Source organism: Salinirussus salinus, from assembly GCF_009831455.1.
In the GTDB taxonomy this organism is placed as follows: domain Archaea; phylum Halobacteriota; class Halobacteria; order Halobacteriales; family Haloarculaceae; genus Salinirussus; species Salinirussus salinus.
The window spans coordinates 655,104-710,292 of the sequence record NZ_WOWO01000003.1 but is presented as its reverse complement, the minus strand read 5'-3'; the positions used below and the strand labels follow the sequence as shown (position 1 = coordinate 710,292).

Annotated in this window: 65 protein-coding genes and 2 tRNA genes (2 of these 67 only partly in view); 27 read left to right on the top strand and 40 right to left on the bottom strand. The window is 54.5% G+C overall.

Annotated features, from left to right (window positions below):
* Positions 1–99 carry the 5' end (the start) of a Cdc6/Cdc18 family protein gene (locus GN153_RS13550; protein ID WP_159903673.1) on the bottom strand. 699 nt of this gene lie to the left of the window's left edge, so the window shows 99 of its 798 coding nt (coding positions 1–99); its start codon is at positions 97–99; the stop codon falls past the left edge of the window.
* 609 nt (positions 100–708) lie between these two features.
* Between GN153_RS13550 and GN153_RS13545 the strand changes: the two genes are divergently transcribed.
* Entirely contained in the window at positions 709–1,731 is a 1,023-nt protein-coding gene (locus tag GN153_RS13545) for a Cdc6/Cdc18 family protein (RefSeq protein ID WP_159903671.1), read from the top strand.
* Between the two features lie 2 nt (positions 1,732–1,733).
* On the opposite strand, the gene GN153_RS13540 is transcribed toward GN153_RS13545, so the two are convergent.
* Both GN153_RS13540 and GN153_RS13535 read right to left on the bottom strand, forming a co-directional pair.
* Complete coding sequence (locus tag GN153_RS13540; protein WP_159903669.1) at positions 1,734–3,707, bottom strand: ATP-binding protein; 1,974 nt, start codon at positions 3,705–3,707, stop codon at positions 1,734–1,736.
* A complete protein-coding gene (locus GN153_RS13535; protein WP_159903667.1) occupies positions 3,704–4,753 on the bottom strand; it encodes a metallophosphoesterase family protein in 1,050 nt (349 codons plus the stop codon). Before GN153_RS13535 ends, GN153_RS13540 begins: the two co-directional genes overlap by 4 nt.
* Positions 4,754–4,958: 205 nt before the next feature.
* Here GN153_RS13535 and GN153_RS13530 point away from each other — a divergent pair, with 205 nt between their 5' ends.
* The gene (locus GN153_RS13530; protein ID WP_159903665.1) at positions 4,959–5,411 is read left to right on the top strand and encodes an ArsR/SmtB family transcription factor; all 453 of its coding nucleotides are present in this window, start codon (positions 4,959–4,961) and stop codon (positions 5,409–5,411) included.
* The gene (locus GN153_RS13525; protein WP_159903663.1) at positions 5,408–5,620 is read left to right on the top strand and encodes a hypothetical protein; all 213 of its coding nucleotides are present in this window, start codon (positions 5,408–5,410) and stop codon (positions 5,618–5,620) included. The genes GN153_RS13530 and GN153_RS13525 overlap by 4 nt, the downstream gene beginning before the upstream one ends.
* Positions 5,621–5,623: 3 nt before the next feature.
* On the opposite strand, the gene GN153_RS13520 is transcribed toward GN153_RS13525, so the two are convergent.
* Positions 5,624–6,184 carry a hypothetical protein gene (locus GN153_RS13520; protein ID WP_159903660.1) on the bottom strand — a complete coding sequence of 187 codons (561 nt, stop codon included), beginning with the start codon at positions 6,182–6,184 and terminating at the stop codon, positions 5,624–5,626.
* Positions 6,185–6,187: 3 nt separating this feature from the next.
* The gene (locus tag GN153_RS13515) at positions 6,188–7,099 is read right to left on the bottom strand and encodes an AAA family ATPase (RefSeq protein WP_159903658.1); all 912 of its coding nucleotides are present in this window, start codon (positions 7,097–7,099) and stop codon (positions 6,188–6,190) included.
* A 63-nt stretch (positions 7,100–7,162) separates the two neighbouring features.
* Here GN153_RS13515 and GN153_RS13510 point away from each other — a divergent pair, with 63 nt between their 5' ends.
* Complete coding sequence (locus tag GN153_RS13510) at positions 7,163–7,462, top strand: hypothetical protein (protein ID WP_159903656.1); 300 nt, start codon at positions 7,163–7,165, stop codon at positions 7,460–7,462.
* A 2-nt stretch (positions 7,463–7,464) separates the two neighbouring features.
* Here the strand turns inward: GN153_RS13510 and GN153_RS13505 are convergent, their stop codons facing one another.
* From GN153_RS13505 to GN153_RS13490, 4 genes are all read right to left on the bottom strand, one after another.
* Positions 7,465–8,043, bottom strand: coding sequence for a hypothetical protein (locus GN153_RS13505; protein ID WP_159903654.1), 579 nt, complete (start codon positions 8,041–8,043; stop codon positions 7,465–7,467).
* A 74-nt stretch (positions 8,044–8,117) separates the two neighbouring features.
* Positions 8,118–8,534 (bottom strand): hypothetical protein, encoded by a 417-nt coding sequence (locus GN153_RS13500; protein ID WP_159903652.1) that lies wholly within the window; start codon positions 8,532–8,534, stop codon positions 8,118–8,120.
* Between the two features lie 33 nt (positions 8,535–8,567).
* A complete protein-coding gene (locus GN153_RS13495; RefSeq protein WP_159903650.1) occupies positions 8,568–8,720 on the bottom strand; it encodes a hypothetical protein in 153 nt (50 codons plus the stop codon).
* A gap of 60 nt (positions 8,721–8,780) precedes the next feature.
* Positions 8,781–10,019, bottom strand: coding sequence for a tyrosine-type recombinase/integrase (locus GN153_RS13490; protein WP_159903648.1), 1,239 nt, complete (start codon positions 10,017–10,019; stop codon positions 8,781–8,783).
* A 364-nt stretch (positions 10,020–10,383) separates the two neighbouring features.
* On the opposite strand from GN153_RS13490, the gene GN153_RS13485 reads away from it, so the two are divergent.
* Together GN153_RS13485 and GN153_RS13480 are read left to right on the top strand one after the other, a co-directional pair.
* Positions 10,384–10,800, top strand: coding sequence for a dual specificity protein phosphatase family protein (locus GN153_RS13485; protein WP_159903646.1), 417 nt, complete (start codon positions 10,384–10,386; stop codon positions 10,798–10,800).
* Positions 10,801–10,866: 66 nt separating this feature from the next.
* The gene (locus tag GN153_RS13480; protein WP_159903644.1) at positions 10,867–12,942 is read left to right on the top strand and encodes a GmrSD restriction endonuclease domain-containing protein; all 2,076 of its coding nucleotides are present in this window, start codon (positions 10,867–10,869) and stop codon (positions 12,940–12,942) included.
* A 27-nt stretch (positions 12,943–12,969) separates the two neighbouring features.
* On the opposite strand, the gene GN153_RS13475 is transcribed toward GN153_RS13480, so the two are convergent.
* From GN153_RS13475 to GN153_RS13435, 9 genes are all read right to left on the bottom strand, one after another.
* Entirely contained in the window at positions 12,970–13,299 is a 330-nt protein-coding gene (locus GN153_RS13475) for a hypothetical protein (protein ID WP_159903642.1), read from the bottom strand.
* Between the two features lie 73 nt (positions 13,300–13,372).
* Positions 13,373–15,310, bottom strand: coding sequence for an ATP-binding protein (locus GN153_RS13470; RefSeq protein WP_236544811.1), 1,938 nt, complete (start codon positions 15,308–15,310; stop codon positions 13,373–13,375).
* Between the two features lie 98 nt (positions 15,311–15,408).
* A complete protein-coding gene (locus GN153_RS13465) occupies positions 15,409–15,954 on the bottom strand; it encodes a TATA-box-binding protein (protein WP_159903640.1) in 546 nt (181 codons plus the stop codon).
* Positions 15,955–15,962: 8 nt separating this feature from the next.
* A complete protein-coding gene (locus GN153_RS13460; RefSeq protein WP_236544810.1) occupies positions 15,963–18,947 on the bottom strand; it encodes a type I restriction endonuclease subunit R in 2,985 nt (994 codons plus the stop codon).
* Positions 18,948–18,959: 12 nt separating this feature from the next.
* Positions 18,960–20,261, bottom strand: a complete 1,302-nt coding sequence (locus GN153_RS13455) for a restriction endonuclease subunit S (protein ID WP_159903636.1) — start codon at positions 20,259–20,261, stop codon at positions 18,960–18,962.
* Positions 20,258–21,838 (bottom strand): type I restriction-modification system subunit M, encoded by a 1,581-nt coding sequence (locus GN153_RS13450; RefSeq protein ID WP_159903634.1) that lies wholly within the window; start codon positions 21,836–21,838, stop codon positions 20,258–20,260. The genes GN153_RS13455 and GN153_RS13450 overlap by 4 nt, the downstream gene beginning before the upstream one ends.
* A gap of 95 nt (positions 21,839–21,933) precedes the next feature.
* The gene (locus tag GN153_RS13445; RefSeq protein WP_159903632.1) at positions 21,934–22,371 is read right to left on the bottom strand and encodes a hypothetical protein; all 438 of its coding nucleotides are present in this window, start codon (positions 22,369–22,371) and stop codon (positions 21,934–21,936) included.
* A gap of 426 nt (positions 22,372–22,797) precedes the next feature.
* Complete coding sequence (locus tag GN153_RS13440) at positions 22,798–23,760, bottom strand: DUF932 domain-containing protein (RefSeq protein ID WP_236544809.1); 963 nt, start codon at positions 23,758–23,760, stop codon at positions 22,798–22,800.
* Positions 23,761–23,907: 147 nt separating this feature from the next.
* Entirely contained in the window at positions 23,908–24,300 is a 393-nt protein-coding gene (locus GN153_RS13435) for a helix-turn-helix domain-containing protein (protein WP_159903630.1), read from the bottom strand.
* A 35-nt stretch (positions 24,301–24,335) separates the two neighbouring features.
* On the opposite strand from GN153_RS13435, the gene GN153_RS13430 reads away from it, so the two are divergent.
* Positions 24,336–24,851, top strand: a complete 516-nt coding sequence (locus GN153_RS13430) for a hypothetical protein (protein ID WP_159903628.1) — start codon at positions 24,336–24,338, stop codon at positions 24,849–24,851.
* 165 nt (positions 24,852–25,016) lie between these two features.
* Here the strand turns inward: GN153_RS13430 and GN153_RS13425 are convergent, their stop codons facing one another.
* Positions 25,017–26,015, bottom strand: a complete 999-nt coding sequence (locus tag GN153_RS13425; protein ID WP_159903626.1) for a hypothetical protein — start codon at positions 26,013–26,015, stop codon at positions 25,017–25,019.
* A 76-nt stretch (positions 26,016–26,091) separates the two neighbouring features.
* On the opposite strand from GN153_RS13425, the gene GN153_RS13420 reads away from it, so the two are divergent.
* Genes GN153_RS13420 through GN153_RS13385 form a run of 8 tightly spaced genes read left to right on the top strand, consistent with a single transcriptional unit; the run spans position 26,092 to position 33,820 of the window.
* Positions 26,092–26,457, top strand: a complete 366-nt coding sequence (locus tag GN153_RS13420; protein WP_201287900.1) for a pilin — start codon at positions 26,092–26,094, stop codon at positions 26,455–26,457.
* 4 nt (positions 26,458–26,461) lie between these two features.
* Positions 26,462–27,547 (top strand): hypothetical protein, encoded by a 1,086-nt coding sequence (locus GN153_RS13415; RefSeq protein WP_159903624.1) that lies wholly within the window; start codon positions 26,462–26,464, stop codon positions 27,545–27,547.
* On the top strand, positions 27,544–29,673 hold the full coding sequence (locus tag GN153_RS13410) for a VirB4 family type IV secretion system protein (RefSeq protein ID WP_159903622.1): 2,130 nt from the start codon (positions 27,544–27,546) through the stop codon (positions 29,671–29,673). Before GN153_RS13415 ends, GN153_RS13410 begins: the two co-directional genes overlap by 4 nt.
* Positions 29,670–30,641, top strand: coding sequence for a hypothetical protein (locus tag GN153_RS13405; protein ID WP_159903620.1), 972 nt, complete (start codon positions 29,670–29,672; stop codon positions 30,639–30,641). The genes GN153_RS13410 and GN153_RS13405 overlap by 4 nt, the downstream gene beginning before the upstream one ends.
* The gene (locus tag GN153_RS13400) at positions 30,638–32,554 is read left to right on the top strand and encodes a type IV secretory system conjugative DNA transfer family protein (RefSeq protein WP_159903618.1); all 1,917 of its coding nucleotides are present in this window, start codon (positions 30,638–30,640) and stop codon (positions 32,552–32,554) included. Before GN153_RS13405 ends, GN153_RS13400 begins: the two co-directional genes overlap by 4 nt.
* A complete protein-coding gene (locus GN153_RS13395) occupies positions 32,547–32,954 on the top strand; it encodes a hypothetical protein (protein WP_159903616.1) in 408 nt (135 codons plus the stop codon). Before GN153_RS13400 ends, GN153_RS13395 begins: the two co-directional genes overlap by 8 nt.
* A 36-nt stretch (positions 32,955–32,990) precedes the next feature.
* Positions 32,991–33,587, top strand: a complete 597-nt coding sequence (locus GN153_RS13390) for a hypothetical protein (RefSeq protein WP_159903614.1) — start codon at positions 32,991–32,993, stop codon at positions 33,585–33,587.
* Between the two features lie 8 nt (positions 33,588–33,595).
* Positions 33,596–33,820 carry a hypothetical protein gene (locus GN153_RS13385; protein ID WP_201287899.1) on the top strand — a complete coding sequence of 75 codons (225 nt, stop codon included), beginning with the start codon at positions 33,596–33,598 and terminating at the stop codon, positions 33,818–33,820.
* Positions 33,821–33,845: 25 nt separating this feature from the next.
* Here GN153_RS13385 and GN153_RS13380 read toward each other — a convergent pair whose 3' ends face one another.
* From GN153_RS13380 to GN153_RS13360, 5 genes are all read right to left on the bottom strand, one after another.
* Positions 33,846–34,148: a hypothetical protein gene (locus GN153_RS13380; protein ID WP_159903610.1), complete on the bottom strand. Its 303-nt coding sequence runs from the start codon at positions 34,146–34,148 to the stop codon at positions 33,846–33,848.
* A gap of 61 nt (positions 34,149–34,209) precedes the next feature.
* Positions 34,210–35,118 (bottom strand): nucleotidyltransferase domain-containing protein, encoded by a 909-nt coding sequence (locus GN153_RS13375; RefSeq protein WP_159903608.1) that lies wholly within the window; start codon positions 35,116–35,118, stop codon positions 34,210–34,212.
* Complete coding sequence (locus GN153_RS13370) at positions 35,115–35,702, bottom strand: hypothetical protein (protein ID WP_159903606.1); 588 nt, start codon at positions 35,700–35,702, stop codon at positions 35,115–35,117. Before GN153_RS13370 ends, GN153_RS13375 begins: the two co-directional genes overlap by 4 nt.
* 10 nt (positions 35,703–35,712) lie before the next feature.
* Positions 35,713–36,810, bottom strand: coding sequence for a CBASS oligonucleotide cyclase (locus GN153_RS13365; protein WP_159903604.1), 1,098 nt, complete (start codon positions 36,808–36,810; stop codon positions 35,713–35,715).
* A 2-nt stretch (positions 36,811–36,812) separates the two neighbouring features.
* Positions 36,813–37,631: a hypothetical protein gene (locus GN153_RS13360; RefSeq protein ID WP_201287898.1), complete on the bottom strand. Its 819-nt coding sequence runs from the start codon at positions 37,629–37,631 to the stop codon at positions 36,813–36,815.
* A gap of 173 nt (positions 37,632–37,804) precedes the next feature.
* Between GN153_RS13360 and GN153_RS13355 the strand changes: the two genes are divergently transcribed.
* On the top strand, positions 37,805–38,713 hold the full coding sequence (locus tag GN153_RS13355) for an HFX_2341 family transcriptional regulator domain-containing protein (RefSeq protein ID WP_159903602.1): 909 nt from the start codon (positions 37,805–37,807) through the stop codon (positions 38,711–38,713).
* Between the two features lie 8 nt (positions 38,714–38,721).
* Here the strand turns inward: GN153_RS13355 and GN153_RS13350 are convergent, their stop codons facing one another.
* The gene (locus GN153_RS13350) at positions 38,722–39,426 is read right to left on the bottom strand and encodes a metallophosphoesterase family protein (RefSeq protein WP_159903600.1); all 705 of its coding nucleotides are present in this window, start codon (positions 39,424–39,426) and stop codon (positions 38,722–38,724) included.
* An 88-nt stretch (positions 39,427–39,514) separates the two neighbouring features.
* On the opposite strand from GN153_RS13350, the gene GN153_RS13345 reads away from it, so the two are divergent.
* Complete coding sequence (locus tag GN153_RS13345) at positions 39,515–39,679, top strand: hypothetical protein (protein ID WP_159903598.1); 165 nt, start codon at positions 39,515–39,517, stop codon at positions 39,677–39,679.
* A 16-nt stretch (positions 39,680–39,695) separates the two neighbouring features.
* Here the strand turns inward: GN153_RS13345 and GN153_RS13340 are convergent, their stop codons facing one another.
* The 6 genes from GN153_RS13340 to GN153_RS13315 form a co-directional block, all read right to left on the bottom strand.
* Positions 39,696–39,989, bottom strand: coding sequence for a type II toxin-antitoxin system RelE family toxin (locus tag GN153_RS13340; protein ID WP_159903596.1), 294 nt, complete (start codon positions 39,987–39,989; stop codon positions 39,696–39,698).
* A complete protein-coding gene (locus tag GN153_RS13335; RefSeq protein WP_159903594.1) occupies positions 39,990–40,235 on the bottom strand; it encodes a ribbon-helix-helix domain-containing protein in 246 nt (81 codons plus the stop codon).
* 50 nt (positions 40,236–40,285) lie between these two features.
* A complete protein-coding gene (locus GN153_RS13330) occupies positions 40,286–40,546 on the bottom strand; it encodes a hypothetical protein (protein ID WP_159903592.1) in 261 nt (86 codons plus the stop codon).
* Positions 40,527–40,757, bottom strand: coding sequence for a hypothetical protein (locus GN153_RS13325; RefSeq protein WP_159903590.1), 231 nt, complete (start codon positions 40,755–40,757; stop codon positions 40,527–40,529). Before GN153_RS13325 ends, GN153_RS13330 begins: the two co-directional genes overlap by 20 nt.
* 88 nt (positions 40,758–40,845) lie before the next feature.
* Positions 40,846–41,280: a JAB domain-containing protein gene (locus GN153_RS13320; RefSeq protein ID WP_159903588.1), complete on the bottom strand. Its 435-nt coding sequence runs from the start codon at positions 41,278–41,280 to the stop codon at positions 40,846–40,848.
* Complete coding sequence (locus GN153_RS13315) at positions 41,277–41,603, bottom strand: hypothetical protein (RefSeq protein ID WP_159903586.1); 327 nt, start codon at positions 41,601–41,603, stop codon at positions 41,277–41,279. The genes GN153_RS13320 and GN153_RS13315 overlap by 4 nt, the downstream gene beginning before the upstream one ends.
* A 99-nt stretch (positions 41,604–41,702) precedes the next feature.
* On the opposite strand from GN153_RS13315, the gene GN153_RS13310 reads away from it, so the two are divergent.
* Positions 41,703–42,029: a hypothetical protein gene (locus tag GN153_RS13310; RefSeq protein WP_159903584.1), complete on the top strand. Its 327-nt coding sequence runs from the start codon at positions 41,703–41,705 to the stop codon at positions 42,027–42,029.
* A 198-nt stretch (positions 42,030–42,227) separates the two neighbouring features.
* Here the strand turns inward: GN153_RS13310 and GN153_RS13305 are convergent, their stop codons facing one another.
* The 3 genes from GN153_RS13305 to GN153_RS13295 form a co-directional block, all read right to left on the bottom strand.
* Complete coding sequence (locus GN153_RS13305) at positions 42,228–43,352, bottom strand: tyrosine-type recombinase/integrase (RefSeq protein WP_159903582.1); 1,125 nt, start codon at positions 43,350–43,352, stop codon at positions 42,228–42,230.
* A 196-nt stretch (positions 43,353–43,548) separates the two neighbouring features.
* A tRNA-Thr gene (locus GN153_RS13300) sits at positions 43,549–43,620 on the bottom strand.
* Positions 43,621–43,673: 53 nt separating this feature from the next.
* Positions 43,674–44,342, bottom strand: a complete 669-nt coding sequence (locus GN153_RS13295; RefSeq protein WP_159903580.1) for a DUF7114 family protein — start codon at positions 44,340–44,342, stop codon at positions 43,674–43,676.
* A 155-nt stretch (positions 44,343–44,497) separates the two neighbouring features.
* Here GN153_RS13295 and GN153_RS13290 point away from each other — a divergent pair, with 155 nt between their 5' ends.
* Positions 44,498–45,133 (top strand): hypothetical protein, encoded by a 636-nt coding sequence (locus tag GN153_RS13290; RefSeq protein WP_159903578.1) that lies wholly within the window; start codon positions 44,498–44,500, stop codon positions 45,131–45,133.
* A 54-nt stretch (positions 45,134–45,187) separates the two neighbouring features.
* Here GN153_RS13290 and GN153_RS13285 read toward each other — a convergent pair whose 3' ends face one another.
* On the bottom strand, positions 45,188–46,033 hold the full coding sequence (locus tag GN153_RS13285) for an NAD+ synthase (RefSeq protein WP_159903576.1): 846 nt from the start codon (positions 46,031–46,033) through the stop codon (positions 45,188–45,190).
* Positions 46,034–46,213: 180 nt separating this feature from the next.
* On the opposite strand from GN153_RS13285, the gene GN153_RS13280 reads away from it, so the two are divergent.
* A tRNA-Gly gene (locus GN153_RS13280) sits at positions 46,214–46,284 on the top strand.
* Positions 46,285–46,437: 153 nt separating this feature from the next.
* Here the strand turns inward: GN153_RS13280 and GN153_RS13275 are convergent.
* A complete protein-coding gene (locus GN153_RS13275) occupies positions 46,438–46,872 on the bottom strand; it encodes an Hsp20/alpha crystallin family protein (protein ID WP_159903574.1) in 435 nt (144 codons plus the stop codon).
* 111 nt (positions 46,873–46,983) lie between these two features.
* Positions 46,984–47,517: a halocyanin domain-containing protein gene (locus GN153_RS13270; RefSeq protein WP_159903572.1), complete on the bottom strand. Its 534-nt coding sequence runs from the start codon at positions 47,515–47,517 to the stop codon at positions 46,984–46,986.
* 163 nt (positions 47,518–47,680) lie between these two features.
* Between GN153_RS13270 and GN153_RS13265 the strand changes: the two genes are divergently transcribed.
* From GN153_RS13265 to GN153_RS17580, 4 genes are all read left to right on the top strand, one after another.
* Positions 47,681–48,697, top strand: coding sequence for a class I SAM-dependent methyltransferase (locus tag GN153_RS13265; protein ID WP_159903570.1), 1,017 nt, complete (start codon positions 47,681–47,683; stop codon positions 48,695–48,697).
* Positions 48,698–48,741: 44 nt separating this feature from the next.
* Positions 48,742–49,776 carry a hypothetical protein gene (locus tag GN153_RS13260; RefSeq protein WP_159903568.1) on the top strand — a complete coding sequence of 345 codons (1,035 nt, stop codon included), beginning with the start codon at positions 48,742–48,744 and terminating at the stop codon, positions 49,774–49,776.
* A gap of 203 nt (positions 49,777–49,979) precedes the next feature.
* Entirely contained in the window at positions 49,980–50,204 is a 225-nt protein-coding gene (locus GN153_RS13255; RefSeq protein ID WP_159903566.1) for a zinc ribbon domain-containing protein, read from the top strand.
* Positions 50,205–50,372 (top strand): hypothetical protein, encoded by a 168-nt coding sequence (locus GN153_RS17580; RefSeq protein ID WP_201287897.1) that lies wholly within the window; start codon positions 50,205–50,207, stop codon positions 50,370–50,372.
* A gap of 46 nt (positions 50,373–50,418) precedes the next feature.
* Here the strand turns inward: GN153_RS17580 and GN153_RS13250 are convergent, their stop codons facing one another.
* Together GN153_RS13250 and GN153_RS13245 are read right to left on the bottom strand one after the other, a co-directional pair.
* A complete protein-coding gene (locus GN153_RS13250) occupies positions 50,419–52,185 on the bottom strand; it encodes a helicase C-terminal domain-containing protein (RefSeq protein WP_159903564.1) in 1,767 nt (588 codons plus the stop codon).
* A gap of 42 nt (positions 52,186–52,227) precedes the next feature.
* Positions 52,228–52,443 (bottom strand): DUF7561 family protein, encoded by a 216-nt coding sequence (locus GN153_RS13245; protein WP_159903562.1) that lies wholly within the window; start codon positions 52,441–52,443, stop codon positions 52,228–52,230.
* Between the two features lie 97 nt (positions 52,444–52,540).
* Between GN153_RS13245 and GN153_RS13240 the strand changes: the two genes are divergently transcribed.
* Both GN153_RS13240 and GN153_RS13235 read left to right on the top strand, forming a co-directional pair.
* A complete protein-coding gene (locus GN153_RS13240; protein WP_159903560.1) occupies positions 52,541–53,464 on the top strand; it encodes an NAD(P)H-binding protein in 924 nt (307 codons plus the stop codon).
* Positions 53,461–54,177: a DUF7530 family protein gene (locus GN153_RS13235; RefSeq protein ID WP_159903558.1), complete on the top strand. Its 717-nt coding sequence runs from the start codon at positions 53,461–53,463 to the stop codon at positions 54,175–54,177. Before GN153_RS13240 ends, GN153_RS13235 begins: the two co-directional genes overlap by 4 nt.
* Here GN153_RS13235 and GN153_RS17575 read toward each other — a convergent pair.
* Positions 54,168–54,338: a DUF5786 family protein gene (locus GN153_RS17575; protein ID WP_236544807.1), complete on the bottom strand. Its 171-nt coding sequence runs from the start codon at positions 54,336–54,338 to the stop codon at positions 54,168–54,170. The genes GN153_RS13235 and GN153_RS17575 overlap by 10 nt on opposite strands.
* A 124-nt stretch (positions 54,339–54,462) precedes the next feature.
* Between GN153_RS17575 and GN153_RS13230 the strand changes: the two genes are divergently transcribed.
* Positions 54,463–55,189, top strand: the 5' portion of a protein-coding gene (locus tag GN153_RS13230) for a DUF5784 family protein (RefSeq protein WP_159903556.1). It continues 263 nt past the right edge of the window; the window shows 727 of its 990 coding nt (coding positions 1–727); the start codon lies at positions 54,463–54,465; the stop codon falls past the right edge of the window.

Here is a 55,189-nt window from a genome sequence, read left to right as displayed (position 1 = left end):
CTCGGTCTCTCGACCTACCGGTTCATCCGGTTCGTAGTTCGTTGTCAGGTATGTTTCCGAACGTAGAATCCCGCCGCTGCTCGTTGATTCTTGGAACACTGCTGGCTTCGCCTCGTATCATCTAACCTGTAACAGGTAGTTTCAAAAACCGGATCAGGGGAGGCGTTTCACTTGCTCGGATTACCAGGGTTCTTGAACCACTCCGGCAAACCGTCTCCACTAGGATAACGGTACCAACAGATGCTATTGCTACAATTCAGGCACTGGAAGGTCTGCCCGTTTATCCACTTGGAGAGACCAGTATCAGAGCACTCGTATCGGTCGTGTTGCCTATGCCAGTAGTTGGATCGTGTGTAGGGTTTAGCTGTCGTCCTGCCTTGCAGCGACTTGATATCTGTAGACGGATTGTTCTTCGTGAAATCCGTAGGATCGAACCGCCGGGACACCGAAGTCACAACCGTTCACCGCAGTAAATACACCTGCCCGCTTTCTGCTCCTCTTTCACAAGCTCGTGGCCATCGTCTCTCACGCAGTTCTTCATAACGGGTACGTGTTAGACCCCTCAGGTATTAAGAAAGAATCCGGATCATTCCGCGGAAACCTCCGGACCTGAATTAAAACTAGCAAGGCCGCAGTTCTCAACCAAGCGGCATCCGAACCTGGGTGCCAGTAAAACCGTGTAACCCCTTTCCTCGAAGAAAATCATCTATGCCAGAACCACTGAAAGACCCGACACCACTGCAACCAAACTACCTGCCTGAAACCCTATACAACCGACAGAAAGAGCAGAAACAGTTGAACACCTTGACCTCGGAGAACTCTGCCCCACAGAACCTCTTTCTCCACGGCCCCCGCGGCACAGGCAAAACCCACGTCACACACCTTGCACTCGAAGAAATCGACAGGAAATGCTACATTCCCTGCACCCAGCACGACACACAGTACAAGGCACTCAAACAGATCCTCAGAGGACTAAACGAAGAAGTCAACGACGGCCACCACACCTCCGACCTACAAAGAAAACTTGTCAAGAAAACCAAGGCCGTACACACCGTAATAATCCTCGACGACATCGACTTCCTGCTCCTGAACGACGGTGACGACCTCCTCTACTTCCTCACCAGGATGGAAACACGAAACAGCGTAGATCTAGTACTCATCTCCTCCAACCACACCGGACTCGAATCACAAATCGAGGAACGAACCTACAGCAGCCTCCAACCCAGAAGAATCAGCTTCGAACCCTACACCGCAGAAGAAGCATACCAGGTCCTCGTCGAAAGAGCTCAGAAAGCACTTGTCGACCAAAGCCTCCAGAAAGCCGCGTTAACCTACATCACCTCCACTACCCAGAACATATCTGTCGCACTACACTGGCTGAAACACGCAGCCGAAACCACGGAATCAGTCATCACAGAATCCCACGTCCAGCAAGTGCAGGAGAAAGCCTACGAGAAGTACGCCGCACACCTCCTCAACCAGTTCACAGAACACCACCGTCTGCTCTACCAGGCAGTACAGGAACTCGACGTCGAAGAAAACACGATACGAACCGGAGAAATCTACACACGATACGAAGAACTCTGTAAAACCTACAACGAGAACACATTGTCCAAACGCCGGCTCAGCGACTACCTCAAACAATTGGAACTACTCGACTTGATTGAAGCAGAATACCACTACGGCGGCAGCAACGGCAAAACACGAGACGTGAAACTCACCACGTTGTAATCTTATTCCAAAGCCGCGAGTTCCATTACTTCATTATCGCTCCTCGCGGACAAGGCCGAGATAGCATCCTCTTTCGAACTGAGATAGATTATCTGCCAACCTTGCTCGGCCAACTGCTCCACAACCTCTACTTGGGTTTCCAGCCGGGAGGAATCAGAGGTCAGGAAAGCATCGTCCATCACAAAGAATCCGGTATTCCCATCTAATATCTTCTCACCGAGCGCAACCCTGATAGACAGGTAAAGCTGGTCACGTGTACCATCACTCAGCTGTTCAGGTGTAAAGCTCTCACCAGTCGACTTCTCAACCTCAAGCTGATTCTGTTCGTTGTCGTAGGTGACCTTACTATACCGTTCTTCGGTGATCTGCTGGAAGATCTCAGTAGCCCTGCTCCCTTCCTCAAACAGCTCTGCCGTTTCCTCTTTCTCTTCCTCTTGAATCTCATCAAATATCTCAAGAGCTACTCTCGAAGCTTCTGCATCTTCATCGATAGCAGAGACAAACTCGTCTAACCGCTTAACCAGTGTCCGGAGAGAATCAAGATTCTGGATCTCCAGATCTAGACGTTCACCGACAAAGATACTGAAATCCAAGTCCTTCGCCCTATCACGGAAAGCTTGAAGCTCCTCTCTATGCTCTTCAAGCTCCTGCTCTAACTTTTCGCGCTTCTCCTTCGCGTCTTCGTAGCCTTCTTTCGCTTCCCCGTATTTTTGTTCGTCATAGTCGACATCAAGAGAATCATCAATATTGGATTCAAGACTCTCCAAGCTCTCTTCGGCCTTCGTCACGACCTCATTCATAGATTCTGCCTCAAAATTGAATTCTCGTTCTAACACCGCTTTCTTACCCTGATTCTTATCCTCCAGCTCATTTCTACGCTTCTCGATGCGGGATATTTCGCTCCTGACCTCATCGCGGCTATCAAATGAAAGTCCTGCTGCTCGGGCATCGGACAGGATATTCTTTTCTTTGACACTCAACTCGGCAATGTCGCTGCTAACCCCCTTGGCCTGCTTCCAAAAGTAGCCTGAACCGGCAACGAAGATGATAGGTGCCAGAATACCTATTGCCGGGAATCCGAAAGCTAGCAATGCCACAAAGGCACCTAAACCTGCCGCGAGAGACCACTTCGCCAGAGAAAGGTTACTTTCTTTCTGCTCTCTCAATTCGGACTGTTGTCCTTCTTCATTACTTAGCTCCTGAAGCCGATCATCGATATCTTCGAGATCAGAACTTGCAGGAAGACCTTCTAACTCATCTAGATTCTCTTCTATAGCATCCTTATCTTCGGATAGATTTTCGTGCCGTTGCTTCTTTTTTTGCTCAGTTTCAGCTTTCTCAAGCTTTTCAACCCTCTCCTCTAATTCATCCTCTTTCTGTCTTGCGGCGAATAGCTCACTCTCCGCCTGTTCTAATCCGTTTTCCTCTGCTTCTTCGATATATGCCTCAACGTCATCTTTGAGAGAGTTAGCATCATTCCTCTGATCTTTCGGCTTATGATTTCCTTGATCATTAGCCAGCTTGTGAGTAGTGGATGTAAGTCGACCCTCATCGATGAGAGCGTCTTTGACCTCGTCGATATCCTCCACTCTTCGACCGGTCAGTTTGTCCGTGATATGGGAGTAAAAATCGTCCCCATCATCAAACGTCAAGTCCCCTCTCTGGATAACAAATACGTTTCTCAGCTCCTCTGCACGAACCTCTTGGTTGTAGTTCTCTTCACAGAAACTGGTTAATGAGTCTCCATCTCGAAGAGTCTCTGTTTCAACCCCATCTGATATCTCCACGAACCCTTCCGGCACATCAGGGATCACAGGATTCGGAACTGACCCGTCTGCCAGTTGTTTTAGCAAGCCTTCCACGAGCAGGCTTTTACCGGACTCATTCGGTCCACGAATAACGTTGATCTGTCCATCCAGTTCAAGATCTTTCTGAACCGGGCCATACTGACGCACATAGACTTGATTCAATCTCATGATGCCTGCACCTTGTTTTGAGCTAGTAGCTGCGACAAGACCTGGATTACCCGATCTTTGACTACCTCATCTTCTTCCAAGTCTTCTTTTTCTTCCAGCTTCTCCATAAACCTCTGATACAGAGGATGATCTAGAACCGAACTCACTGATCTGAAACTGTCGCTTAGTTCTGCTGGTCCTGCTGCATTCTCTAATTCTTCGTAAAATTCGTTCTCATCACGGTCAACAAACCCGTCAACCGAGACTGTCAACTCGCAGTTATCCTCTTCTCGTCGATTCACCCAGTCTTCAATCTCGTTAACGACTTCATCTTCTTCTCCAGGTCTAACCATCTCCGAGAAAGAGTCGTAGTAAAAAGTCCTAAGAGGGACACTCGAAACGCTTTCCTCCTCAGTATCGATTAAAACTGTCTTGCGTTGGCCGGTCTCCTTTGTAGAGTGGGATACCGGGGAACCAGGGTAAATGAACGTACCTCCGTTATCAAGCGGTACTTCACGATCTGTCGAATGAATGTGACCGGCTAAGACGTAATCATAATCCAGTTCCGCTAGTGTTGCCTTAGTGATCGGGAAGTATTCTCCTTCCTCTTCACCGACCCCTCCCGACTTAAACCCGATATCTAAAGTACAGTGCAGCAACATCAACTGAGTCTGGTCACTGCTGTTCTCCTTCAAGGCTGAGAATAGTTCATCATCCATAGAAGACTGGAACGGTACCCCTATGATCTCTATGTCACCAAATTCTCGGATTTCGTACGGTGTATCAGTCAGAATATCCAGATCGTTGCCAAACCGCAAGTTCTCCCGATAAACATCTTCATCGTGATTACCAGGGATAGCCAGTATGTCGAATGAATTATTCTTCAATAATTCACGGAGCTCAGGACGCAGTGCTTCCGCATCTTCTGAAGAATCGAAGAGATCACCACCGATAGTAAGTAGGTCGACTTCCAGCTCTTCAGCCTTGGTCAATACTTGTTTCAAGGCTTCTACGGTCTCAGAGTCGTCTTGTTTTAGATGAACATCCGCAGTGTGTAGGATCTTCACGTATGATTGCCCCCCAGAATCAATATCCTTCTAAATGACCATTGTTCACACGACTCTTAAAATTTGGAGGGATAGCTTCTACCCTACAGCAATACACCTGACCTAAATAACCAGAAGACCCAATCTATTTGCTCAACTAAAGTAGCTAGTTTACTGCTCCAACTGCCGCACTTTTAAGCCAGCGACAGTGTATAGCTTCGAGTCAATGAGTGATTTGAGTAGCCAGGATATCGAAGATCTCGCGGATATCTACCAGGCCCTCGGGAATCAGACCCGTCTCGAAGTCCTCATACAACTCAGTAAGGACGAGCCAGTCTCCCATCTCACAGACAAACTCGGGATAACACGCTCCGGCCTACAGAAGAACATTGAACGCCTGATCTCATCAGAACTCGTCTACAGACCACAAGAAGAAGATTCAAAGACCTACGCCCTGACCCCCCTCGGATACCGCTACGTAGACCTCATACAGGACGATGCGGAAAAGTCACTAACTGTTCTGAAATCACTCCGGGAAGAACTCGAACAGTTAGAGGAAGACCAATCAGAAACCAGGAAAACCCTGGAGGAAGCCGGAGTCGACGTCACCGAGTTCGAACAGAAGCTGAAAGCAGAAGCCTGGCAAAACATCTGGGAGGACGCAGAGGACGAATTATGACTGATCCCGCCGAACTTGAAGATGAGATTCTGGATACGTTGACCGGTGACGAACCTGTCCGGACACCCGGCAGTATCGGATTAGAATTGAAGCGGAGAGGTGTGATTGAGGACTACGATGTCGGGGAGTTCCGTGAACACCTGGAGGATATGCGGGAGCGAGGGCTTGTAGAATTGAACAAGGGGAACTGGGGAGAGTACACGGTCTAAAATCTATACTCGGACGTAGTCGACATCGCAGCCGTAGAAACTGTAGCTGCCGTCCTCCTCTACTTCCATGTACGGCGTGTTCTGTAGCCCGGAGATAGCTCCGAGATACGTGCCGAGGAACGCATCGGCAAAGAACCAGAAGACATCGTCCCGCTCCTCGAAGACCACAGGAGCATCCGGTTCACCCAGATTCGAGTGGTAGAACTGTTTCAAAGCCCTTGTCACCTCTTCCGGCGACTTGTCCGGGAAAGATGCCTGGAGGAAGACGTAGTCCTCACCCGAGTTCTGGATCTCCACGAACCGGGGCTGTACGCCGGAGACGTGAGACAGTAAGGACGCAAGGAACACCGATTTCTCACGGCAGTCACCGCCGACGTGCAGAATCTCTTTGAAATCCTTGACCTCGCCGTCGAACTCCCTGTTTTCGACACTGTGCCTGACGTAGAAGTGGAGAGCGGCAGAGACACGGACACAGTCCCACCGACCAGCAGCATCGAACCTGGAGCAGATACCCTCGACGGAGCGATGCAAGCCCTCGTACCTGACGTAGTCTATCAGTTCCATCGTTTAGAGCCGGTATTTCTCCGGTGAGACCACGCTTCGGTCAGTCATCTCCACGCCGTACAGCAGGTGCTCGTTGTTGATCGGGTCACCCCGCTTCAACGCCTTCAATTTCGCCTCGTAAACCGCTCCCTGTAGGATGTCTCCGCAGGTGAAGCCCTCAGTCAACTCAGCTGCCCGGTCCACATCGATCTCACTCAGGTTCAAGACCTCTTCCTCCGCCTGACTCAGTCCCTGCTCAATCAGCTCGATTCGCATCTGTTCCGAGGGAAGCCCGACGTAGAACTGCTCCGAGAACCTGCCCGGCTGAAGAAACGCCTCGTCAATCCTGCCAGGATGGTTCGTGGTGCCGATGATGACCGCATCCTCTTCCTCCAGTTCCTCCATTTCGTTCAGGAACACGCCGACCAGGTCCTGCTTGTGGCTGTGGCTTTCACCTTCCCTGCTGCCGGACAAGCCCTCGATCTCATCCACCTGGACGATACACGGCTGGAACTTGACCGCCTGCTGAACCAGTGCCTTCACATTTTTCTCGGAGACACCGACACGCGGATCTTTGATATCCGAGGCGTTCACCTTGACATAGTTGTACCCGGCTTCACCTGCGAATCCCTCCGCCAAGAAACTCTTCCCGGTGCGTGGCGGGCCGTACAGCAACACACCATTGATACAACCTTGGATGCCGTACCGCTGGTACTCTTCCCTGTCTTCTATCGGGTTCTGAACCTTGTCCACGAGCATCCGCTTCAGGTGATCCATAGCGACGACGTCGGAGAAGTCGTGGCCTGGCTCCCGGAACTGGAACTCCGCGTCCTTATGCCTGTCTCTACCCTGTTCCTCTCGTGTTTCTTCTTCGCCGTCCTCGATTAACTCGGCCAGATCATCCCGCTCTTCCGCTGACAGTCCTGACTGCGACATCAAACACGTGTAGAGTAGATAGCGACGTTAACCTTTTGGTTAACAACACTGTTAGATACAGGTATGGTGCCAGAGTTTACCTGTCCGTGCTGCGGCAAGGAAATCACGCTCGACCACGAGATAACCCGGTTTCTCCGCTGGATGAAACGGGAGGACTACCTGCAAAACAACCACTACCTCCAGATCGTCAACGAGCTCGACCTCCCGGACCCAGAGAGAATGGAGCGGAAGAAACAGCAACAACTCCTGATGGAGCTCTTCAACATCAACGAAGCACTGAGCGAAACAGAAAACAAGGCCAGAGAGAAGGATCTGGAGATGAAGAAGGAGCAAATCCACAACCAGCTACGGAACAACTTCTGAAGTTATCTCCGTGCGTGCTTCCAGGTGTACGCACTGATGTCGACTTCTTCCGGGTCGAACTGGTGCTCCGGAGGCGCGTTCTCGTTGTGGAACTCGGCTTCGTACTGCTTCGGCGGGTTAAACGTCTGTCTCTGAGTCAATGAGTAGCCGCAGTCCGGGCAGTACTCCTCGATCATTCTCTGACCGACCCTGCCGTCAATCAACAAGTCGATCTTCGGTGTGACATCAACCTGGTACTCTTCGTTGCACTTGACACACTCCGTATCGAGGATAGCGAGTGCGTTCGGGTCTTCAACGAACTCGACACGGTCACTAACAGCTTCCTTTACGAAATCCGGTGGCTCAACGTACTTGTCGAAACCGAGGTGGCGGCGAATCCACTCCATCCGCCGGGCCTGGATATCAACGACCTTCCCGTCCTTGGTGTGGACTGAGAAGAAGAACCCGTAGTTCGCGTTATCCAGTGAATACACCCAGACCTCTTCCTCACGGCCTACAGTAGCTGGCAGGTGAGCCACAGTGTCCCTATCCGTCTTGCTGAGGAACTCACCCAGTCTTTTCAAGATCAACTGCGTCACCATACCCTAGTCAACTGTTTAGAGGACTTCACTCTTTGGTACACTTCTATTTGTATCATTGATTTTAGCGAGGACTTCTACTCCAGCAGTTTCCACAGATTGTCTTCATCTCTGACCTCCTCCAGTGCCTGTTCAACTTCTCGGACCTCCATCTCCAGTTCGATCCGGTCACGCCACTGCTGACGCTTCTCGCTCCGTATCTCCGAGTAAAACTCGTCAATCCTCGCCTTTAGACGTTCCTCCTCTTCTACGTCACCGGCACCAAATCCACGCGAGGCATCGCCCAACTTCTCCAAGTACCAGTCAATCTTCGACTCCAATTCCTCGACCGTCTCTGAATGAATTTCCCTACGCTCCTCCAACAGGGACTCAAGCCGCTTCAATTCCTGCTCCAACCTCTCTTCCTCACTCTGCTGTTCCTCCCTTAGAAACTCTTCAACACTGAATCCAGAGGATGATAGATCTAGGTCTTCCCAGTAGTTCCGGTACTCCATCACTCAGTAAAGATTGGATAACTGGAAAGGGTGTTATCCCTCTCCAGAGTTCGTTAGACCCCGATATTCTCTTGCCTTCTCCCTGTAGAACTTCGGCAACTCCTCGATCTCCTCTTCACTCCAGGAATCGACTTTCTCCAAGAGTTCCTCGGCCTCGAATACTTCACTTGCTGTGACTCGACTCATACCAAAATTAGAAGAGAGGGAAAGGATTGGAAAGTACAGGAACACCGGGTTTCCCAAGGTCTAGTCTTCAAGCTGTTCCAGCTTCTCCAATACACCCTTGTCTTCCAGTTCGGCTAATCGCTCCAGAACGTTTTGTTTCTCCTCTTTCGTAGACTCATCCTCAAGGCTGAGAGCTCTTCCGCAGTTACGGCATTCTGAGTAGACATCGCTGTTCTCCGCACCACAGAACGAACATTCAACGCTTCCGTCCTCGTCTTCACCACCGCTCAAACCGTATTCTTCTCGGATAGCTTCATTGACGTCGTCATTGTTCAAGTGGACGTACACCTTCGCCCTGTCCGATCCTGGCTTCCAACCTGCAAACTTGTTCAACTGCTCGTAGCCCATAAACGTCGCAACCTCAGTCAGTCGGGTGTGCCGCAGGTTGTATGGCCGACGCTTGTTCTCAGGGATACTTGCTCTTTCACAGGCATCTTGGAACCGGCGGAGAAAGCTATCGTACTTCCACCTGTCTCTCAAATCCGGTTCGTACATACAGTTAGTATCGCCGTGCTGTTGAGGTACATTACCGCACTTCTTACACTCCTGTTGCTGGGTTTTGACAAACAAGGGGACACTGGGATCATCAATATCTCCTACCTCACCGCCAAGAGGATGCTGAGCAATCCACTCACGTAGAGGACGCCCAGAACGAACCAGTTGATTGGTCCTATCAGGGGTTCCCTTGATCCCCTCCAAATAGATGAAGTCCCCCTTCTCATTCGAAGTAAAATCGCCCAGGTTACGAGATAAAAGCTCACCAGGACGTGCCGCAGACTCATATAAAACCATCGTGAATGCACGGTCACGAGTGCTGATGAAACTGCTGAACAACCGCTTCAACTCCTCTTCAGTGAAGATATCCTCTCGGCTTACAGTCGATTTCTGGCTTGAAGAAGCAGAGAAGAAATCGACTTTCTCAGGATGCTCACGTCCTCCGTTCTCCACCTTATAGAACTTCTTGGCAGCAGCTCTCATCGTATGCTGCGTAGAATCGGCATAATCACTCCTGTTCAAATTCGCGATCATCAGTTTCAGTTCCTCCTCAGAAGCTCCGCTCAACTCAAAATCATCCGGAGCGAAATTCAACACTAGAGACTTCAAAGCAGTAATCAAACGGCTTTGACGGACTTCACTAATCCCTTCAGCAGCACTGTGATCAATGAACTTCCGGATCGCCTCTACATTAGCCGATTCCAGTTCTGAGTCTTTCAGATTTTCAAGCTGTTTCTCAACGTTGATGTAGCGTTTAGTAGACATAAAGTGGTTCTGCACCTCAAAGAGAAGGAAAGGAGAGGACAAGCCACGGTTCAGATGGATCAACTGCTGGGAAAGGACATTGAACCCTCTGTCCAGACGCCCTTATCACAACGCTTCTCTTGGGGTTCAGACCCCTCATTACGGTTGAAGGACAGTGAACCCTTGATAGGGTGCCCGGACGGGGCTACCTACTTTCCGTTCACTGTTTCTCAAGTCCTCTCCTTCCTTCGTTTGGCTTTTCATCCGAAGATTGGTCTAGAATATTTAAATAATCTGTCCTGTTCACCATCGGAATTCAGGGTTATCAACGGATAGAACTTAAACAAATCCTGGCCATAGACCCTTCTCAACGAGATGTATCGGAATGGATGAGGTTGTTGATGGGATTTTCGTAGGTACCGAATCTGATGCCAGCGATGAGGCACTTCTACGGAAACACGGTGTCGACACCGTGGTCTCTCTAACTCACAGCAACCCGAAAACAGGAGACGTCACACGCGTTGATGTGCCGATGATAGATGGTCCTCAGAACAGCTACGACGCTTTCACTGAAGCTGTAAGCGAGGTTGTGGAGCAGCGGGAAAACGGTCAACGTGTCCTGGTTCATTGTTCGGCTGGTTCCTCCCGTAGTCCTTCCGTTGCCGCAGCCGCAATAACCCGACTCTCGGAAACAACCCTCAACGAAGCCTTCAACCAGATAATCGAACGGCGACCTGAAACTGATCCCCATGACGCATTGGTTCGTCAGGCTGCCAAGAGTACTGAACAGTACCGAGACTGATACAGAGGAGAAGAGGGGGTTAGACTGTGGGCAGGATTTTAACCAGTTTGTGTTAATGAGTACATTATGCCAGAGATTGGGAAGCTCGTTGACAAAGTTGAGTCAAACGAAATAGTTCTCCCTGAGTTCCAGCGGGAATACGTCTGGGGCAAGGACCAAGCGAAAGAACTGATGAAATCCTTGTACCGAGAATACCCCATAGGGAGTCTTCTAATCTGGGAAACAGAGAATCCTCCTGAGATTAAGAACGACGCAGTCGACCGAGAACAGTACGGACTGTTCAAGGTCCTCCTCGACGGCCAACAGCGTCTCACAGTACTGTACCTGATGATCAAGGACGACATACCACCATACTACACAGAAGACGATATCCAAACCGATCCAAGACATCTATACTTCAATCTGGATTCTGGCGAGTTCAAATACGAGAACAAGAGCACTCGGGACAATCCAGAGTGGGTGAAGGTCATTGACTGCTTCAAAGACGACGTTAGCATATTCCAGATCGCAAAAGAGACGACAGAGGAAGATGCCGAAGTCGGTGAGAAGGCAGAAGAGTACAACCGGGAGCTGAAGAAAATCAACAAGATCACCTCTCTTCAGATGCCGAAAGAAGAACTCGGCAAATCTGCTGACGTCCACCAGGCAATCAACCTCTTCGACAAGGTCAATTCACAGGGAACAGATCTAGGAGACGCTGAACTTGCTCTGGCGCATATGAGCGCCCAGTGGCCGTACATCCGCCGGGAGATGAAGAAGACCCAGACGATGATGGCGGAGAACGGCTACGACTTCAACCTCGACTTCTACGTCAAATGTATGATCGCCGCCGTCACCGACGGTATGACCTACGAACACGTCTACGATACGGAGAAAGACGTACTCAAACAGAACTGGGATCTTGTCAATAAAGTCCTTGACTTCCTAACTAGCTTCCTGGAAAACGAGGCCCTGATCCCCGACTCCAGCTACATCAACACCCGAGCAGTCCTCATTCCTCTGATCAAGTACCTCAGTGACAACGACGCGAGGATGACACGGGAGGAGAAGGACGCCTTCCTCAAATGGCTGTACTCCGCGATGATGTGGAGAAGATACAGCCGCTCCACCGACAGCACCCTTGACAAAGATCTCTCCCTGCTTGGTGGACCGAATCCGGTCGAAGACCTGATGGAAGAAATCAAAGACGACAGAGGACGCCTCGAAGTCCAACCCTCCGACCTGGAAGGCCGCGGCAAGTCCAGCAAGCACTTCTACAATATGGTACGGATCATCAGCAGGAACAACAACCCCAGCGACTGGAAAACCGGAGAACCACTACGTGGAAGCTACAAGCTGGAGTCACACCACATCTTCCCGAAATCACAGCTCTACGGCAACCTCTACGACTCCAACAACCACATGGGGCGCAAGAAGGTCAACGAGATAGCAAACCGGGCTTTCCTCACCTCCAGAGGCAACAAAGACATCTTCACCTCTCTACCGGAAGACTACCTCCCCGACGTGAAGGAGGATCACCCTGAGATCTTTGAGAAACAGTACATACCGGAGAACCCCGAGTTCTGGAAACTGGATAACTACGAACGGTTCCTTGCAGAACGCCGGGAAATGCTGGCAAACGCCATCAACGAATTCATCCAGTCCTTCGACACGCCAGAAGGCCCGGAAGAGACTTCGCTCGAATCACTGATCGAGAAAGGCGAAAACTACAGAATCGAATTCAAGGAAACACTTCTCTACGACGTCTACCAAAACCAGGCAAACAAGGAACTAAAGAAAGAAGCCGTGAAAGAGATCGCCTCATTCGCCAACGCGGAAGGGGGCACACTCATCATCGGGGTCGACGACGACAAAGAAATCAAAGGACTTGAACGCGACCTGAAGCTGATGGACGACCTCGACGACTTCGAGGTAACTCTGAGCCAGGAGATCTCCTCAAGACTCGGAGACGCAACAGCCTCGCTCTACACAGAAATCGACTTCAAAGAGATAGACGGTAAAACCGTCTGCACCGTTTCAGTTGAACCAAGCTCAGAACCAGTCTACTTCGAAGAAGACGACTTCATCGTCCGACAAGGAAGCTCAGCAAGACCACTCAGCATCCAAGACGCAAACCAGTACATCCAAGAAAACTGGGCCTGAAAGATCACTGTCTGTTTTTTATTCCTTCTAAGTGTGGATTCTAACCCTGAGATAAACCGCTCCAAATGCAACGCCCAGGTAAAGTATGACATCTAATATTCCCAAGAATTCTGTGCTCATTAACGTGCTAAGCGAAAATACGACTCCGATAACGTACCCAGCAAGGTAACCAAAAGACCAGTACCGGGATTTGTCGATCAAAAAGACTAGAGCAACTATTGAGACGATGTTGAACGCTACGAAGACCCATTTAGGGATCAATCCCGATTCAATAAAAGCCGAAAAAATAGCAGCCACTATAACCGCTTCAATAATCATCCCAAAGCCTCGCTCTAATCCATCAGGGAACTTAGGCATTTCAATCTATCAAACACTTCAAACACCAACTAATAAACAATTTTCACCACACCCGAACCCCACAAACAACCGGTTACAAACGACCCCCTAACTCTCTAAACTCCCGAACCAGCCTAAACGCCACTCGATCCAGATCTAACCCTTGTTCTTCGGTTCTCTGCTTCAATCCGTCCAGTACTTCCTGGTTCCGTGCTGCTACCCAGACCGCGTCGAAACCGGATTCCAGGTGCTGCTGGACGTGCTCGATTTCTCTTGGATTGTCACCCATCGCCACCTCGACCACTAACTCCGTGTTTCCCATATTGATGTAGATGTCGGCGTCGAACTTTTCGAGGAACGCATCCCAACCCTGTTCTTCGAATGCTTCCTTGACTTGGTGTTGCCAGTACCTGTGGATGATTCCTCCTCGCCCCCTGTGTTTCACCTCCAGATCTAGACTTTCTGCGTAGTCACGGCCTTTCTCCGTCAACTGGAGCAGCTTTCGCTTGCCATCCTGAGCTTTGATGTTACGTTCTATGACGACACCCTGGTCGACCAGTTCGTTCTTCGCCTTGTTTCCCTTGTACGTACTACTGAAACCTTCGTACCTCTCGGTGAGAGGTTTGAACGGGTTCTCGACGATGTCTTTCAGTAAACGGTTCGCTTCGTTAGATACCTGTATCTCGGTCGGGTCGTCAGGGATCGTGGTCTCCGGAACTTCCTCGGAACGTCCGGGTGCTATCCGGTCGTCGAAACGTTTCGTGGTCTTCCGCCTCTCACTGCTTAGCTCACTCCACTTCTCGGCCTGCTGCTTTTCCAATACTCTATCCGTAACCGTCTTTTCCAGTTCGTAGTTCCGTAGTTTGACCGGGACTGGGTCACGGCCACCGACCTGGACAATCGCTTCCCCGGTGGTAAGGTCGTGAGCGAACTCCGCCTGCCTCTCAGACAAGTTCATCGCATCCGTAACCGATTGGAACTGCTTCCGGTCAGCTGTAGGCAACAGAAGCTTGGTGTGAGTATTCGCCTTGATCGAATCCGTCAACTTGCTTGCCTCCTGATCCGCGACGACTAATCCCTCACCGAACTCCCGCATCTTCGCCGTCAACTCATCCACTTCAGGGATACCAGCGGCATCCTGCCGCTCCTTGTACACACTGAAAACCCGCTTACCTTCGTCGAGAAAGAAGAGATGGTTCAAACCACTGTTCCTGTGGCCCTGCGCCAAACGATACTCATAGACGTAAGCAAAGAGAACCTCCATCAAGAAATTCTGAACATCACGACTCAGGCCGTCAAACTCGAAGACAACATTCTCCTTCAGTAGTTCATCTACAGCGTAACCCCGGTTACAGTCGAAAACGGTTCCCGCAACCAGGTTCATCGCCTCCAACCGATTCAACAGCGTATCGCGGTAATCCGACGCCTTACGAACAAAGTTGACCTTCTGCTTCTTGATCAAAAGCTCCAGCTCGTGAAGACTCGGATACGGCTCCGAAACCTTGTCGAACAAGTTGTACAGAGTGTAGAGCTCGATCACCTTCTTCATCAAATAATTCTTCGAACCACTCAGCAACGAAGTAGCGTGACCGAAGATCTCCGCGAAAACCTGAGCCCATCTCCGAGGCGGAACACCCTCCGGCGGCTTCAACGGATTAAACCTGAGACGAGTCCACGGCACCACCAGTAAATCAAGATCCTGGGAAAGATGCCGGTAATCCTGCTTCAAATCAAACGCCCAGAACGGCACATCAACCTCACTCATCAACGAATAGAACAACGTCGTCTTCCCAGAACCCGACTGCCCGACAGCCAAGAGATGCTTCGTTAAATCCTCCTGAGAGAGGTAGAACAACTGGTTCTGGAAAGTCTCTCCCAGATAGATATCGCCGTATCTCGAACCAGAGTCAAACGGGTATCGGTACTGCTGAACCGACTTACCAAGGACGGCCTTCGAAGCTGAACTCTGTATAGATTCGTTTCCAGATAATCCAGCAGCCGCAACCAACTTCTGCACAGCCTCGTCGTCCAAGATATCGCTCCGCTTGGCCAGATCTAGAAGATTCATCCCGTTTCGACTCACAGCAACTCAGACTGAAACACAAGAAGCTAAAACACGGATTTGAGGCCTCAGTTCAATTGAAGACTCGATAACTCCTGGATTAAATAGTCAGCAACAGCCTCTACATCATCTAAATCACTGCTACCTGTGATCACCGCCTTACCCGTAGAGAAAATTAGAACAACACACTCAAAATCAGGATTACGATAAATCAGGCCTGGGAACTGCTCCGGCTCATATTCCGTCTGTTCCAAACCCAGACCAATAGCTAAAGCACTCAAATTCAAGTTATCTCCGAGAACGGTCGTACAAACCAGATTCTGAATTTTAAACCACTCCAAATCCTCTTTAGAAACGATACCAGCACTACTCAAACAAGATAGCAAACCATCCTTCGATTCGTATGATTCCTCAATAGAACCCGCACCAGTGATAATGAACTTCCCAGTCCGATAGACCGTTACAAGTGGGGAATCTTCGGAGAATCTGACATACATTGCTGGGTACTTTTCGGGGTCGAACTCAGCTACGGAACCAAGATCCTCAGCAACAACAGAAAGATCAAATTCTCTGCGTAGAAAGCCAGAACCAACTACATTCACTATCTTAACCATCAGTTAGGTCAAGCTGCAGCTCCACCGTAAAATGCCTCTGCCTGGGTAACAATTGGATCAACTAGATTGTCATGCTTATACATTTTCAAACCGTTCTGTCGCAGTACCGACCTAACCTCGGAGCGTATTTCAGCTCTTATTTTCTCCCGATTCGTCCAATCAAGCTCAACACTATCCTTCAGATTCTGCTTAAGCTCCTGAGCAATCTCCTTCAGGGTATCCTCGTCGATCTCAGTCTCCGTATTCGCAGAAATAGCGTCATAGAACGCAAGCTCCTCATCATTCAACCCGAGTTCCTCCTGCCGGTCGTCCGTCTCCTGAATCCGATCAGCAATATCTCTCAACTCATCGATAACCTGCTGAGTGGAACCAAACCCTTCATTGTACTTCTCAATCGTCTCCTTGAGCTCCTTCTCGAAAGACTCGTACTTCGCCAAGTTACCCTTCTTCCGAGTCGTAATCTCGTTCTCCAGCAACTGCCGAAGCATCTTGACCTGAAGATTCTCAAATTCGACCTCTTCCACATCCTCAAGGAACTCATCACTCAGTACCGGCTTCTCCTTCTCCCATTTATCGAAACCAGTTACCTCAATCAGATCTTCGATACCGACCCCCTCAGCTACCAGTTCTTTCATAGCCGAGTCTAGGTCTTCCATCTCATCCGGATTATTGGAGTCTTCAATACTGTTTATCGCTCCAAGAACGGCTTCAAAGAAGGCCACATCCGCACGGATATCACTTGCCGCAGAGTGTGGAGTGACCAATGCGTGAGCTTTCTTTAGCTCCTTCATTGACTCCCGGAACTTATCCTCACGTTCCTCAGTAACTAGTACCTCGTTCTGGGCTTTGTAGAGCAACCGTTTTCGCTCTAACTCCTCAAGCTGAGGCCAGTCGCTGTAATCAACTGCTGCAAAGAAGTCTGCGACCTTCTTGTGCTTATCCTTCATCACCTTCACAGCCTCTTCTATATCCAGCATCGCGTCGTTCCGAACCTCAGACGTGTACTTGTCCAAAGCCTCTTTCAGCCTCTTACTGATGCCAATGTAGTCTACAATCAGGCCTCCTGGCTTGTCTTTGTAAACACGGTTGACTCTGCCGATTGCCTGAAGCAGATTATGATTCTTCATCGGCTTATCAACATACAACGTGTGGAGATGCGGAGCGTCAAATCCTGTTAACCACTTGTCACAGACTACAGCAATTTCGAACGGATCTTCGTCGTCTTTGAAACGACGCTTCAACTCATCATTTGAGATTGGATCGTCGATGAAGTCTTCCTGTCCTGAAATCACCACTCGGGTCTCGGGAGCATCTGGGTTGGCCCTGATTTTCCTGCTCAAGTTTACTGCGGCTTGGCGGCTGATTGCAACCACCATCGCCTTTCCTTCGATCTCTCTATTATTATAGTGTTCAACGATATCATCCGCGATCATCTCCGTTCTTTCCTCGCTGTTCTCAATGACGCGGCGAAGCTGAGTCCACTTCCTCTTCATCTCCTGCTTCAAATCATCCGACTTCGACTCCATCAACTCGTTAAACTTGTCCTCGATCTCGGGATTGTTAATCTGGAGCTTTGCTAATCGGCTCTCGTAGTATATCGGAACAGTGGACTCGTCCTTTTCCGACTCTCTGATGGTATACTGGCTGATGTAGCCACCGAACGTATTCGTAGTGGAGCGATCTTCTTTCTCAATAGGTGTCGCTGTGAATCCGAGATGAGACGCGTTGGGGAGCCCGTCACGGACGTTTGTCGCCAGACTCTTGTACTGCGTGCGATGGGCTTCGTCCGCTACCACAATTACATTCTCGCGGTCGTTGACTTCCGGATACTGGACTTCGTCGTCCGTGGTCTGGAACTTCTGGATCGTCGCAAAAATAATTCCGCCAGCCTCTCGATCCAACCTATCACGGAGTTCAACTCGGTTATCACTATCTGCCCACTCAGCATCTAATCCGTGCTTCTTGAATTCCTTGTAGAGTTGGTCGTCAAGATCATTCCGATCAGTAAGGAAGACAAGAGTCGGATTCTTCATCGAGCTTTCCCCACGAATCTTCTTCGCGTAGAAAACCATCGACAGCGACTTTCCGGACCCCTGAGTGTGCCAAACAAGACCGATACGATCCTCGTCAGGATTCGGAACAACTTCTCGACTGCTCTCTACAGCACTGTTCACAGCGTAGAACTGGTGATAGGCTGCAAGCTTCTTCCCAAGCTTCCCGTCCTCATCAGCGTATAGTATGAAATTCTGGATCAGATCTAGCAGTCTCTTCTTGTCGAAAGCACCGCGAATCAAGACCTCCGAAGGAGGTAACTCGTCAGTAGCATCTTTTTCCTCATCGATATACCTCCAAGGTGAGAACCACTCCCAACCGGCACTAAGACATCCGAGCTCGGCATTATTCATATCCAAAATACCAATAAGCTCGTTATAGTGGAACAGATCCGGAATATCATTCACATATCGATCCGTGACCTGCTTATACGCATTACCCATCGATGCCTGCGGGTTCGTCGGGTCCTTCATCTCCAATACAGCGATGGGAAGACCGTTGACAAACACGATGACGTCAGGCCTTCTCTGCGGGCCTTCCCCAATCTGAATTACGACTTGGTTTGAGACCAGGAAATCGTTCTTTTCTGGCTCTTCAAAATTGAAGACGTCGACGAAGTCTCCTCTTGGTTCACCGTCTACCTCATATTCAACTTGAATACCGTTGACTAGCTTCTCGTGGAAGTCCTTGTTATTCTTGAGAAGATCGGGAGAATTGGAACCGAGGAGTTGAGAGATAGCGTCCTCGATGGCTTCATCGGGCAGAGATGGATTGATCTCACGGAGTTTTCGTTCAAGACGGCCACGCAGCACCACATCAGAAAGTGAAGTGCGCTCTGGGTCTTCACTATTCGGCCCAAGTTCAGAACCAGGCTTGTAGTCGTATCCAATATTCTGGAAAGCCTGTAGGGCCGGTAACTCCGCCAACTCCATCTCATTCATAGACATTACCGATTAAACCTCGCTACTAACCTCTAATTCCTCAAGATTAATGTCATTAACCCTTATCTCACCCGACATTAGTTTTGGCAGTAATGTATCCCTCAATTCACTGAGATACACATTTTCTTGAACCCTATTATAGACATCTTCGTAAATAGCAGCAGCAATATTCTCGAACCTTCTTATACGATCCTTTGAGGAAGGGATAGCAATCTGTATTTCATTAAATGACGTCTGGCTAATCTCAGGATAGGTACTTCCTCCCGCCCTGTTTTCTATTTTAGATCGGTTCGATGTAACTAAATGGAACAGAAAATGAGGGGGTACTCCATCTGGCTCAACACAGACGAATCCCTGGTTTGTCGCCATCGGTTCCTTATTAATAACTGACACGCCCATATTTGCGCCTCGGCTATATAGGAGAGTAGAATTTTTTGGCATTACCTTAGCAGAAGTATTTTTTAGACCCTTTTCAGTTAGTTTCCTCTCAGAGTCAAATGCAACAGAGGAGGTCAACGGAGCCACTTCTTTTGGAGTGAGCCAGAGAATATCTTCACCCCAGAATGAGTCTTCTTCTGTGTCGGGGGTTCCTCCACCTTCTGTATTAGAGATGTCTGAGAATTCTACAACCTCAAAATCTTCAGGTATTTTCCCTAGATCAGTCTCTTTGAATGTATCATAGGGCTCAAATTCGACAAACCACGATTTGAAAAGAGCTTTTGAGATCTTCTCCAGGTTTTCATTAACTCTGTTGTTAACTTCGATCTTGCTATCAAAGGCATCTAATATCTCTACTATTTTTTTCTGTTCAGTTATCGGAGGTATTTTTATTTTCTTATCGTCAAAAATATCCAGAGGGACTCTCTGTCTGCCAGAGGTTCCGGTCATTCTTTTGATAGAGAATTGTCTTATCTCCGGTCTTCGAGCAGTATAGTAGACAAACTTCGGGAGTGTTTCCTTTGTGTCAGATAAAACTATGAATTCTGTTGAACCTATAGCTAATTCGTCGTCATCAAGGATATCTACAAAAGCGGTTTTCCCATTTTCAAGACAAGGTGTGATTCTCGCCATCAAAGTCTGGCCATTCCTGAATCGAGGCCTTGAATAAGAATACTCTTTCACCTCCCAACTTTGGATTTTCCTCACATTCTGTGCTACATCAGACATTCCAATAGATTTGTACTCCTCACCCTTTTCGGCAGATGGGTAGTCGTTTATTTCAATGACGTCTGAGAATATCACCTCTTTCCACTCATTTTCTTCCATTTCGGGAGATTCATCAAATCCCTCTAGCTCTTTTTGCTCGGAAGTCAAAATCCAAGCACCTCCAAATTCTTCTCAATATTATCTTGCAGCTCATTTGACTTTTGTAGACTCTCCCTGAGATCGGCAGAAAGTCTCTCCATCTTGACTTCAAACGGCTCGTCATCGCCTTCTTGCTCTTTTACGCCGACATACCTTCCCGGGGTTATGATATACCGGTTGTCTCTGATATCATCAGTTTCCGCTACTTTGCAGAAACCCTTCTCATCTGAATATTCATCTGCATCCTCTTCACCTCTGTAGGCTCGGATCTTCCTGGTAATTTTCTTTATATGTTTTTCTTCAAGTGTGTTTTGAGTCCGATTTATACTCGTGTACAGATCTCTTGCATCAACAAATAGAGTCTCGTCTGTTCTATCTCTGTATTTGTCTTTTTCTTTCCCTTTACTCAAAATGAATATACAAGCAGGAATACTTGTAGTATAGAACAGTTCCTTCGGGAGGGCGATTACAGCGTCTAACAGATCATCTTCAATAATTCCTTCTCGAATTTCCCCGTCTTTACTCTGAGTAGACATTGCCCCGTTAGCCATAACTGTGGCTGCCATCCCAGTATCGTTGAGATGGTGAATCATATGCTGTATGAAGGCATAGTTGGCGTTGCTAGATGGCGGCATCCCGTATTTGAAACGGGGATCATCGTCTGCGATTGAATCCCTGCCCCACTCGCTCATATTGAATGGAGGATTCGTGATGATATAGTCCGCTTCTAGACCTTTGTGCTGATCATTGAGGATGCTATCTCCTTGTTTGATGTTCCCGTCAAGCCCTCGGAGATAAAGGTTCATCTTAGAGATCTGTAAGGTGCTTTCCTTGACCTCTTGACCGTAGATGGAGATTTTGTCGGTGTCTCCCCCGTGGCTTTCGATGAATTTCTGGCTCTGTACGAACATTCCGCCTGAGCCGCTGAATGGGTCGAATATTCGACCTTCATAGGGCTCCAAGATTTCAACCATCAGCTCAACAACGCTCTTCGGCGTGTAGAATTCACCCCCCTTTTGTCCGCCCTTCATAGCGAACTGCTTAATAAAGTATTCGTAGATACGGCCGAAGATATCCTCATCCTGATTGCCATTCTCCGCTTCCAAATTGACGTCTGCAAACAAATTGATCAGGCCTTCAAGTGCGTCAGAACCGTTACTGGCTATAGAAGAGCGAGAATAGCCCTTCGGAAGAATCCCTTTGAGGCGCGGGTTTTCATCTTCGATTGCCCGCATTGCATCGTCGATCTTTTTCCCAATCTGTGGGTCTGTGGCGTTGTCAACGAAGTATTGCCAGCGGGCCTCTTCAGGAAGGTAGAATACGTTCTCTCTTTTGTATTCGTCTTTGTGGGTTAGTATGTATTCGCGTTCCTTCTCGTCCTCAGTATAGTATCGAGAATCTTCGTCGTGGGTCTTCTCTTCGAGTTCCTGTCTACGGGCCTCGAAAGAGTCAGACATATTCTTCAGGAACAGGAGGCCAAGAGCGAAATCCTTGTATTCAGAAGGGTCGACAGGGCCACGTAGTTTTTCGGCGGTTTCCCAGAGTTTCTTTTCAAGTTCGCCGTTAGAATTTCCCGCGATAGCCATACACAGTGTTGCTAAGGAAACACTGTTAATGGTTGCGTTGAGCCGGAGGCCACCACCTCCAGTTCAGGGCGTTGTCTGAGATATCGATCTGGGAATCACCAATCCGTGAGCCCGCTTTGCTCGGTCAGTACCTCTGTCGCTTCCTCGACTTTCCTGTTCCCGGATTTTCGCAGCACCATTCCCGTGTACTGTTCCTTGCCGTGGCGGTCAGCCAGGTTCTCCAGGTACTGTTCTGCTTCCTCTACGGAGCCGAAGAATGGGTCGACGAGGTCGTCGCCAGATTCGGTGTGGTAGACGACTCCTTCGTCTCCGCTCCAGTAGTACTGCGTCCTGCTTCCTCCGTCCGGTAGAATCTCTTCCTCGGCTTCTTCTTCGAAGGCCTGGTCAATCGCCTGTCTGTAATGTGCGTCAGGGAAGTAGTTCTCCAGTTCGAAGCGGAGAGGCCCGGAGAAAGAGGTGCCACCGGTAAGGTTCATCCAGTACGGCTTATCCTCCTCCACGAACCGTTTCTCCTCCACGTACTCTTCGATCAATTCGTCTACGTCTCTTTGTATCGTTCATCACCTTCTTCGAGCAACGCCTCTAACTCGGTTTCAAAGATCCCGACGACGTCCTCAACCTCCCCACCGTCAGGGTACAAGGGTGCGTCCTCCTCCGGATCTAGATCAGTACGGTACGCACCGGCTTTTTCGAGTTGTTCCTGGCTGAAGTAGCCGTACTCCCATTCTCCGTAGGTGTTGGGGGAGCGGACACGGCCGAAGTAGACGTCGTCGTCTTCCTCGACCTTGTCGTAGGCTTCCCACTCCCAGTCCGGGAGAAACGCGGCCTCCCACTCCGCGATAGGCTCTTCCTCGTCGTAATCAGTAATTGTACGTCACCTTCACCGCCCTCTTCCGGTTTTCATCATCTTCTCGTCCTTCAGACCTCATTCGTCGCAGCATTGTTCTCTACCTCCTGGTTCAAGCTTCGAGCTCGTGCTCCTCCATCAATTCTCTAAGCGCGTTTTCCTCGTCCGGCCAGTAAGGCTCCGAATCACCCTGCTCGATCAAATCACGCGACCGATTGTAGACCGCTGAACGACCAAGGTTCTCAGGCTCCGGAACATCGTTACCACCGCTCTCCAGAAGCTGGGCAGCCTGCTCAAACCCTTGCGCCAGTTCATAATCCGGCACATCCTGCGTGTAATGAGTCAACGCGCGTGTAGCCGTGTTGTACGTCTCCCAGAGCGTCGGAGACTCCGGATCCTCCACCTCATCGTGCATCGCATTCAATAGATCAGGTACAGGGTTCTCCAGATACCGGTCGATCCCTGTATCCATCAACACCAAAAGGGCCTCATCCTGATTCATCAACTCCCGGTTCTGAGCCTGAGCCAGCCGGTGCTCGATCTCCGCCGGCGACTCGATCACAGCATCAACAGCGTTGTAAGCTAGACCGGGCTGGAACGGCTCACTGTGGGTCTGGTCAAAACCCAGTTCGGAGATGAAAGCGGTCATCCCGTTACTGCATACCTGGCGCTCCGCACCCACGTCATACTTCAAACCGTGGAAACCACTGTGGCCGCTCCGAACCTGTAAACCAAGGTCGATAGGATCATCCTCAGCAGCGTACACCGTTGCACCGTCAAAATCTATTTTCGCACTCATCTTGTGCGCAGTAGGAGACACCGAGACCTGGCCGCGTGGCTCCACATCCTCGTGCCTGTCCACCGCGTCTCCAACCGTCTCCAGGATATCCCCGTACTGAATGATGTTGTAGAAATCATCGCTGCTGGAAACAACACCCGTGGCTCTGCCGTCGTCAGTCCACAAACTGTCCCGGTACGGCACCTCCTCCCAGTCATCCTCCCCAGTGTGATGGGCGTAGACATCGTGCCGATCCACCTCCGGCAGTGTTTCTGCGGTTTCGTAAAGCTCGTCCAAATCGTCGAAAGTGTAGGTCTCGCCTTGAATCGTTCAATCACCTTAGAGGAAAACAGGTGACCGAAACGCTACTATTCAAGCCACACACCAAGTTTCGGATGAATAAGGAAAGGTGGATACAATAGAAAAAACGAGTGCTGAGAATGGTTATTCCGGTAGTTCTACATCCTCTATCGAGTCCAGGTCTTCTTCATCAATACCGAGTTGATCTACGGCCTGCTGGTACAGGAACTGGCCGTACTCCTCGTCAAGACTCTGAAGCTGATCGTAGACGAACTCGCCTTCCTCGGTAAGGTTGCCACGTCTGTCTATCCAACCATTCTGTTTGAAGGCATCTCTGTAGTTGTAGAACGTCGATTCGCTCACATCCAGCTCGTCTACAATCTCCTCTCTCAGGTATCCTTGTGACAGCAGATCATACGCCTTGATCTTCTCAGGCTTGTCAAAAGCCTTCATCAGAGAGGCTACCTCGTCGATATTCTCAAACCCGTACTCGACATCTTCTGAAATCTCAGTCCACCTTATATTCCAACAGTTCAATTAATTATAAAATATTTGTTATTTTGTAGTAGTATATGACCGGGTTTCGTGAAGAGTTCGTAGACCAGCTTGAAACAGGTGCAGAAGCACTCGAAGACGCAGGATACGATGTACTAGCATATCAAGGAGAAATATTCTCCAACGCTACAGCGGAAGCAGTAACAGGAAGTGGCAATACACCACAACAAGCCTTCGACAAGACTCTCGAAGAACTGGATTCTGATAACCGATTTTTCTTCTACATCGGCGGCGACGAATTCCGTGAAGCAATACTCGGGGAAAGAGATCCTGGGTCACTCGTCTACAGGAACCTAAAGGGCATAGTAGAAATAGACGAACCAATGACACAGCCGGAGTGGGCAAACGAGGAACTCCCAGCATTCGGAGTTGGGATCCGGTACGTTCCAGAGCAACCGAACGATCACTGGGAGATCAGCACGGCAGAAACTCAGAACCCGTACGATATGGAAGATGCCCAAGAATATGCAGAAAGGATCGTCGGCGCATTAGAGGAACACGGATTGGAAGCCGAAATAGGAGACATCAACTAAATTAATTGAAAACCAATATCGAGTCTGTGTGGACATCAACAAGAAACTCTGGCTCTTTACCGCAGCGGTAGGCGGCATCAGAATCTCTCAGGGCTACTGGAAACTCTCGACACCACTCACTTTGTTTTGTCTATTGATGTATTCCAGAAGACGAAATGATCCCAGTTAACGCTGCGGCCAATGACCTTTCTCTTCTCCCACGTTCACTGGTATGTAGATCTTCGGCGCTTCCCACTCTTCATCGTCGTCGTAGAGAAATGCACTCCAGGATTCTCTGATCGGGTCGGTCATAGCTAGATTTGGATCAGGGGCCAGCCACATACCACCGTGGTCACCATCTTTTTCGGCTAATACGGAGTAGGATCCTTTCTCCTGAAGCTCAACTTTAGCGGAGGAAGAATCCTTCTTAGTGTAGATCACGTCTCCACCACCCCCCATACTCGGCGCTGCCTCGGGTGCCCACTTCACCGTGATATCTGCCTCAACAGTCGGGATCCCGTATTTGTCTTTCACAATATTCAGTGGTTTAGGACCACCTCGGAAACCTTGCTGTGTCCGAGAGCGGAATATCGGGTATTCTTCTGCAACTTCCACGAACCCCTTATGCTGACCGTCGAAGGGTACTATCTCGAACTTCTGGCTTGGTGCATCGGCTGAAACGGTTAAATCTGAAAACCCGTCTCCCGTCGCCAGTAAGGGTGCGATAACAGGTGTATCGAAGTCTGTCAGAGTCCCTTCCTCGGATAACTGTCTCACCCGGTGAGGGAAGTCTTCTGGCGTGTAGACCCTTATCTCATTTTCCTCTTCACGTATCTCGATATTCACCCGGTCACCGTGCTGCATCCCCTGGAAAGGACTCCGATCATTCGTAACTGCAAACTCTGCAGGAAGACTAACCGCGAGAGATGGATCACTGCCGCTCTTCTCTTTTAACGTCAGGTGGTGCCGTGAACCGTCGTCTTCCGGCGTATATCTCAGATACGAGAAGTCCTCGGCCCTCTCCAGATGAGCGTAGAAGGATTTCTCACCTATCTCCACATCTTCAAAATCAGTTACTTCTTCAGGAAGAGGGATTTCGAGATACTTTCCCGGCGTTATCACACTGGCCTGGTTTCGATACTCCCGTATCTCTACTGCGTAGGCGATTACTTTGTCATTGCTCATGTTGTTTTCCTGAACTCTTTACTAGGAAATTTTCCTGCATTCAATAACACCATTTCCAACCTCGGTCAAACCTGTAATGTTCGCAAAACTCCCGCGGAAGACCCTAAAACTCTGGGTCTTCGGCTTGACCAGTACCGCACTGATACAACCAGCCGCAGCACAGAACGCAACGGATCAGCTTCCCTGTGAACCCTCGGATGGACTGGTGCCGTTGTTCGACTTCCTGAACTCGATCACGGAGCTGGCGTTCCTGGCAGGTGTCGGCCTTGCCACGTTGACGTTCGTGGTCGCCGGTATCTGCCTGATCCTGCCGGGACAGGACTACACGCGCCTGGGAAAGAAGATAGCTAAGAACGGGTTGATCGGGGCTATCCTGCTCCTGTCTGCGAATATGATCACCTCGTACCTCGTCGCTCAACTGGGGGCGAACATCTGTGCCTGAAAAAATGAACTGGGGAAAACTCGTAGCCGCGGCGTTGACCCTGTTGGTCCTCAGCACGGTCTTCGTCGCTCCGGCCGCAGCAGACCACGAAACAGAGGAAGAACGGCAAACCGGATTCCTCGGTGAACTAATCGAGACCCTAGAGGATTTCACGGAGGGAAAGTCGCTTACAGAGATTCTTCAGTCAGTCCTGTTCCAGCCATTCATTGAGCTAGGTGAAGCGTTGTGGGCGTCCGTTATCCGGATGCTCACCGCCACTCCTTCTGTCGACGGGAACCCTGCAGTAGAAGACGTTCACAGCGACGTACTGCTGGTGACATTCCTGCTGTCCACCCTCGCGTTCATTGTGGCCGGTATACTCCATATGGTCGGCCCGATTCTCGGCGTCAGTTACCGTGAGGTCCGGCAGATCCTTCCACGAGTCGTCGTTGCACTGATCTTCGCCACTGTCTCCCTGCCCTTGCTTCAGCTCAGCATTGAGTTCACACGCGCACTGACCACCGCCTTCGAACCACAGCTCTTCGAAACCACGTTCCAGCAAAGACTGGGTCTTTCCACAGGACTTGTCCTGGCCTACGTTATCCAGGCCATCCTGCTACTGGCAATTGCCATCCTGTTCTACATCAGGAACGTCTACATCCTGTTCGTCGCCGCCATCTCCCCATTACTGGCACTGGGCTGGAGCCTGCCACGAGTCAAACGATACGCAGACACGTTCATAGCCGGATGGTTCGCCGCACTCCTGATCGCACCACTGGACATGCTGGTGCTGAAGTTCTCCTTCGCACTCTTCAGCGGACAGGGAAACACCGTCTTCCAGGGAGTATCGAACTGGATTCTCGGCGTTTCGTTTCCCGTTATGATCCTGTTGGTGTCAAAACAAATCTGGGACGCTTCACAGGCCGCAGTCGGACTGAGCTACGCCGCCTCCAGTGGCGTGAAGAAGCGGATGAACTCCAGCGACGACAGAGAAGGCGAGTTCGCTAAAATGCTGGACGAGGATCAGAAGCAGCGGCTACGTGAAAACCGGAGGAAACGCCGCGCATCCACGGGAAGCAAGAAATTCGACTTCGGAGGTGACGACGATTGACCGGAATCCGCTTCCCCGGTAAACTGGAGGTCTCCACCAAGTTCTTCGGCCAGTTCACAGTGAAAGACCTGCTCCGGTTACTGACCCCTTCAGGACTGGTGTACATCTTCGCACCCTCCATACCCGGCTTCATCCTCGCCGCAGTACTTGGAGGGGCCTGGTACTGGCTCACCGTGTACGGCCAGCACCTGGACACCCTGCTGTACAACCTGGTCAGATACAGGACTCACCGAAAGAAGATCGACTTCGAGGACAACGCGACCCCGTTTACCAAGGTCATCCGAATGAGTGACGACAGAGCTGCGGCCTACGTCAAGGTCACACCGACCAATCTCGATATGAAGACCGAGGACGAGAGAAAGGCGCTACACAACCTGTACCGCCGTCTTCTGGACACGGTGAACTATCCTGTCCACGTTGTCTCCCGGCAGAACCACCTGGATCTAGACGACTACATCCAGAAACTGGATGAACCCGGCGACATCCGGGATGACCTCCGCCACGAGTATATGCTGCGGTGCCGGGAGTTCACCGAGCAAGACCTGTCCTACACCACCCACTACATCAAGATCTACGCAGAGAAAAACGCCGATACCCTGCTCCCGGACTTCCTACAGCTCACCGACGAAGGAACCGGCGAGAAACCGTTGACAGAGGAACTGGACAGCCGCTGCAACGAGGTCATCGACGCCGTCAACTCAGCGGAACTCCAGGCAGAACGAGTCACAGGAAGCGAACTCAAAGACAAGTCAATACGGTACGTCAACGGAGACCCTGGGATAGCCCCGAACTGGACGACACAAGGCAAGAAAACGACCCTGCGCGGGTACAGGAAGACGCTGTACATCTCCGAGTACCCTTCCACCGTCGAACTCGGTTGGCCTCTGCAACTGCTACGTACCGACGGCCTCGTCGACGTAACACAGGTCATCGAACCACGGAAAAGCCCGAAAGCCTCGAACAAGCTTCAAAGACTCGCCGAAAAGCTGAACGCGGAAATCGACTCCATCCTGGCACACGGCTACAGAGGCACCAACAAACTCGAAACACTGCTCGAAGACACGGAATGGATACTCGACCTACTGGCCGAACGCCGAAGCACAGCAGTTGACTACGGCGTCTACATCACCGCCAAAGGCAACACCAGAGAAGACTGCATCCAGACCTACCGGCAGATACAGAACCGGCTGGACACCCTGCAAATCCAGTACACGAAACCGGTTCTCAGAACCGACCAGGCCTTCAAAACCGACCACCCAGGGTACGGAGACGCACTACACGAAACCCAGTTAGTCCCATCCACCAGCGCAGCAGCAGGATTCCCATTCGGCACCCAAAGCACCCGCAGAGACAACGGAGTTATCTACGGCGTCGATACCAGCGACCAAGCACCCATCCTCGCAGACCGGTTCCAGTGGTCCTCCCACTCAATGGTCCGAATGGGAATGGTCGGCTCCGGAAAAAGCTACGCAGCAAAAATCGAACTGCTGCGCTCCGCCGTCGTCTACAACGACCTACAGATCATCGCCGTCGACCCGAAACAAGAGTACAGACACGTAATCAAAGCTCTCGGCGGCACCGTACAGTACCTGGACGGAAACAGTGACTACAGCTTCCCGGAAGGCCACGTCTGCTTCCAGGTAGAGAACCGAGGCCAGGAACAAAACGTCCACCAGCTTGTCGAACTGGTCAGAGAGATCTACAGCTACGTCAGCCAAGACCAGCGGAAGACACTGGTGTTGATCGACGAGGCCCGTATCCTGATGAACGACGAGGAAGGCCGTCAGGTATTGAACCAGTTCGTCCTCGAAGGCCGGGACACCAACACCGCTGTCACACTGGTTACGCAGAACGCTTCCCACTTCACCTACTGCCGGGAAGGACGTGAAATCCTGGACAATGTCCCCGGCAAGGTGTTTATGCGGCACGACCGGGTGCCGGACTCCGTCGTCGACTACTTCCAAATGTCGGAACGCGAACGACAGGAACTCTACGAACTCAAAACCGGCACCGACGCCGAGTACAGCGAAGCAATCCTGAAAATCTCCGGAAAACTGGACACCCGGACCCGGATAGAATCCACCGACATCGAACACAGAATCATCAACCACGGTGAAAACCAATGATCGACCGACTCCGATACTACACAGCCACGCCAACCGAAGAGGAAGCTGAAAGACTTCGGAACCCGGTGCAAAGGTGCCACAGCATCGAGGTCAGGACGCCGAGGAACGGAGATGTTCCGCCGGTTCCGGTGAACCTGGTGAAGGCGGTTACAGAGCTCCAGTCAAAGTGGCTGGGATTTGTGAATACGTCGCCGGTCGCCGCATTCGAGATCAGGAGAAGCCACCCTGACAAAATCAAAATCCAGTTCTCCGTACCGACGATCCGCCTGGGAAGGAAACTCAGGACACACCTTACGAACCAGGTGCCAGGAATCCGGTTCAATACCGGTGTCGAAGGAATCCCGGTTACCTCGGAGGACACGGTCGGCGGCGGAATCCTGACCACGGGAAGAAATGACTGGTACCCGCTGAAACACGACTTCGACAAGCCTCCAATCAATTCCGTTGTCTCGGCCTTGCACAGGCACGCGATGCGGGACACCAAGTTCGTCGTGCAAATCCTGTTCCAACCCGTCATAGGAAAACCACTGAAGCGGTGGTACTGGCGGAAACGGGCGTACCAGAGAATCGGCTACCTCCGAAAAGAGAAGGAGAAGCTGTGGGGAAGCCGGAGTCCTACACCTCGTGAGAAACGTCAGGCCGATGCGATAGAGGAGAAGGCCGGTACCAACCGGTTCTACACCAGCATCCGTTTCCTGGTGATCGGAGCCGACGACTACACGCAGAGCCGGGTGAAGGAACTCAGCGGCGGCTACAACACCTTCGAAAACCCGGATACCGGCCAGTACCTCGACACAGTCACCGTCAAATCCCTACGAGAAAACCAGATCCTCAACTTCGCGGAAACAGTTGCTCACCGCCGCTTCGGCTCGTGGAGCCACAGGTTCCAGACCTCGGTTCCAGAGCTTGCAGCCTTGCTGTCGCTGCCCAGTATCGAGCAGGAAAACATCGTCAACGCAGAACCATGAACCCGGAAGAAACCCGTACCCTGATCGAAAGCACCGAACACCTGAACACGACCTACCTCGGCTTCCGCGAAAGCCAGTTAGGAGTCGAGGAAAACGTCGGCCTCAGCGACGACTACAGGATGACCCACGTCCTGAACATCGGGCCGACCGGCTACGGCAAATCCCAGTTGCTGACCCACGTCGCACTGCAGGACGCCGAGAAAGACCACGGCCTCTGCATAGTCAACCCGAAAGGCAGTATGATCGACGAGGTCATCGCTAAACTACCTGAAAACCGGCTGGACGACGTAGTCTACATCAACCCCGCCAGTGAACCCGTCACCCCGATCAACGTCCTCGAACCCCAGATCACGGACGAAATGAACACAGCACAGAGGGAGAACCAGAAAGAAATCATCGTCTCCGACCTCATCGACCTCTTCAAACGCCAAAGCGAGAACTGGGGAGACCAGTTCGGACGAGTCCTCGAAACACTACTCAGAGCACACCTCGACCTCAACATCAAACAAAACGAATCGAAGACCTTGGTCGACGTCTTCCGCTGCGTCATCCAAGACGAACCCCTGAGCGAACTCATAGACCAGACCCAGGACTCCGTCATCCGAGAACAACTCGTCCGAGTCAAGGAGGATATGACTTCGTATGAGATGGAGCCGTTGCAGCGGCGATTGAACGACTTCGTGATGAACCCGACCATCCGGAGAGTCATCGGCGCAGAAGAAAGCGGATTAGACTTCAGAAAAGCAGTCAACAACGGAAAAATCGTGCTCGTCGACATCCAGAAAGGAGAGGTCGGCGGCACAGTCTCAGAACTCGTCGGCTCGATTGTAATCACAAAGATCTGGGCAGCAGCACAAAGCCGCATCACCCAACCATTCGAAGAAAGACAGCCCTTCTACCTGTACGTCGACGAACTCCAGAACTTCGCCGGCGAAGGCAGCAACTTCACCAAGATCCTCAGCGAAGCACGAGAATACCGTTTAGGTTGCTGGCTCGCAACACAGTACCTCCAACAACTCGCACCGGAGATGAAGCGGGCCGTCTCCAACAACTGCCGCAGCAAAATCGTGTTCAACCCCAGCGGCAGCGAAAACACGTCCCAAATCGCAGGAATGCTTCAAGGCGTCGACAAAACCACGTTAACCTCATTGGGCAAGTACCGCGCCGCAGTCCAGAAACCCTCAGAAGAGAATCAGAGAAACGCAGTGCTCTTCAACACGTACCCGCCCTGGGAAGCCGACTACAGCGACGTCGACAAAATCAAACAGGAGAAAGCCGCCGCCCGAACCAGCAACAAAACCCAGGTCCAGCTTACGCAAAGCCTCGGAAACCAGGCCAACGCCGGCGGGGAAACACACCAAGAACTCCTCGCAGCAGCCAAACAAGACCTAGAAGAAAGAGGATTCCACGTCAACCTGCTGTACCAGGGCCAAGAAGAAGAGAAACCGGACGGCCACGTCCACCTACCCAACCAGGAAGTCGCACACCTCGAAGCAGAGAACTCCACCTTGTCGAAGCCAGGAAAAGTCCTGAAAAACCTGAGACGTGGCGTCGAAGAAGACCGGGAAATCTTCTACGTCGTCGAGGAAGGGAAAGCCGCGAAACTGGAAAACATCGTCTCCGACCCCGTCAACCGCCGCGGCTCAGAGCACGAAGACGAAAACGGGACGTACAACTACTACACCGTAGACGGCGAACCCATCACCCAGATAGACGAACTAAAACAAGCCGAATACCGCGTCCTAGAGTTAGCTGGAGACACGTTAGAGGAACACGAAGAAATCGAGGACGAATGCCCAGAACTGGATCACAACCAACGCGACGACCTCGAAAACTTCTGCCTCTACAGAGACGACTCCGGATTCTGCTCCGCACTCGAAACCCAATGCGTCCTAACAACGAGTGATGACTGAACCAGAACTCAGAGACAAAGAACAAATCATACTCCAACAGATCGACAGTGGCAACGACGACGTCCAAAAAATCACCTCCGCCACCACACTCGAAAACCACCACGTCACCTACGCCTTCGAAAAACTCGAACAACACGGACTACTCACCGTATCAAAACCAGACGGAACGGTGGAGCGAGTAATAGAAGGACAGAAACGGGTCTTCCAACACCCAAAACAGGCAGAACTCACAGACAAAGGGGAACAACACCTCGAACAAGCCGACACAGAACCACTGGACGAATACGAGAACCTGAGCCACCGGGAACTCGTCGAGAAAACCCACAGGCTTGAAACCCAAATAGAAGAATTAGAACAGAAATTCAATACGTTCCGAGAACAGGTACACCGGGAACTGTGAATTAAAGATTTAATTATTAATCACGCTATTTCGGCCGTGGAATTCGATTCAGTAAATACGAAACACATATTTATTGCATTAATTGTTGTCTTCGCTCTATGTTTAGGATTCATTTTTGGATATTTATTGAATAATAAAGCATTATTGGAGGTGGAAGGGAAATACGACACCTGTATAGCTAACCTCACCGACGCCCGCCAGAACGCATCGGATCTGTATCAGAAATACAATAATTGTGGGCAAAAAAGGTCGTACTATGTCGGAGAGGTGGAGGAACTTGAAGAAGAAATCAAAGACACTAATGCCGCTTTAGCCAATTCCAACAACACAATCAAGGAATTAAATAACTCTCTCAATGATTCCAAGGAGCAAATAATAGACTTAGAGAGGCAGATAAACAGATCTATTACTATCTCCGAGACCCGTGAGTATAATATTCGAGTATTGAATAGGGAATTTGACCTATTTTTGATTACCCTCTCAATCCCTCTATTCGGGATTAGTGGTATTTTTGGATTTATTGCCTCAATAGGGTGGGTGAAGTCTGAAAACAAGAAACTCAGAACGGGAATCTTCATAGCTGAAGCAATCTTCTTGATAGCCGGACTCATCTCTCTTTTCCTGAGTTCTTAAGTTTGAGAGTGATCGACGGACAGAAACGGGTCTTCCAACACCCAAAACAGGCAGAACTCACAAAGAAAGGGGAACAACACCTCGAACAAGCCGACACAGAACCACTGGACGAATACGAGAACCTGAGCCACCGGGAACTCGTCGAGAAAACCCACAGACTCGAAAACCAATTAGAGGACCTGAAGCAGAAGTTCGAAGTGTTCCGAGAACAGGTCCAGAGAAGTATTGAATAACTCTCTTCCACCGGAATTCAAACCCTTAGAAGAACTGATCCACTGACCTACTCCACTCCTTATCCAGCAACTGGTAAGCAGAATCAAAATCGTAGTCCCAGAGAGAACGCTTCAACCTCTCCGCGTCCTCTTCTCCCAGGAAAAGCACCAATTCAAGACATATCCTCTCCACCGCCTTCCGATACTGCAAACCGTACTCATCCAAGGCATCCAGTTCCCTGAACAAGTCACGCTGAACCTCGCCCTGTTCAACAGCCTTTTCGAGGACACTCACCATCTCATACGGCTTCGGCAAACCATCCTCATCCAATAACTGGTCTCCGCTCATATACAAGGAGAAAAGCCGCTGAAGACACTAGATTCTTTCTTACGCTTCCGAGAACAGATACTCAGTAGTCATACCAGTTATTCCAGAGATCCACGAGCTTTCGAATGAACTCATCCGCGTCAGAAGTAGACCACTGAGTAGATTTGCTCCCGAACAAAGCCTGAATCTCGTTCTGGCAATCAAACTCGTCTATTCTTGCTTCCACGAGCCAGTCAACGACGTTCCTGTATCGTTCCTGTAAATCATTGGTATACTCGTCTGAAGGAACATTATATAACAAACACTCGATACAATAGGACGGAGCCAGTCCTTCTTCTATTTCGTCTTTCTCAACCAGGTATGACCGGGCATTCTTGATTATTCGGATGGTTTCCCGATATCTGCTGTGGACAGATTGGTTCTTATCAGCTCCATTCTGGTAATGGATTTTGGGATAGCTGATTATCTCTTCTCCAGTTGATTGATCTTTGAAACGGATACCCTCATCGTAATCTTGGTCAGAATAACTCTGGAAGCGGTTGTAACGTCGATACTGCTGGCAAACAACAATATCCGCGGGCAGAGGTAGCGAATCACTATCCAAAACCAATGCTCGGTCTTCTACACTGACCGAGCTTCTACCGTAATGGTCTCTAAGAGTATCTACTACATCCTGATGAAAGTCGCTCAATCCATAGCTTGCACTGGAGAACGAGTCCTTGTATCTGGACTTCTGAGTGGAATTAAGACGGGAAAGATTGCGTCTGAACGAGGAATTCAGCTGAACGACTAAGTCGACGTCACTATCAGCGTAGATGTTCGTGGAGTTCCGATACGAGCCTTGAAGGTAAACTTCGAAGTTCTTGTCCTTCTGGTTTGGTATTGAGTTGTCGTCCTCCATTACGTTCTTGACTCGGTTGTAGGTCTTCGTGGCCGAGTCATCTGCCCCTGGGTTACTCCACGTTTCTAGCTGGCTGTCAGGTATACTCATTCTTCCCCTTCCTCCTCTGATTGTTCTTTTTCGAATCCTTCTGGATCAAGCAGCTCTCGTTCTTCCTCAGTCGTAGCCGCCTCTTCATAGATCTCGTCGCCGCGCCGCCATTTCAACCAGCGGTACCAAAAACCGCTTAGCGTGGCCTCAGCTTTCAAATCGTGGCGTTCTGAAGCCAGCTCATCAAAACGATCACGAATCCACTCCTTCTCTCTATCCCCGTCCTTAAGATCTAACTCTATGAAGTCCTGGATCTCATCGTAGAGCTCTTGGTAATTTCTCCCCAGGGTGTGTATTTTCTCAGCTCGCTTGCCTGGTTTTCTGTTCCCTTTGAAAATGGAGATGGCTGCGACGGACAACGAGAGTAGTGCCATAACCCAGACTGGGACTTTCCTCCAAGCCAGTCCATAGGTTATTACACCACCAGCGAGCGCCATATAGGCGTCTGTTCCCACGTCAACTACAGACCAGAAACTCGCTGCGGTGTAGTATCGTTTAAAATTCCACAGATTGCTGTTTTGCTCTTCTAGAGCCCGATTGTATATCCGGTTCCGAAAGTCAACGTCCAGATCATTTCCCGTCATACAAACTACCTCAGTTGAACTCGTCTCCGTAGACCTCACGGTATTTTTCTTTGGCTTCCTCGGTTTTTCCCTGCTCCTGAAGCTGCTTCGCCTGTCTCAGCTTCTCCTGAGCATTATACGCTTTTTTAGCAGCTCTTCTCTTCTCCTCGCTGCTCATCCCTTTGTCCAGCCGTTCCTGATATACCGGTTCCCGCGTCTCACTCTGCATATAATCCGGAAGGCGTCTGAAGAACCGGTGCATATGCTCAGTAGTAGAAGCATTAGCGGGGGCATCTTCCCTGAAGTACTGATACGCCATATTCACCATATGGAACGATGAAACCGGTTTCCCGTTCTTCTCGTTCCATTTCTTCGCCGTAACTGCAACCTGCTGAAGCTTCCCGTTATTATTCTGATCCACCGCCTCGTACATCGACTGGAAGCGACGGGGATTTGTCCCTCTCCAAGACTCCTCTCCATAGGTGTCGGGAATCACATATCCTTGATTCGGGTTGTCTCGACTTCCAGGATGGAAAGGCAGCTCGATTCCTCCAACAGTAGCCGGATCACCAGGCTCCTCCGGGTTCTGAGCAGCAGAGTACTCAAACGCCGGAGTCACTTCTACCTTGAAATCGCTGAACTCAACAGCGACAACACTCCTGTCGATGTAGACGTTCTGATTCGGATACTTCTTCTCAAGGGTGCGTTTTACCGCACGGAGAGCGTTACGTGTCCCTTTGCCGTCTTTAGCCCACTCACCGTGCTCTTCTTCGTCCAGAACTACGAGAATATCAACATCTGTTTCGTTATCGAGAGGGCGGGTAGCGGTGCCCTGAAGAACAGAACCGTAGATACTGCTTTCCTTTATATGGAACCCGTCATCATCCAGATGACCGACAACGGTCTCTTTCCGTTCCTCCATCCTACGGCCCTGTCGGTCGGTGATCTGTGCACTCTCGGCGTGCTCCTGATGCGACTCCTCGATCTCTTCTTCAGCTTCACGAGGAGAGTCACTATCGCTGCTGGAGCCGATCTGTCGCTGACTCCCAGGCCTCCGTCCTCCAGAAGCAGCAGCGGCACCTCCGCCTCCATCACGTCTCGGCGTGGGCGTTGAGCGATTGCTGCCCATAATCAGGCAGTCACCTCTGTAGAAGTCTCGAAGGAGCCCAGCGTGGTCTGACCTGAGCCGAGGCCAGCAGTTACCTCCTGTTTCCACTCAAGGTATTTTACCCGTGCTTTCGGGATTGAGACATCCCGTAGCTTCGATTTGCGGATCCATCGCTGGCCTGCAACCGCCTCAACTTCGGGAGGCAGTCTCTCCATATAGTTTTCAGACTGACAGCCTATGAGAAGGACGCGCGAAGGACTATACTCAGAGACTATATCTCTTACATCCTCATTTAGAGCGTTTATCCCACCGTTTTTCCCGCCGAAGTACTGCGACCCGTAGAATGCCACATAATCGGTGCCGAGCTTGTCCAGGGTCCTGTAGCAAATCGCTCGCTCCTGCGGTGAGTAACCCTTCACCAGCGGGATAATCTCAGTAGAAACCCCTTTCATCTGCTCATACATCCACTCGGTACCTTCCATCAATAGCTCAATATTTTGAACCCGGTCTTCAGGGTCCATATCGCCGTATACCCAGTAGTCCGTAGGAATATGATACGTTGGCTGGAACGCTTCCACAATATCTCGCTCTTTCTCCCAGCCGAAGTCTTTCAAATCCTCATCTGGTATCGTTGTAGTGGTGATGACTGCCTTATCGGTATAGCTGGATGCTGTCAGACCTTGGCGGAGAAGCCTCTCTGCGTGGTCGATAGGCAGCATCACTGTGTCTACGCCGGAGAAGCCGTTGTAGAACTTCTCGTGTCTGGTCTGACGCTCGGTTCGAGGTATGACGCCTGAAGGCTTCGATTGCTGGGAGCCCTGGTGTTTTTCTCTGGGATCCATATTGAGTTCCACCTGAAATTTTGGTTCGGTACATCGTTTCGTATGCACCCAAGAGTTATAAATCCGCTGTTGCTCAAAATGGGAAATCGTACAAAATAATTTCTACGAACTCACAGAGTATCCCTTCCCTTTTACAAGCACCACTAGTACTAACAATACAGAGGAGACGGAAAATGACTGAGAAAGTCCATATCATCCCGGTGGGGTTCGACTACGAACGCCTCTTTCAGCCGATTTCACAAGGAAAACTCGATGCCGACAAAGTATACCTCCTACATTCATCAAGAGAAGAAAGCGACGAAGAAGCACGTAGACTTGCAGAAAATATGCTTGCCGAACTGGAGAGAACATTCGATACTGTTCTCGGTATAAACGTTGAAACCGAGGTCGTCGAGAATATTTTCGACTTCGAGAACCTCTACCCCTACGCATACGACAGGATCGAGAAAGAAGTCAAGAAAGGAAACGAGGTATGGGTCAACATCTCCTCTATGCCCCGTACAGTCGCATTTGCCTTCGCCACAGCAGCAAACAGCCTACTCGTCGAAAACAACGACTACAGAAACCAGATACACACGTACTACGTCTCACCCGAGGACTACCTCGTCACTGAAATGATCGAACAGTTCCGAGAAGAAAAAGAATTCCTCGAAAAGCACCGGGACAAAGGAGACGAGTTCGAAGAACGGTACAATAAGATATCAGAGACAGTCGATCAGATAGACACCAGCGGCGTGACTAAAGGCGCAGCTAAAATGAACGGAGGACTTCACGTCGAATTCCCCACTATACCCTCCTCGGACCTCCACGACTTCGAAAAAACACTCCTTCATTTCCTTGACGATATTGGAACCGCTGATTCCATCTCAGATCTAGCTAAGCAACTGGCGGAACATCTCAATGATAATACAGACCCGGACTCGTTCAAAAGCAAGGTGCAGTACAACGTCAACCAGTTAGAAGACAAGGGATTCGTAAAGATAGAGAAAGAGAAGAACAGGCACAAACCCACTTTAGATACTGTTGGAGAACTCTGGGTCAACACCCATCCAAAAGACAATCCCGGCAAACTAACCCAGTAGTTTCTCTATCAGCGCCTACAATGGGGGTTCTCCTCTCTGGTGTTCCCCACAGAATCAGGGAGTAGTCTTTGAGCCGTCCTGTCTGGAAGGTCTTTGTCGTGTATTTCGTCGATAACAGTCCAGAGGTCGTATCCTACACGTCTCAGTTCCACGTCTAAGGATTCGGTATCGACTACTGCGTAAGCTGCTCTTGGATCATCGTCTCGCGGTTGACCGACACTTCCAGGATTCAAGATTATGCCTTCGTCGAAGTGTTCGACGTGCTGGACGTGAGTGTGGCCGAGAAGCAAACCGGTGTACCCGTCGAGGTACTGTTTCAAGTTCTCGAACTGATCCGGCATCACGTACCTGTCCGTAGCCTTGGGATGGCTGTGGACGGCGTAGAGTCCTGTACCCCTTACCTCTCGTTTCTCAGGAAGGCTTTGGAGGTACTCGATCTCTTGGCTACCGAGTTCTTGCCTGGCCAGTTTCAAACCGGCGTAAGCACCTTTGTTGCCTCTGTACTGCTCCGGATCCCTGAGTTCCCGGTCGTGATTCCCCTGCAAAACAAGATCACACTCCCTCCGAACCAGGTCAACACAACCGGAAGGAAACGGGTTGTACCCGATGACGTCGCCCAGGCAGATCAAAACATCAACACACGGCATATCCTCTAACACCGCCTCCAACGCAGGAAGATTCGCGTGAACATCCGAAATAACCCCGAGACGCATCTACAGGAAAGAGACGTATTCCGGGGCTTTTGAATCTCTGGAATCTTCAGAAATCAATATATCCTGACAATCCCAAAACATAGTCCGAATGGACCAGTCGAAACGTGAAGCTGTACAAAACTATCTTATTGACGAAATAGGGGTTGAAGAGCTCAAAGAAAAGATCGGTCAGAAAGCCGCTGAAACCGTCCAAGAATCCAGAGAACAACTGAACCAGGCTGAGGAGTTAGCCGAGGAACTCTCTAAACTGTAGCAAGCCGGACTGGGCGTTATCTCCGGGACTTGATCTTCTTGATTGATTCAGGTGTGTAGGCTTGGTCCCGGTGCTCTACTCCAAGTACTACGACTGTGTCACCGTTGAGGTCGAAGAACACTCTATGGTCTAATTCATCGGTTTTCAGCTTCAGTCGGAAGATCTCCAGGCCTTGCTTGTTAAGCAGCGACGTATTTTTACCTAAGGGACTACTTCGCAATTCCTCGATCCTGTCTCTGACCAGCTTCTGGATTTCCTTATCGAACTGTTTCAGGTCTTCAACGGCTCCTTCCCGGATATCAAGCTTCATTCAGGACAACCCGAGTTCTTCATCCAGCTCTTCCAAGGTGTAGCCTTCAGATTCGCCTTCCTCGTACTCTTTAACACGTTTCCGAAGCTTCTCCGCTACTTCAGGCCGCAGCACAAGGTCTTCCTCGACTTTATCCCGAAGTGCTTCTCGGACGTACTCTGAGACGCTGTTGTAGTTTTTCCTCTCAGCTACTGCCTCTATCTCGCTTTTCTGGTCATCGGGTAGCTTGATCGTCAACGAAGCCACAAAATATCACCACGGTAATACTATGGTAAGAAACTTATTTAAGATTACAATTATTCCTCTACTTTCTTCAGGTCGTGTCTTCTGAAGTGGATGTCTGGTACGTCGCCGTTGTCGAGTTTGACGGTGTAGATGAAGTTGTCTTCGCTGTCTCCGGTTACTGACGCGGCATCGTCAAAATCTACGTCGATGATCTCTCCGGTCCTGCCGTGGAGATGATTGTCTGGCCCAAGTTCTTTGTCAAGTATGAGTTTGACCTGGTCGCCTTTCTGGTATGCCTGCGCGATGGTTGAATCACTCTGTGGCTTGGTCAAGGAGTTTTTCCTGGGTTAATGTGGAGATGAGAAGTAGGCGTTCTTGCGCGTCCATTTCCGCGAAGGCGTTCTTGTAGCGGTTGATTGTGTCCCTGCTGACGTCGAGTTCTTCTGCGGTCTGTGTCTGGTTGCTTCGGGTGATCGCGTCGACGTACCGGGCTGCTGTTTCGCGTGTCAACCCGTACTCTTCCAGTACCTCCGTTGTGTTCATCCTGCTATGGATGTAGTTGGAGGATTGATTTTTATTAGAGAAACTCACTGGCGGCAGATCTAGAGATAGGGAAGAAAGAAGAGAGTGTTTAGAATGGTCCATCGTTTGACCGCCTCATACTGTAGCTCTCGGTTTTGGAGATGATGACGTGGTCGAGTAGTTCGACGTTGATCTTCTCCAGTACTTCGTAGGCTTGCCTGGTGACTTCGATGTCTTTTCTTGTTGCTCCTGAGCTGCCGGAGGGGTGGTTGTGTACAAGGATGACTGCGCCGGCGTTGGTGACGGCGGCAGTCCTGACCACGTCCTGTATGTCCATTTCCACGGTGTCGCGGCTTCCTACACCGATTATTTTGTCTCCGATGAAACGGTTGCTGTTGGTGAGGAAGACGGCGTACAGGTGCTCTTTCTGCTCGTATTTCAGGGATTCGTATCGCCGGGTGACGTCGTGAAGCGATTTTACGGTGTCCGGGTCCTGTTCCTCTACCTCGGCTTTGACTGTGAGGTTACCGAGCTCCTGCTTCACTCCGTACCACCTTCGGCGTCTTGGTACCCGTCGACTCGGATTTCTTCGTAGTGGTGAATCATGTAGATGATTTCCTTCTTCGCTATCTGGGTGGCGTTCTCTGGCCGTAGTTTGAGGTCGTGGGTGGCGGCGAAGTCCCGTAGGTCTCCGCTGTGTGCGTCGTCCTCCCACTGCTTGGCGACCTGGTGGAACTTTTCTCCGCCGATACGCTTCACCTCTGCCAGTACTTCCCGGATTGCGACGTGCTTGGTGTGTTCTTCGCTGGTTTTGAAGGTTTGACCGCATTTGCAGGTTATCCCGTGCTCCGATTCCAATCCAATCACCTTATCTTACATATTGTCTACAACTTTTAAATAAGTATCTTACACTTCGACAGGTGTCCTGCCTTAAATATTTAAAAACTGATACAAAATCAAAACACAATGAAATGTGCATTTGGAAACTGCGAACAACAACACGACCTCTGGATCAAACCCCACGCAGACAGCGACGTCGTACCAATATGCCGAGGCTGCGCAGAAAATGAAACCGAAAAATACCACCTCAGCTACCAGGACAGCAAACCTCCTGAAGAAGTAGAGGACTACATCATCGCCTACAACCCGGACACTGCTTTAGCAGAGCAACTAATCGATATCTCCGACGAACTCGAACAAACCCTCACACAATACGAAGGCGACAACCAGGAACAGATACAGAAAGTGGTCAACGCGAGAAACAACATCGAGGAAGCAATCACCAACCTATAGCAGACAGGTACGGAAAACCAGCACCGGAAACAGCCCCGAACAATATACCAGGGGCACAAAGACAGGTCTGAAACAGGTCTTACTCACTTCCTCCTGGTTCGACAGAAAGGTTTGAATCAGGTTCTAAACTCGAACGACTTACTACCGTATACGGGTTTCCAGGGAGCGACAGGAAGGAAGAGGAGGGGTGAGAGGGGTTTAGTCTATGTTGTTGACCGCGTCCTGCTGCCGGGTCGTACTACTGTGCTCGTACTTCTCCGTCGTCCGCTTCGACTTGTGACGGCATTGTTGGGCGGCGACTGCAAGTCCTTCCTCTTCGGCTACGTAGGTCGCAGTACTGTGTCGAATGCTGTACGGTGTTAGGTCTCGGTTTTCGAGGTCGAGGCCAGCTTCGGACGCGATCTTGCGGAAGACGTCCCGGAAAGAGTCTTTGTCGTACCTGTTCTCGTACATTGTGAGCCAGAGTGCGTCTCGGCCGTCGTACTTCTCGCGTGTTTCGCGTTCGTCGAGCCAGCGTTTGAGGATTTGACTGGTTTCTTCTTTGAGTGCGACTATCCAGTTTTCCCGGTTCTTACTGCTTTCTTCTCTGGGTATTCTCAGTACGCCGTTTTCGGTGTCGACCCAGTGAACATTACTTCGCTTAATCTCGATAGGACGTAGGCCCGCATCCAAGGCGACGTGGATCATAGAGGTGTACTTGAAGCTGTTTGCCCGCTCCCAGTCCTTCATCGTGATTTCCTCCTTCGGCTTCTGAAGTCGCTGAGAGAGATACGTCTTCCATCTATCGCGTTCACTCGGGGTTACGGAGTTGTAGTGGGGTACCGAGCCGTAGCTCATTGCGGCTTCCCGCATTTTCCGGCGGTCGTCTTTGGTTAGGTAGTCCCGAGGCGTGTAGGTTGTAGAGGGGTCGCTGTACTTGATCTCGGGTTGCCATTCGACGTTTTTGTTGCGGGCTTCTCTTTTCCACTTGAACAGGGTTTTCGCGGCTTTCTGGTAGTGGTTCTTCGTGGATTCTTTCATTTCCTGGCGTGCGAGGTGGCGCATCCAGTCGTCGGCGTCGTCCGTGGATAGTTCCTGGACGAACCGGCCTTTCCTGTCCCAGACGAACCGGTAGAAGAGGTCTAAACGGTTCATCCGGTTTTTGGCGGTAGAGTGGCTGTAGCCTTCGGCTTTCTCCGGGTTTTTGCCGAGGCCGAGCATCCATTCTGCCAGGTTGCGGCGGTGTTCGCGGTATGTGACTTCTTGTCTTGGGTTCAGGTATTCTTGTGCGTCTTCGGTGACGAGGACGATCCCGTCAACCTTGTTTTCACTGCTGTACGTCATAGTTCGATCCTCTGTCTAGAAACTAGACGTTTTGCTCGGCAAGTTTTAAATGTATAATGTAGTATGCCTGTCTTTTCTTCGAAAACGCGTGACGGCGTCGGGGTACCAGATTTGGTACCGGGTACTCGTTCTTGCGCGGTGGACATTGTTTCACCGACGAAGAACCCGGTAACTACCGGACGTAACAGCCAAAGAGAGCCTAGGCCGGGATTTGAACCCGGGCTCTCGTCCTTACCAAGGACGCGCTTTACCGCTAAGCTACCCAGGCGCACTCTGGGGTTGCCACGAATCGTCTTTAGGGGTTTCGATCCGGTCCGGTGCTCAGTCGTCGACCGAGGTGGGGACGCCCTCGCTGGCGGGGGCATCGCCAGCGAGTGTCCGGAGCGAGTCGCCGACCCGCTCGGCGAAGAACTGGTCGACCGGCGGGAACCCGGCCCCGTCGGCGAGGTCAGCCGCGAACTCCCGGAGCCGGGGCGTGGCGTGCCCGCCCGCGGCGGTCGTCCCTGCGACGACGGCGAGTTCGAGCACGTCCGCCTCGAGGTTCCGGTCGAGGCCGGGGTCGTCGGTTTCCCGGCGGACGGTCTGGTCGCGGCCGAAGGCACGGACCGTCTCGACGGCGGCGTCGGCCGCCTCGGTGCGCGCGAGGAGGTAGAACCCACGCGCGACGAGGACGTCGGCCGTGAGGATGGCGAGGTCGCCCTCGTCGCGGTCGCCGGTCTCCCAGGGTTCCTCGCGTGCGAGCTGGCGGGTGAGGGCGAGGCCCTCGTAGATGAGCTGGACGCCGGCCGCACGCCGGGTAACCGGGTCGAGCGCGGGCTCCTCGGGCTCGACTGCCCGGTCGGTCACCGCTTCGACACTCCGGAGCGTGAGCACGCCAGGTATCGATGACCCGGCGGAGAGCTGCTCCTCGAGGCGCTCGCGGAGCCTGACGGGGTCGATATCCTCGACAGCCCCGAGCGCTGCCCGACGCACCGCCGCCGCTTCCTGCATCGGTCATGTGTTGGGTCGGCAGGGGCAAAGACCTTTGGAAACGCCACCCGGCCCGGTCACAGCGGGGGCGGGTCTCGGCCCCGGTCCGGGCGTCCGCGAACGACTCTCGCCTGGAACCGAAACGGCTGAGTGGGCCGGCAACCGAGCGGGGGTGAATGGAGGAGTGTTCGTACTGCGGGCAGTCGTTCGACGACGAGGAGGGGTATCTCGCCCACCTCGCGGACGAGCACGAGAGGGAGCTGAGCGCCATCGACCGCCGGCGCGTCGAGGGGTACGAGTCCGACCGTGGGGACGACGGCCTCCCGACGGGGCCGCTGGTGCTCGGAGTCGTCTTCGGGGTGGCCGTGTTGCTCGTCGTCTACGTGACCCTCTTTATGGGCAGCGGGACGGGCGCCGCCGACGTCGGCCAGGCCGGGACCGCCCACGAACACGGGACGATCAACGTCACCATCGACGGACGGACGGTCGACTTCAGCCAAGAGCGGTACCAGGTCACCCAGACCGGGAACAGCCGCTTTCACTTCGAGGGCGGAACGGCGGTCTGGCACAAACACGCCACCGGCGTGACCCTCGAGTACGCCCTGGGCGTCCACGGGATCGAGGTCAGCGAGGACAGCGTCACCGTCGACGGGACGACCTACCGCGCGAGCGACCCCGGAACGGAGGTCGTCGTGGAAGTGAACGGCGAGCCCGTCGACCCGAGCGAGTACGTCATCCAGGGGGCGTCCTCGGCGAGTGCCGCCGAGCAGGGCGACCACATCCGGGTCGTGGTCCGGACGGACAGTTCCTGACAGGCGGCTCCTGACCGGCAACTCCCGGCCCCGGTGAACGGCCCACCTCGGCGTTCAGTAGAGGGGGTCGGGTCCCGGCGGGAACGCCCGCTTGTGAGCGCTTCGCTCGTACATCCCGCGGACGCGCTCGACGACCGACTCCTCGACGCGCAGGTGACGGGCCGTCGCCGAGACCGAGAGCGGCCCGTCGACGTGGAGGGCGAGGACGGCGTCCAGCGTGTCGTAGTCGAGGCCGAGTTCCTCCTCGTCGGTCTGGTCAGTCCACAGCTCCGCGCTCGCGGTCTTGCCGGCCAGGTCCTCGGGGACGCCGACGTGGCGGGCAAGCTGGCGGACCTGCTGTTTGTAGAGGTTCGCGATGGGCAGACAGTCCACGGCGCCGTCGCCGTACTTCGTGAAGTAGCCCACCAGCGCCTCCGACTTGTTGCCGGTCCCGAGAACGAGCCCGCCCCGGCGGTTGGCCGCGAAGTAGTTCAGGACGGTCCGGACCCGCGCCCGGAGGTTCCCGACGGCCACCTTCTCGGTCTCGTCGGCCGGCTCGCCGCCGGGCTCAGCGCCAGGGTGGGCCTCCAGAACGGCGTCGACGATCGGGTTGATCCCGACCACGTCGTACTCGACATCAAGCAGTTCGCTCGCGACCCGCTCCGCGTCGCTCATGTTGCCCTCGCGGTTGACCTCGCTGGGAAGGACAAGCCCGTACACCGAATCCGCCCCCAGCGCCTCGACGGCGAGGTAGGCGGTGAGCGTGCTGTCGATCCCGCCCGAGAGGGCGATGATCCCGGTGTCGACGCCGGCGGCGTCGGCCTGCGCGGCGATGAAGTCGGTGATGTGCTCGCGGTGACGCTCCAGTTCGGACTCGGAGAGCGAGAGGTCCAAAGACCGCTCCGTCGTCGTGCTGGACATACCCACTGTGAGGGGCTGGACGGACTAATAGGTCCTGACGGCGCGGCGAGGGTGGACGCGCGTCGAATTTCCCGAAGCGCTACACTCAAGTGGGACACCCGGGAAACAAAAGGTGAGCGCCGGTGGTAAGCGGATCCGTCGGATTTGCGAGCCTCGGCGCGCGAGGAGCGAAGCGAGTGAGCGCCGGTGGTCTAGTGGTAGGACATGAGCTTCCCAAGCTCATAGCCCGGGTTCAATTCCCGGCCGGCGCACTTCTGCGAGGAATGGACGTGACGAGCGAAGTCGCCAGAGGGAATTGAACCACGCAAATCCGAGCGGTAGCGAGGATTTGCCATCGGGTCCAATTCCCGGCCGGCGCACTTCCCGACCCGAACAGACGTGAGGGTCGTGTGTGCGGAATACCGTCAGTCGATGTCGATGCGGCGTGTCTCCTCTGCCTCGCTTTTCGGGAGCGTGACCGTCAGGACGCCGTTTGTGAGTGTCGCGCTGGCAGCGTCGGGGTCGACCTCTGCGGGGAGACGCAACGACCGGGTCGCCGTGGCGTGGTGACGCTCCCGCCGGACGTAGTCCCCATCGTGTTCCTCCGCCGTTTCGCTGTGGTCGGCTTCGACACGCAGGGTCCGGTCGGAGACCCGGATGTCGACCTCCTCGCTCGTGAAGCCGGGCACGTCGACGGTGACCACTATCTCGTCGGCGTGGTCGACGACGTCGGCCGCGGGGCGTACTCCGGTTCCGGGGCGGCCCTCCTCGGTCCACCACTCGGCAGCGTCGTCGAACTGGTCGGTCATCCGCTCGAACATCCGCTCCAGGTCCGCGAAGGGGTTGTTCTGTCGTTGCATCGGCTGTCACTTCCCCGCCGACGGGCATTGGTATATCCCAGTTACCGGCACGGCGGAAGTACGGCTCGCCGGCGGGCGGACCCGCTCGCGGCGTCGGGTATCCCCGGATTATCACTCGACGGCGATCCCGCCTTTCATGCCGACCGAGAGATGTGGCTCGCAGTGGTACAGTGCGACGCCGGTGTCGGGCAGCGTCTGTGTGAACTGGACGCCCTCGGCGTCGATGGCATCACCGGAGCTGAACTCGTAGTCAGACTCCCCGATCTGGTCGTCGGGTTCGGCCTCGACGTTGTGCAGACCGCCCCGGCCGGTCCACGACCACCGGACCTCGGTCCCGGCGTCGACGACGAACGCCGCCGGGGCGAACGCGAAGTCGCCGCCGTTCCCGCTGGCTCCGACGTTGACGGAGACGCGGCTCCGACCCCGCCGGTCGCTGAGCTGACCGTCGTAGTTGTCGGCGCTGTCCCCGACCTCGGTCTCGGTGAGCCACTCGTCGATGGCGGGGTAGTCCTCGCCCTGGAGACGGCCGCTGGCCCCGTCGCCCGTTCCGTCACCGTCTCCGTCGCCACCGCCACAGCCTGCCAGGCCGGCGGCGGCGGTGACCCCGAGTGTCGCGAGAACGGCTCGCCGTGTCCGTCTGTTCATGTGTCCACCGAGACTCGCGACACCCGAAAGAATGTGCAGATTACCCGCGGGCCCGGAGCGGCGCCACGAGCGCCGCGGCCGCAACGGCCGGAGGAGACAGGCCACCCTGCCCTCCCCCTCCGTCCCGGGGAACATAAACCGCCCCGTCACCGAACGGGAGCCGATGAGCGAGGACCTCGTGGCGGTCGTCGAGAAACCGCGCGCCCAGGCGGCCATCGGTTCCCTGCGAGCAGAGGGCGTCTACGACGACAGTCGCTCGACCGTCGAGGCCGGCGGCGAGACGGTCGCTATCCCCGTTACCGAGCCGCCCGTCGAGACCGAGGTGCTCGAGGTGGCCCGCCAGGCCGGCGAGCCACGGCTGCGGACCCTCGATGACCACCTCCGCCAGCGGGGCTGGAGCGACGACGACCTGGAGCGGGCGCCGGGGTCGTGGGCGGTCGTCGGCAGCGTCGTCCTCGTCGACCTCGGGGACCTCTCCGCGGAGGACGCCGTGGAGGTCGGCGAGGCGCTGCTGGCGATGCACGGCGGCGCCGACACCGTCCTCGCCCGCGAGGGGGTCGAGGGCGAGCACCGCGAGCCCAGCGTCGAGGTCGTCGCCGGCGAGGGCGATACCGAGACCGTCCACCGCGAGCACGGCACCGAGTACGCCCTGGACCTGGCAGAGGTGATGTTCTCGCCGGGCAACAAGGCCGAGCGCGCCCGGATGGGCGAGGTCGTTTCGGACGGCGAGCGCGTGCTGGACGCCTTCGCCGGCGTGGGCTATTTCACGCTGCCGATGGCTCGCGCCGGCGCCCGCGTGACCGCGGTCGAGCGCAACCCCGACGCCTTCGAGTACCTGCTTGAGAACGCGATGCGAAACGGCGCGACCGACCGGGTCGAGGCCTACCGCGGGGACAACCGCGAGGTCGTCCCCGCGCTCGACAGGGACTTCGACCGCGCGGTCATGGGGTACTACGAGGCCCACGAGTATCTCGACACTGTCCTCCCCGCGCTCGCGTCGGGGGGCGTCCTCCACATGCACGAGGCCACCCCCGAGGCGCTGGTGCCCGACCGGCCCGTCGGGCGCCTGGAGGATGCTGCCGACCGTGCGGGCCGGGCCGTCGAGGTGCTGGAGGTCCGGGATGTGAAGGGGTACAGCGAGGGCGTCCGCCACCTCGTCGTCGACGCGCGGGTGGAGTAAGTGCCGCCAGAAGACTTAGCACGTTCCCAACAAGTGACAGATACATGCGCCGCCGTGATGTACTTGCGACCGCCGGGTTCGCCCTCTCCGGGTCACTCGCCGGCTGTCTCGCCTCGGACAGCGAGCCGGCGACCGCGACGGACCGGCCGCGCGGAGGCGTCGTCTGCCGCTCAGAAGACCGGTGGGCGGAGACGGAACCGGTCGAGACGCACGTCATCGACGACAGGCGGGCTAACCGCCACGCTCGCCAGTGGGAGCGGTGTGACCTCCCGCCAAACGCGGGTGCCATCGAACACCCCGACGCGGACACTGCGGCGGAGTGGAACGCGGACTACCTGGGTGAGGGGATTGCGACAGAGCCGTCCGTCCCCTTCGAGACGACCACACGGGCAGTCAGGGAGACTAACTGGATATCGGGAGACTCCTCGTACGTCGCCGACGTGCTCGACAGCGAGGACGCCGAGCCTTCCGTGGAGACCGGCGAGTTCGGCGACCTGATTCGCCGGCGGGTCGAGGACACTGACTTCTCCGAGTCGGTGCTGGTGTTCGTCGGCGACTGCTGCGGGATGCCGACCTCCGGGCAGGGATGGGCGCGCGTCGAGGCCTCGGGTGGCACGCTGCACCTCCACGGTTACCGGAAGCGTCCCTACGGCGGACCGCAGGTCCCGGCGGGGCTGTACTCGCTGATCGAAGTCGAGCGACCGGCAGCGGAGCTAGACGTCGCCTGTGTCAGCTACAACCACGCGCAGCAGACCCGCCTCCACTTCGACTCGACTGACGGACCGCTCTCGTTTCTGAGAGCGGGCATCGCCAACGACCGCGAGGAGGACGTGACGGTGGAGATGGAGCTCACTGCCGACGGAGAGAAGCGTGTCGACAGCAGTTTTCCCGTCTCGGCCCGCGGTCGGTGGAATCGCATCGGGACGGTCGGACTACCCGGCACGACGTTCCAGGTTGACGTCCGTATCGACAGCCTCGGGGTCGACAGGTCCGAGACGTACGCGCAGTCGGAGTCGCTCGGATTCCGGATCCGGAGGGACGGGACGCTCGATATCGGTTCATCGCGGGACCTCTACTGAGCGCGTCGCGGCCCCATGACCCCGGGGACCCGGCCAGCGCGAAACGCCTAACACGTCGGCCCGCGAAGGGCGGGTATGGACCGCCAGCAGATACTCGCCATCTTCTTCGTGCTCCTGATGGTCGGCTCCTCGGTCGTCTACGGGCTGGCCTCGGTGTTTTAGTCGCCGTCACGTTCTTTACCGAGGGCGTGGAACGCCCGACCGTGAGCCCTCCATCCACTCCCCGCGAGCAGCGGGGCTGTCCGAAGTGCGGTCACACGGAAACAGAGGTCGGCAGCATCTCCACGACCGGCGACGGTCTCAGCAAGATGTTCGACATCCAGACCAACTCCTTCAAGGTCGTCTCCTGCACGCAGTGTGGCTACTCCGAGCTGTACCGCGACGACACACCCGGGAGCAGCGACATCGTGGACGTCTTCCTGGGGTAGATGTCGGTCGCCGCAGTCCTCTTCGCGTTCCTGGCGCTCGGCGTCGGGGGCGGCCTGCTGCTGTACCTGCTGGTCAGGGCGGAACACGGAAAGCAGCGGGAGATGGACCGGCGGACCGCCGAACGCGCCGCACGCCGGGACACCGACGACCGGCGTCGTGACTGGTGATCTAGAGCGACCGGAATGCAGGACAACAAGAAAGCCCCGAGCGCTTTCAGTCCCACACGTCCGAGAGCGGGTGGTCATTGCTCGAGCGCGAGCGGCCGCGGCTGCGTCCGCGACTGCGGTTGCGGCTACGGCCCCGCCCGCGCGACCCTCCACCCGCCCGCTGGCTCGTATCCCCACCGAGCGCTTCCCCGGGCGCAAAGTCCGGCAGGTCGGGCTCGCTGAGGCGGTCGACCTGGTCGGCGAACCAGTCGGGCATGTCCGTCCGGGCGCGCTCGAACAGGTCCAGTAGCGAGGAATCGGCGAGATACGTGGCGCCGTGGTCGTCGGGCGCCCGGACGACCCGGCCGCAGGCCTGGATGACCGTCCGCAGCGCCGCCCGGTAGTACCAGCCCCACTGCCCGTCCTCCAGGCGCTGGGCGACCCGCGAGTCCCGCGTGTTCGGGTAGGGGGCCTTGCAGAGCACCTGCCACCGGCAGAGCTCGCCCTCCAGGTCCAGCGCCTCCTCCATCTTCACCGAGAGGAAGACGTCGGCCCCCTCGTGGCGCTTCCAGGCCGCGAGCTGCCCGTCGCGGTCGTCGCTGTCGTGGCTCCGGACCCGGGACCCGACGCCGAAGTCCGCGAGCAACTCCCCGAGTTGCTCCTGGATCGCGTAGGAGTGACAGTGGACCAGCCCCTTCTCGTCGGGGTGGCGTTGCATCACCCGCACCAGCGCCCGGGCGACCGCAGGCAGGGTCTCCTCGCGGTGTTCGTAGGTCATCTTCCCGCGCGTGACGTCGTACAGCGGACGGTGCTCGACGGGGAAGGTGTGGGCGACGTCGACGAGGGCGACATCGGCCGGGTCCAGGCCGACCCCGGCACAGAAGGCGTCCTTGTCGAGGATGGTCGCCGACAGCAGCGCGAACTTCCGGCCCCGTTCCCAGACGGTGTGTTTGAGATAGCGCTCGGGAGCGAGAGGCTTGACCGTGACGCGGGTGCCGGCGCCGTCGGGCTGGTCGACGACCCAGGTGGTCGGGCTCTCGGGGTCGCGGTACTCCTCGGCGAACCAGGAGAGGTCCCCGCGTAGCTCCTGCAGCCGGTCGCGCTCGGCGGCTTCCTCGGGGCCGAGTTCCGGTCGGCCGCGCAGCTGGTCCAGCCGGCGCTCCGCGAGCGTCGTCAGATAGTCCGAAAAGTCGGCGGCGTCCTCGAGACCCTCGACCGCAGGGACGTCCGCGGCCGACCAGACGGGGACCGTGTCGGGCCCGAGGTCGATGGTGGCGTACATCTCCGCCCAGTCGCCCAGCCCGTGGGCCTCGTCGACCACGACCACGTCCCGCTGGCCGAACACGTCCGAGCCGGCGGTCTGCATGAAATAGGCGAGCGTCATCGCCGCGACCGGGCGGTTGGCGGCGATGGTCCGGTCCGAGAAGTACGGACACCGGTGTTTGACCTGGCAGTCGAAGCCGCGCTCCCGGGCGCAGGGCGCCTGGTTCACGGGCGTGTCGGTCTCGCCGGGGAGAATGCAGTCGTAGTTGTTCTTCCCGCGGATGACGCTCAGGTCCTCGAGCAGCGGGTCGGCGGCCACATCCTCAAGCTGGGAGACCTGCGGGGTGGTGTAGTAGGCCCCGACCGGCTTCGTGGGGTCGTCGGCGCTGGCCTGGCGGGCACAGCCGGCCACCGCCCGGGCCAGCAGGGACTTGCCGCTGCCCGTCGGCGCGCGCACCAGCACCACGTCGTTACCGGCCTCGAAGGCCGCCCGTATCCGGTCGAGGGCCCCCTCCTGGTTGCCGCGGTACTCGGGGGCGGGGAACGCCTCGTGGATGCGGCTGGGGTCCACACACGTTCCGGGGACCGGGCCGGAGATAAGTCCCCCGCTCGGTCACTCCGCGCCGGGAAGCGCCTCGACGTCCTCGGCGGTCGGCTCGCGGTCGTCGGGCAGCCGCTCCATGCACTCGTAACAGAGAAAGTGGTCGCTGCCGTCGGCGAGTTCGAGCTGGATCCCGCCGGTCTCGTCGGCCTCCAGCGTCCAGAGGTTCGCGATGCCGCCGGCGATAGAGACCTGCTTCCCGCACCCGTCACACGGCTGGCGTGCCATGGTTGCCCTCCGGACCCCAGCGGCAAGGGGTTTCCGGGCGTGCCGGCGGGGACGGGTCCGGCACAACCCGTAAGACTGCTGACCACGAGAGACAGGTATGCGCGTACTGGTCACGGGAGCGACGGGCTTCGTCGGCGGGCGGCTGGTCCCGGCGCTCCTCGAGGCGGGTCACGACGTGCGGGCGCTGGTCCGGGACGCCGGCCGGTACGACGCCCCCGACGGCGTGACGGTCTGTGAGGGCGACGTGCTCGAGCCCGGGAGCTTCGAGGACTGTCTCGAGGGCGTCGAGGCCGCCTACTACCTGATCCACTCGATGCGGGCCGGCGAAGACTTCGCCGAGCGCGACCGGCGCGCGGCCGCGAACTTCCGGGACGCGGCCGACGCCGCCGGCGTCGAGCGCGTGGTCTACCTGGGCGGGCTCGGCGAGGAGGGCGAGGACCTCTCCCATCACCTGGAATCCAGACGGGAGGTCGAGTCGGTCCTCGCCGCCGGGGAGTACGAGCTGACGACGCTGCGGGCGGCAGTGATAATCGGCGACGGGTCGGCCAGCTTCGACATGATCCGCCAGCTCGCCAGCCGGCTCCCGGTGATGGTCACCCCGCGGTGGGTCCGCAACGAGTGCCAGCCCATCGCTATCGACGACGTGCTCGCCTATCTGGTGGGCGTCCTCGACGCCCCCGAGACCGCCGGCGGGACCTTCGAGGTCGGTGGACCGGACGTGCTCACCTACGAGCAGATCCTCCGGACCACCGCCCGCGTCATGGGCCGGCGCGAACCGTTCATCATCTCGGTGCCCGTCCTGACCCCCCGGCTGTCCTCCTACTGGGTCGGGCTGGTGACCGACGTGGACTTCCACGTCGCCCGGCCGCTGATCGACGGGCTGAAAAACCCCGTCGTCGTCGGCGACGACGCGATCACCGACCTCGTCGACGTGGACCTGACACCCTACGACGAGGCGGTCCGCCGGGCTCTCACGGTCGAGGACTACCGCCCGCTCGCGGAGGTGGGGGCCTCGCCGTGACCGCTGGGGGGGAGTCCCCGGGGACGCGGTACGGGGAGACCTGGGTCTACGAAGGGATCATCGGCGCGCTCCCGGGCGTGGACGTCTCGCCGGGGCTGGCGCTTGCCATCCAGTTCACCGTCTTCGAGGGCGCCATCCTCCTTCTGGCGTGGGTCTACGGGCTCTGGACGGCCGCCGTCGCGGGGACGGTCGCTGTGGTCGTCGCGACGCTGGGCAGCGCGGAGATGCTGCGGATCGCCCGCCAGACCCGCGAGGCCGACGTCCCCGAGGCCTACCGCCGGCTGCTCTTTGGCTCGAACGTCGAGGTCGTCCTCTCGGTGCTGGCCTACGTCGCGCTCGTGACCCACCTGTTCGTCTACGACCCGCAGATGGGGGGAGCGTCGCTGGTGGGGACGCTGTTCGGCCCGGAACCGCCCGTGCTGGTCGTCTATCTCACGCTGCTGGTGCTGTGGGACGTCTGCTACCGGATCGGGACGGGCTGGTGGGCAAGCGTGGTCGCGCTGTGGCGGTCGGTCCGGTTTCGCTTCGACGACGAGACGCGCCGTCAGCTCCTGCGGGCGGATCTGGGGACGCTCGGCTTCGGCCTCACGCAGCTGGCGCTGGTCCCGTTCGTCCTCGGCCAGCCGGTCCTGCTTGCGGCCGTCGTCGGACACGTGCTGGCGGTGTCGGCGGTCACCGGCCTCGCGATACTGCTCTCGCGCGGTCAGGACTGAATCCGCTTGAACTGGTCGAGAAGCTCCTCGGCCGACTCGCCACCCTCGTACTCGACCTGGCCGTCGTGTTCCGCCCGCTCGTCGTCGAAGTTGGCGTCGACTTCGCTGTTTTTCCGTTCGCGGCGCTCGTGCTCCGCTTCGTCATATGAGCCCATCGACATTGGTTACCACACTCACGCTTACCGGCTGGTAAGTATCAATCTAACGGTGGGGGCAGACGACAGGGGCTGGTCCCGAAACGCCACCAAGCGCAAGCCTCTCCCGTCCCGCCCGCGTACGGAGAGTGTGGCAGGCCCGATCCGCTTCCGGCGCGCGACCGACCGCTGGCACCTCGACCGCGTCCGGAACGCCCTCTACAACCCGCTCGACGGCCGCTTCGGGGCCGACCTCGCCAGCCCGTGGTTCGCCCCCCCGGCTGGACACGACGCCCGGCGGCTGGAGATGGACAACGGCGACCTCGCGCTCTTTGCCTGGGCCGAAAACGGCGACGGAGCGTGGTGGCTCGGCAACACCGAGACGCCCAAGACGCTCTGGAAGACCGAGAAGTACAGCTTCGAGGAGGCCCCCGACGAAGTGGCCGAGTGGGCACAGCGCGAGCTGCTCGCCACACTGGAGGTCGAGGACCCCTGGCTGGCCGACTACGAGGTGCTCTCGTGGTTCTTTCTGCCGGTCTTCTTCTCGAAGGACGGCCGGGAGGTCACCCGCCGCTTTTTCGCCGAGGACGCCGCCGGCTTCCCCGACGCCGGCCGCGAGGAGGGAGTGACCTTCTACGACGACCTGCTGGCGACGGGGCTGCTCGACGACTACCGGTACACGATGGCGACCAAACTGGGCACCAGCGAGCAGTTCGACCGCACGCGCATGCGGGCGACCATGGGCGAGTTCGACGCCGCGAAGCTCCTGGACGATGCCGGTCACGACCTCGCGCCCGAGGTCGAACTCGACTCCGGGCACGCCCTGGACTTCCGGGTCGACGGCCACACGCTCGTGGAGGTGACCCGGCCCCAGCCCC

Coding starts and splice junctions, on each gene's coding strand:
- GN153_RS13545 (WP_159903671.1), top strand. CDS start 709: ATGCCAGAACCACTGAAAGACCCGACACCACTGCAACCAAACTACCTG.
- GN153_RS13540 (WP_159903669.1), bottom strand. CDS start 3,707: ATGAGATTGAATCAAGTCTATGTGCGTCAGTATGGCCCGGTTCAGAAA.
- GN153_RS13530 (WP_159903665.1), top strand. CDS start 4,959: ATGAGTGATTTGAGTAGCCAGGATATCGAAGATCTCGCGGATATCTAC.
- GN153_RS13525 (WP_159903663.1), top strand. CDS start 5,408: ATGACTGATCCCGCCGAACTTGAAGATGAGATTCTGGATACGTTGACC.
- GN153_RS13520 (WP_159903660.1), bottom strand. CDS start 6,184: ATGGAACTGATAGACTACGTCAGGTACGAGGGCTTGCATCGCTCCGTC.
- GN153_RS13515 (WP_159903658.1), bottom strand. CDS start 7,099: ATGTCGCAGTCAGGACTGTCAGCGGAAGAGCGGGATGATCTGGCCGAG.
- GN153_RS13510 (WP_159903656.1), top strand. CDS start 7,163: ATGGTGCCAGAGTTTACCTGTCCGTGCTGCGGCAAGGAAATCACGCTC.
- GN153_RS13505 (WP_159903654.1), bottom strand. CDS start 8,043: ATGGTGACGCAGTTGATCTTGAAAAGACTGGGTGAGTTCCTCAGCAAG.
- GN153_RS13500 (WP_159903652.1), bottom strand. CDS start 8,534: ATGGAGTACCGGAACTACTGGGAAGACCTAGATCTATCATCCTCTGGA.
- GN153_RS13495 (WP_159903650.1), bottom strand. CDS start 8,720: ATGAGTCGAGTCACAGCAAGTGAAGTATTCGAGGCCGAGGAACTCTTG.
- GN153_RS13490 (WP_159903648.1), bottom strand. CDS start 10,019: ATGTCTACTAAACGCTACATCAACGTTGAGAAACAGCTTGAAAATCTG.
- GN153_RS13485 (WP_159903646.1), top strand. CDS start 10,384: ATGGATGAGGTTGTTGATGGGATTTTCGTAGGTACCGAATCTGATGCC.
- GN153_RS13480 (WP_159903644.1), top strand. CDS start 10,867: ATGCCAGAGATTGGGAAGCTCGTTGACAAAGTTGAGTCAAACGAAATA.
- GN153_RS13475 (WP_159903642.1), bottom strand. CDS start 13,299: ATGCCTAAGTTCCCTGATGGATTAGAGCGAGGCTTTGGGATGATTATT.
- GN153_RS13465 (WP_159903640.1), bottom strand. CDS start 15,954: ATGGTTAAGATAGTGAATGTAGTTGGTTCTGGCTTTCTACGCAGAGAA.
- GN153_RS13460 (WP_236544810.1), bottom strand. CDS start 18,947: ATGAATGAGATGGAGTTGGCGGAGTTACCGGCCCTACAGGCTTTCCAG.
- GN153_RS13450 (WP_159903634.1), bottom strand. CDS start 21,838: ATGGCTATCGCGGGAAATTCTAACGGCGAACTTGAAAAGAAACTCTGG.
- GN153_RS13430 (WP_159903628.1), top strand. CDS start 24,336: ATGACCGGGTTTCGTGAAGAGTTCGTAGACCAGCTTGAAACAGGTGCA.
- GN153_RS13425 (WP_159903626.1), bottom strand. CDS start 26,015: ATGAGCAATGACAAAGTAATCGCCTACGCAGTAGAGATACGGGAGTAT.
- GN153_RS13420 (WP_201287900.1), top strand. CDS start 26,092: ATGTTCGCAAAACTCCCGCGGAAGACCCTAAAACTCTGGGTCTTCGGC.
- GN153_RS13415 (WP_159903624.1), top strand. CDS start 26,462: ATGAACTGGGGAAAACTCGTAGCCGCGGCGTTGACCCTGTTGGTCCTC.
- GN153_RS13405 (WP_159903620.1), top strand. CDS start 29,670: ATGATCGACCGACTCCGATACTACACAGCCACGCCAACCGAAGAGGAA.
- GN153_RS13400 (WP_159903618.1), top strand. CDS start 30,638: ATGAACCCGGAAGAAACCCGTACCCTGATCGAAAGCACCGAACACCTG.
- GN153_RS13395 (WP_159903616.1), top strand. CDS start 32,547: ATGACTGAACCAGAACTCAGAGACAAAGAACAAATCATACTCCAACAG.
- GN153_RS13380 (WP_159903610.1), bottom strand. CDS start 34,148: ATGAGCGGAGACCAGTTATTGGATGAGGATGGTTTGCCGAAGCCGTAT.
- GN153_RS13375 (WP_159903608.1), bottom strand. CDS start 35,118: ATGAGTATACCTGACAGCCAGCTAGAAACGTGGAGTAACCCAGGGGCA.
- GN153_RS13370 (WP_159903606.1), bottom strand. CDS start 35,702: ATGACGGGAAATGATCTGGACGTTGACTTTCGGAACCGGATATACAAT.
- GN153_RS13365 (WP_159903604.1), bottom strand. CDS start 36,810: ATGGGCAGCAATCGCTCAACGCCCACGCCGAGACGTGATGGAGGCGGA.
- GN153_RS13360 (WP_201287898.1), bottom strand. CDS start 37,631: ATGGATCCCAGAGAAAAACACCAGGGCTCCCAGCAATCGAAGCCTTCA.
- GN153_RS13355 (WP_159903602.1), top strand. CDS start 37,805: ATGACTGAGAAAGTCCATATCATCCCGGTGGGGTTCGACTACGAACGC.
- GN153_RS13350 (WP_159903600.1), bottom strand. CDS start 39,426: ATGCGTCTCGGGGTTATTTCGGATGTTCACGCGAATCTTCCTGCGTTG.
- GN153_RS13345 (WP_159903598.1), top strand. CDS start 39,515: ATGGACCAGTCGAAACGTGAAGCTGTACAAAACTATCTTATTGACGAA.
- GN153_RS13340 (WP_159903596.1), bottom strand. CDS start 39,989: ATGAAGCTTGATATCCGGGAAGGAGCCGTTGAAGACCTGAAACAGTTC.
- GN153_RS13325 (WP_159903590.1), bottom strand. CDS start 40,757: ATGAACACAACGGAGGTACTGGAAGAGTACGGGTTGACACGCGAAACA.
- GN153_RS13310 (WP_159903584.1), top strand. CDS start 41,703: ATGAAATGTGCATTTGGAAACTGCGAACAACAACACGACCTCTGGATC.
- GN153_RS13305 (WP_159903582.1), bottom strand. CDS start 43,352: ATGACGTACAGCAGTGAAAACAAGGTTGACGGGATCGTCCTCGTCACC.
- GN153_RS13295 (WP_159903580.1), bottom strand. CDS start 44,342: ATGCAGGAAGCGGCGGCGGTGCGTCGGGCAGCGCTCGGGGCTGTCGAG.
- GN153_RS13290 (WP_159903578.1), top strand. CDS start 44,498: ATGGAGGAGTGTTCGTACTGCGGGCAGTCGTTCGACGACGAGGAGGGG.
- GN153_RS13285 (WP_159903576.1), bottom strand. CDS start 46,033: ATGTCCAGCACGACGACGGAGCGGTCTTTGGACCTCTCGCTCTCCGAG.
- GN153_RS13275 (WP_159903574.1), bottom strand. CDS start 46,872: ATGCAACGACAGAACAACCCCTTCGCGGACCTGGAGCGGATGTTCGAG.
- GN153_RS13270 (WP_159903572.1), bottom strand. CDS start 47,517: ATGAACAGACGGACACGGCGAGCCGTTCTCGCGACACTCGGGGTCACC.
- GN153_RS13265 (WP_159903570.1), top strand. CDS start 47,681: ATGAGCGAGGACCTCGTGGCGGTCGTCGAGAAACCGCGCGCCCAGGCG.
- GN153_RS13260 (WP_159903568.1), top strand. CDS start 48,742: ATGCGCCGCCGTGATGTACTTGCGACCGCCGGGTTCGCCCTCTCCGGG.
- GN153_RS17580 (WP_201287897.1), top strand. CDS start 50,205: ATGTCGGTCGCCGCAGTCCTCTTCGCGTTCCTGGCGCTCGGCGTCGGG.
- GN153_RS13245 (WP_159903562.1), bottom strand. CDS start 52,443: ATGGCACGCCAGCCGTGTGACGGGTGCGGGAAGCAGGTCTCTATCGCC.
- GN153_RS13240 (WP_159903560.1), top strand. CDS start 52,541: ATGCGCGTACTGGTCACGGGAGCGACGGGCTTCGTCGGCGGGCGGCTG.
- GN153_RS17575 (WP_236544807.1), bottom strand. CDS start 54,338: ATGTCGATGGGCTCATATGACGAAGCGGAGCACGAGCGCCGCGAACGG.